This window comes from Bradyrhizobium cajani (assembly GCF_009759665.1).
Taxonomy (GTDB): Bacteria; Pseudomonadota; Alphaproteobacteria; order Rhizobiales; family Xanthobacteraceae; genus Bradyrhizobium; species Bradyrhizobium cajani.
Map to the genome: position 1 here is coordinate 1 of NZ_WQNE01000025.1, position 57,671 is coordinate 57,671.

The 57,671-nt window shown below is 64.1% G+C and carries 48 protein-coding genes and 1 tRNA gene (1 of these 49 running past the window's edge); 18 read left to right on the forward strand and 31 right to left on the reverse strand.

All coding sequences use genetic code 11. The features are described 5' to 3' along the window. Positions 1–84 precede the first annotated feature (84 nt). The 5 genes from GPL20_RS25860 to GPL20_RS25880 all read left to right on the forward strand — a co-directional run bounded on the left by GPL20_RS25860 (position 85) and on the right by GPL20_RS25880 (position 7,146). Positions 85–1,341, forward strand: coding sequence for an aspartate kinase (locus GPL20_RS25860; protein WP_157332930.1), 1,257 nt, complete (start codon positions 85–87; stop codon positions 1,339–1,341). Between the two features lie 286 nt (positions 1,342–1,627). After that, complete coding sequence (gene ptsP, locus GPL20_RS25865; RefSeq protein ID WP_157332932.1) at positions 1,628–3,895, forward strand: phosphoenolpyruvate--protein phosphotransferase; 2,268 nt, start codon at positions 1,628–1,630, stop codon at positions 3,893–3,895. Positions 3,896–3,952: 57 nt separating this feature from the next. Further along, the gene (prfA, locus tag GPL20_RS25870) at positions 3,953–5,038 is read left to right on the forward strand and encodes a peptide chain release factor 1 (RefSeq protein WP_157332934.1); all 1,086 of its coding nucleotides are present in this window, start codon (positions 3,953–3,955) and stop codon (positions 5,036–5,038) included. A gap of 8 nt (positions 5,039–5,046) precedes the next feature. Next, positions 5,047–5,928: a peptide chain release factor N(5)-glutamine methyltransferase gene (gene prmC, locus GPL20_RS25875; protein ID WP_157333107.1), complete on the forward strand. Its 882-nt coding sequence runs from the start codon at positions 5,047–5,049 to the stop codon at positions 5,926–5,928. A 462-nt stretch (positions 5,929–6,390) separates the two neighbouring features. After that, entirely contained in the window at positions 6,391–7,146 is a 756-nt protein-coding gene (locus tag GPL20_RS25880) for a DUF4167 domain-containing protein (protein ID WP_157332936.1), read from the forward strand. Positions 7,147–7,200: 54 nt separating this feature from the next. Here GPL20_RS25880 and GPL20_RS25885 read toward each other — a convergent pair whose 3' ends face one another. Beyond that, positions 7,201–7,947, reverse strand: coding sequence for a methyltransferase domain-containing protein (locus GPL20_RS25885; protein WP_157332938.1), 747 nt, complete (start codon positions 7,945–7,947; stop codon positions 7,201–7,203). Between the two features lie 108 nt (positions 7,948–8,055). On the opposite strand from GPL20_RS25885, the gene gloB reads away from it, so the two are divergent. Together gloB and GPL20_RS25895 are read left to right on the forward strand one after the other, a co-directional pair. Then, the gene (gene gloB, locus GPL20_RS25890; RefSeq protein ID WP_157332940.1) at positions 8,056–8,823 is read left to right on the forward strand and encodes a hydroxyacylglutathione hydrolase; all 768 of its coding nucleotides are present in this window, start codon (positions 8,056–8,058) and stop codon (positions 8,821–8,823) included. A gap of 22 nt (positions 8,824–8,845) precedes the next feature. Continuing rightward, on the forward strand, positions 8,846–9,268 hold the full coding sequence (locus GPL20_RS25895; RefSeq protein WP_157332943.1) for a cupin domain-containing protein: 423 nt from the start codon (positions 8,846–8,848) through the stop codon (positions 9,266–9,268). Between the two features lie 116 nt (positions 9,269–9,384). Here the strand turns inward: GPL20_RS25895 and yddG are convergent, their stop codons facing one another. From yddG to GPL20_RS25910, 3 genes are all read right to left on the reverse strand, one after another. Continuing rightward, entirely contained in the window at positions 9,385–10,254 is an 870-nt protein-coding gene (gene yddG / locus GPL20_RS25900) for an aromatic amino acid exporter YddG (protein WP_157332945.1), read from the reverse strand. Positions 10,255–10,378: 124 nt separating this feature from the next. Further along, positions 10,379–11,104, reverse strand: a complete 726-nt coding sequence (phbB, locus tag GPL20_RS25905) for an acetoacetyl-CoA reductase (protein WP_157332947.1) — start codon at positions 11,102–11,104, stop codon at positions 10,379–10,381. A gap of 252 nt (positions 11,105–11,356) precedes the next feature. Then, positions 11,357–12,535, reverse strand: a complete 1,179-nt coding sequence (locus GPL20_RS25910) for an acetyl-CoA C-acetyltransferase (protein ID WP_157332949.1) — start codon at positions 12,533–12,535, stop codon at positions 11,357–11,359. 311 nt (positions 12,536–12,846) lie between these two features. Here GPL20_RS25910 and phaR point away from each other — a divergent pair, with 311 nt between their 5' ends. After that, entirely contained in the window at positions 12,847–13,440 is a 594-nt protein-coding gene (gene phaR, locus GPL20_RS25915; protein ID WP_157332951.1) for a polyhydroxyalkanoate synthesis repressor PhaR, read from the forward strand. A 106-nt stretch (positions 13,441–13,546) separates the two neighbouring features. After that, on the forward strand, positions 13,547–14,167 hold the full coding sequence (locus GPL20_RS25920) for a class I SAM-dependent methyltransferase (RefSeq protein ID WP_157332953.1): 621 nt from the start codon (positions 13,547–13,549) through the stop codon (positions 14,165–14,167). 52 nt (positions 14,168–14,219) lie between these two features. On the opposite strand, the gene GPL20_RS25925 is transcribed toward GPL20_RS25920, so the two are convergent. Further along, entirely contained in the window at positions 14,220–15,107 is an 888-nt protein-coding gene (locus GPL20_RS25925) for a branched-chain amino acid aminotransferase (RefSeq protein ID WP_254126449.1), read from the reverse strand. 163 nt (positions 15,108–15,270) lie between these two features. Here GPL20_RS25925 and GPL20_RS25930 point away from each other — a divergent pair, with 163 nt between their 5' ends. Continuing rightward, positions 15,271–16,206 (forward strand): alpha/beta hydrolase, encoded by a 936-nt coding sequence (locus GPL20_RS25930; RefSeq protein ID WP_157332955.1) that lies wholly within the window; start codon positions 15,271–15,273, stop codon positions 16,204–16,206. 9 nt (positions 16,207–16,215) lie between these two features. Here the strand turns inward: GPL20_RS25930 and GPL20_RS25935 are convergent, their stop codons facing one another. After that, a complete protein-coding gene (locus GPL20_RS25935; protein WP_157332957.1) occupies positions 16,216–16,461 on the reverse strand; it encodes a hypothetical protein in 246 nt (81 codons plus the stop codon). Between the two features lie 182 nt (positions 16,462–16,643). Between GPL20_RS25935 and GPL20_RS25945 the strand changes: the two genes are divergently transcribed. After that, a complete protein-coding gene (locus GPL20_RS25945) occupies positions 16,644–17,543 on the forward strand; it encodes a hypothetical protein (RefSeq protein ID WP_246250982.1) in 900 nt (299 codons plus the stop codon). Positions 17,544–17,772: 229 nt separating this feature from the next. Then, on the forward strand, positions 17,773–19,356 hold the full coding sequence (locus tag GPL20_RS25950) for a sensor domain-containing diguanylate cyclase (protein ID WP_157332959.1): 1,584 nt from the start codon (positions 17,773–17,775) through the stop codon (positions 19,354–19,356). A 16-nt stretch (positions 19,357–19,372) separates the two neighbouring features. On the opposite strand, the gene GPL20_RS25955 is transcribed toward GPL20_RS25950, so the two are convergent. The 3 genes from GPL20_RS25955 to GPL20_RS25965 form a co-directional block, all read right to left on the reverse strand. Next, a complete protein-coding gene (locus GPL20_RS25955) occupies positions 19,373–19,933 on the reverse strand; it encodes a carboxymuconolactone decarboxylase family protein (protein ID WP_157332960.1) in 561 nt (186 codons plus the stop codon). Positions 19,934–20,035: 102 nt separating this feature from the next. Continuing rightward, complete coding sequence (locus GPL20_RS25960) at positions 20,036–21,178, reverse strand: PLP-dependent cysteine synthase family protein (RefSeq protein WP_157332963.1); 1,143 nt, start codon at positions 21,176–21,178, stop codon at positions 20,036–20,038. A 108-nt stretch (positions 21,179–21,286) separates the two neighbouring features. Next, a complete protein-coding gene (locus GPL20_RS25965) occupies positions 21,287–21,751 on the reverse strand; it encodes an Lrp/AsnC family transcriptional regulator (RefSeq protein ID WP_157332965.1) in 465 nt (154 codons plus the stop codon). A 163-nt stretch (positions 21,752–21,914) separates the two neighbouring features. On the opposite strand from GPL20_RS25965, the gene GPL20_RS25970 reads away from it, so the two are divergent. Next, positions 21,915–22,928, forward strand: coding sequence for a 1-aminocyclopropane-1-carboxylate deaminase (locus GPL20_RS25970; protein ID WP_157332967.1), 1,014 nt, complete (start codon positions 21,915–21,917; stop codon positions 22,926–22,928). A gap of 193 nt (positions 22,929–23,121) precedes the next feature. Here GPL20_RS25970 and recQ read toward each other — a convergent pair whose 3' ends face one another. The 7 genes from recQ to GPL20_RS26005 form a co-directional block, all read right to left on the reverse strand. Continuing rightward, the gene (gene recQ, locus GPL20_RS25975) at positions 23,122–24,987 is read right to left on the reverse strand and encodes a DNA helicase RecQ (RefSeq protein WP_157332969.1); all 1,866 of its coding nucleotides are present in this window, start codon (positions 24,985–24,987) and stop codon (positions 23,122–23,124) included. A 242-nt stretch (positions 24,988–25,229) separates the two neighbouring features. Then, the gene (locus GPL20_RS25980; RefSeq protein ID WP_309143241.1) at positions 25,230–25,973 is read right to left on the reverse strand and encodes a polysaccharide deacetylase family protein; all 744 of its coding nucleotides are present in this window, start codon (positions 25,971–25,973) and stop codon (positions 25,230–25,232) included. A gap of 100 nt (positions 25,974–26,073) precedes the next feature. Beyond that, complete coding sequence (gene metA, locus GPL20_RS25985; protein WP_157332973.1) at positions 26,074–27,081, reverse strand: homoserine O-succinyltransferase MetA; 1,008 nt, start codon at positions 27,079–27,081, stop codon at positions 26,074–26,076. A 12-nt stretch (positions 27,082–27,093) separates the two neighbouring features. Next, entirely contained in the window at positions 27,094–28,395 is a 1,302-nt protein-coding gene (locus GPL20_RS25990; protein WP_157332975.1) for an O-acetylhomoserine aminocarboxypropyltransferase/cysteine synthase family protein, read from the reverse strand. A gap of 255 nt (positions 28,396–28,650) precedes the next feature. Beyond that, positions 28,651–30,249 carry an amidase family protein gene (locus GPL20_RS25995; protein ID WP_254126142.1) on the reverse strand — a complete coding sequence of 533 codons (1,599 nt, stop codon included), beginning with the start codon at positions 30,247–30,249 and terminating at the stop codon, positions 28,651–28,653. Between the two features lie 124 nt (positions 30,250–30,373). Then, entirely contained in the window at positions 30,374–31,408 is a 1,035-nt protein-coding gene (locus GPL20_RS26000; RefSeq protein ID WP_157332977.1) for an aldo/keto reductase, read from the reverse strand. Between the two features lie 10 nt (positions 31,409–31,418). Next, positions 31,419–32,600, reverse strand: coding sequence for an MFS transporter (locus GPL20_RS26005; protein ID WP_167533216.1), 1,182 nt, complete (start codon positions 32,598–32,600; stop codon positions 31,419–31,421). Between the two features lie 98 nt (positions 32,601–32,698). Here GPL20_RS26005 and GPL20_RS26010 point away from each other — a divergent pair, with 98 nt between their 5' ends. Next, positions 32,699–33,652, forward strand: a complete 954-nt coding sequence (locus tag GPL20_RS26010; protein ID WP_157332981.1) for a LysR family transcriptional regulator — start codon at positions 32,699–32,701, stop codon at positions 33,650–33,652. 531 nt (positions 33,653–34,183) lie between these two features. On the opposite strand, the gene GPL20_RS39690 is transcribed toward GPL20_RS26010, so the two are convergent. The 5 genes from GPL20_RS39690 to GPL20_RS26035 form a co-directional block, all read right to left on the reverse strand. Then, positions 34,184–35,680, reverse strand: a complete 1,497-nt coding sequence (locus tag GPL20_RS39690) for a hypothetical protein (RefSeq protein WP_246250985.1) — start codon at positions 35,678–35,680, stop codon at positions 34,184–34,186. 103 nt (positions 35,681–35,783) lie between these two features. Beyond that, the gene (locus tag GPL20_RS26020; protein WP_157332983.1) at positions 35,784–36,098 is read right to left on the reverse strand and encodes a hypothetical protein; all 315 of its coding nucleotides are present in this window, start codon (positions 36,096–36,098) and stop codon (positions 35,784–35,786) included. Between the two features lie 67 nt (positions 36,099–36,165). Then, positions 36,166–38,004 carry an ATP-binding protein gene (locus tag GPL20_RS26025; protein ID WP_157332985.1) on the reverse strand — a complete coding sequence of 613 codons (1,839 nt, stop codon included), beginning with the start codon at positions 38,002–38,004 and terminating at the stop codon, positions 36,166–36,168. Between the two features lie 92 nt (positions 38,005–38,096). Further along, a complete protein-coding gene (locus GPL20_RS26030) occupies positions 38,097–39,545 on the reverse strand; it encodes a DNA sulfur modification protein DndB (protein ID WP_157332987.1) in 1,449 nt (482 codons plus the stop codon). 349 nt (positions 39,546–39,894) lie between these two features. Then, positions 39,895–39,984: transfer RNA gene (locus GPL20_RS26035), tRNA-Ser, on the reverse strand. 194 nt (positions 39,985–40,178) lie between these two features. Here GPL20_RS26035 and GPL20_RS26040 point away from each other — a divergent pair. Continuing rightward, positions 40,179–40,520 (forward strand): hypothetical protein, encoded by a 342-nt coding sequence (locus GPL20_RS26040; protein ID WP_157332990.1) that lies wholly within the window; start codon positions 40,179–40,181, stop codon positions 40,518–40,520. A 127-nt stretch (positions 40,521–40,647) separates the two neighbouring features. On the opposite strand, the gene GPL20_RS26045 is transcribed toward GPL20_RS26040, so the two are convergent. From GPL20_RS26045 to GPL20_RS26055, 3 genes are all read right to left on the reverse strand, one after another. Next, a complete protein-coding gene (locus GPL20_RS26045) occupies positions 40,648–42,111 on the reverse strand; it encodes a trehalose-6-phosphate synthase (protein ID WP_254126144.1) in 1,464 nt (487 codons plus the stop codon). Between the two features lie 237 nt (positions 42,112–42,348). Further along, positions 42,349–43,176, reverse strand: a complete 828-nt coding sequence (gene otsB, locus GPL20_RS26050) for a trehalose-phosphatase (RefSeq protein WP_157332993.1) — start codon at positions 43,174–43,176, stop codon at positions 42,349–42,351. Between the two features lie 3 nt (positions 43,177–43,179). Further along, positions 43,180–44,667, reverse strand: coding sequence for an MFS transporter (locus GPL20_RS26055; protein WP_157332996.1), 1,488 nt, complete (start codon positions 44,665–44,667; stop codon positions 43,180–43,182). Positions 44,668–44,849: 182 nt separating this feature from the next. Between GPL20_RS26055 and GPL20_RS26060 the strand changes: the two genes are divergently transcribed. Continuing rightward, positions 44,850–45,224: a DUF3175 domain-containing protein gene (locus tag GPL20_RS26060; RefSeq protein WP_157332998.1), complete on the forward strand. Its 375-nt coding sequence runs from the start codon at positions 44,850–44,852 to the stop codon at positions 45,222–45,224. 190 nt (positions 45,225–45,414) lie between these two features. Here the strand turns inward: GPL20_RS26060 and GPL20_RS26065 are convergent, their stop codons facing one another. Beyond that, the gene (locus GPL20_RS26065; RefSeq protein WP_157333000.1) at positions 45,415–47,448 is read right to left on the reverse strand and encodes a methyl-accepting chemotaxis protein; all 2,034 of its coding nucleotides are present in this window, start codon (positions 47,446–47,448) and stop codon (positions 45,415–45,417) included. Positions 47,449–47,835: 387 nt separating this feature from the next. Next, entirely contained in the window at positions 47,836–49,875 is a 2,040-nt protein-coding gene (locus tag GPL20_RS26070) for a methyl-accepting chemotaxis protein (protein WP_157333002.1), read from the reverse strand. A gap of 260 nt (positions 49,876–50,135) precedes the next feature. Here GPL20_RS26070 and GPL20_RS26075 point away from each other — a divergent pair, with 260 nt between their 5' ends. Next, complete coding sequence (locus GPL20_RS26075) at positions 50,136–51,302, forward strand: FIST N-terminal domain-containing protein (protein ID WP_254126148.1); 1,167 nt, start codon at positions 50,136–50,138, stop codon at positions 51,300–51,302. After that, positions 51,299–52,657, forward strand: a complete 1,359-nt coding sequence (locus tag GPL20_RS26080) for a hybrid sensor histidine kinase/response regulator (protein WP_347340044.1) — start codon at positions 51,299–51,301, stop codon at positions 52,655–52,657. Before GPL20_RS26075 ends, GPL20_RS26080 begins: the two co-directional genes overlap by 4 nt. A 15-nt stretch (positions 52,658–52,672) precedes the next feature. Here GPL20_RS26080 and GPL20_RS26085 read toward each other — a convergent pair whose 3' ends face one another. The 5 genes from GPL20_RS26085 to GPL20_RS26105 form a co-directional block, all read right to left on the reverse strand. Continuing rightward, positions 52,673–53,362 carry a response regulator gene (locus GPL20_RS26085; RefSeq protein ID WP_254126152.1) on the reverse strand — a complete coding sequence of 230 codons (690 nt, stop codon included), beginning with the start codon at positions 53,360–53,362 and terminating at the stop codon, positions 52,673–52,675. A gap of 100 nt (positions 53,363–53,462) precedes the next feature. Beyond that, a complete protein-coding gene (locus tag GPL20_RS26090) occupies positions 53,463–54,149 on the reverse strand; it encodes a response regulator (RefSeq protein WP_157333006.1) in 687 nt (228 codons plus the stop codon). Positions 54,150–54,272: 123 nt separating this feature from the next. After that, positions 54,273–55,469: a c-type cytochrome gene (locus GPL20_RS26095; RefSeq protein WP_157333115.1), complete on the reverse strand. Its 1,197-nt coding sequence runs from the start codon at positions 55,467–55,469 to the stop codon at positions 54,273–54,275. Between the two features lie 120 nt (positions 55,470–55,589). Beyond that, complete coding sequence (locus GPL20_RS26100; RefSeq protein ID WP_246250988.1) at positions 55,590–57,305, reverse strand: PQQ-dependent methanol/ethanol family dehydrogenase; 1,716 nt, start codon at positions 57,303–57,305, stop codon at positions 55,590–55,592. Positions 57,306–57,599: 294 nt separating this feature from the next. After that, on the reverse strand, positions 57,600–57,671 hold the final stretch of the coding sequence (locus GPL20_RS26105) for an SRPBCC family protein (protein WP_157333010.1). The gene runs 378 nt beyond the window's last position; only the last 72 of its 450 coding nucleotides appear in the window; its start codon lies off the right edge, out of view; its stop codon occupies positions 57,600–57,602.

The following is a 57,671-nucleotide window of genomic DNA, read 5'->3' on the forward strand; positions in this document are numbered from 1 at the left end:
CTGTATACGCGCGGTCGGTATCCGCAAGGCACTCGTCCGGTGTGGTCACCATACTGATCCTTATGAGGGAATGCACGCGTCGTCATGAGCCGCCTCGTGATGAAATTCGGCGGCACGTCCGTCGCCAACATCGAACGTATCCGCAACGTCGCACGCCATGTGAAGCGTGAGGTCGACGCCGGCCATGAAGTGGCCGTGGTCGTCTCGGCGATGTCCGGCAAGACCAACGAGCTGGTGGCCTGGTGCACCGATGCCTCGCCGATGCACGACGCGCGCGAATACGACGCCGTCGTCGCCTCGGGCGAACAGGTGACCTCGGGCCTGCTCGCCATCGTGCTCCAGGGCATGGGCATTCAGGCTCGCTCCTGGCAGGGCTGGCAGATCCCGATCAAGACCAGCGATGCCCATGCCTCGGCCCGGATCGAGAACATCGACGGCAGCGAGATCATCAAGCGCTTCCAGGAGCGCAAGGAGGTCGCGGTCATCGCCGGCTTCCAGGGCATCAACCCCGAGACGGGTCGCATCACGACGCTCGGCCGCGGCGGCTCCGACACCTCGGCCGTGGCAGTCGCCGCCGCCGTCAAGGCGGACCGCTGCGACATCTACACCGACGTCGATGGCGTCTACACCACCGACCCGCGAATCGTGCCGAAGGCCAAAAGGCTCGACAAGATCGCGTTCGAGGACATGCTGGAACTGGCCTCGCAGGGCGCAAAGGTGCTCCAGGTCCGCTCGGTGGAACTCGGCATGGTCCACAACATGCCGATCTTCGTCCGCTCGAGCTTCGACAAGCCGGAGGACATCGACCCGCATGCCAACCAGCCGCCCGGCACGCTGATCTGCAGCGAGGAGGAGATCATGGAAAGCCACGTTGTCACCGGTATCGCCTTCTCGAAGGACGAGGCCCAGATTTCGGTGCGCCAGATCCAGGACAAGCCGGGCGTTGCGGCATCGATCTTCGGCCCGCTGGCGGAGGCCAACATCAACGTCGACATGATCGTCCAGAACGTTTCTGAAGACGGCAAGACCACTGACCTCACCTTCACCGTGCCGGCCGCCGACTACACCCGCGCCAAGGACACGATCACCGCTGCCAAGGCCAAGATCGGCTACGCCCGGCTCGATACCGCCACCGACGTCGCCAAGATCTCGGTGATCGGCAGCGGCATGCGCAGCCATGCCGGCGTCGCCGCCCAGGCGTTCTCGGCCCTCGCCGGACGGAATATCAACATCCGGGCCATTACAACCTCCGAGATCAAATTCTCGGTCCTGATCGACACCGCCTATACCGAGCTCGCGGTGCGCACCCTGCACACGCTCTACGGCCTCGATCAGGCTTAGACGAATTTTCTCTTAGCGGCCGCAGCAAACGCGAAGGTGTACACACATTCGCGTTTGGCAGGCGTTTTGCTTGGCAAAACAAGCCCCAATTCGCTATACGGCGAAGAGGGTGGGCTGCCATAAACTGTGCCCCAGTTGAGGCGGTGCTGATTCGGAACAAGTGCTAAATCTGAAGAAGATTTGGGCTTGGGCCGGCGCCGGACGAGCAAATTTGTTGTTTTTCTGGATTTCGGGCGAGCCGCCGATGGCCCCTTCGGGCCCGGCAGACGGAGGAGATTGACGGTAAATGCGGAGCGCGTCGGGAGGTCCCCGCGTCTTGTTGAGACGGCTCCGCGAAACCATGGCGGAGCAGGTCTCGGCCCAGGAGCGGCTGGACAAGATCGTGGTGCTGATCGCCGCCAACATGGTGGCCGAAGTGTGCTCGGTCTATGTGCTGCGCATCGACAACACGCTCGAGCTCTACGCCACCGAAGGTCTCAACCGCGAGGCTGTGCACCATACCGTGCTCAGCGCCCATGAGGGCCTGGTCGGCCTCGTCGCCAGCGAGGCGACGCCGCTCAACTTGAGCGACGCGCAGAGCCACCCGGCCTTCTCGTTCCGCCCCGAGACCGGCGAAGAGATCTACCACTCCTTCCTCGGCGTGCCGATCCTGCGGGCCGGCAACACCCTCGGTGTGCTGGTGGTGCAGAACCGCGCCAAGCGCAACTATGTCGAGGAGGAGCTCGAGGCTCTCCAGACCACCGCGATGGTGCTGGCCGAGCTGATCGCCTCCGGCGAACTGTCCGCGCTCGCCCAGCCCGGCCAGGAGCCGGCCGCGCGCCATTCCGCGCAGAAGGTCGGCGCCATCCTGTCGGAAGGCATCGCGCTCGGCCATGTCGTGCTGCACGAGCCGCGCGTGGTCATCAAGGACTACATCGCCGAGGACCTGTCGAAGGAGATCAAGCGGCTCGACACCGCGCTCGCCAAGCTGCGCGCCGATCTCGACCGCATGCTGGAGCGCGGCGACGTCGCCGAGGGCGGCGAGCACCGCGAGGTGCTGGAAGCCTACCGCATGTTCGCCAACGACCAGGGCTGGTCGCACAAGCTGCACGAGGCGGTCGCCACCGGCCTCACGGCGGAAGCCGCCGTCGAGCGCGTGCAGTCCGACACCCGCGCGCGCATGCTGCGCTCGACCGATCCCTATTTGCGCGACCGATTGCACGACCTGGAGGATCTCGGCTACCGCCTGATGAGGCAGCTCGTCGGCCAGGACCACGCACCGTCGCGCGAGCAGCTGCCCGACAACGCCATCGTCATCGCGCGCGCGATGGGCCCGGCGGCGCTGCTCGACTACGACCGCAAGCGCCTGCGCGGCATCGTGCTGGAGGAAGGCACCGCCAACTCCCACGTCTCGATCGTGGCGCGCGCGCTCGGAATCCCTGCGGTCGGCGAAGTCCCGAACGCGCCCGGCATTGCCGATCCCGGCGACGCCATCATCGTCGACGGCACGTCGGGCTCGATCTATGTGCGTCCGTCGCAGGAAATCGAGGCCGCCTTCGCCGAGCGCGTGCGCTTCCGCGCCCGCCGGCAGGCGCAGTATCTGGCGCTGCGCGACCGCCCCTGCGTCACCAGGGACGGCCAGAAGGTCGAGCTGATGATCAACGCAGGCCTCGCCATCGATCTGCCGCATATCGAGGACACCGGCAGCGCCGGCATCGGCCTGTTCCGCACCGAGCTGCAGTTCATGGTCGGCCAGAGCCTGCCGCGCACCAGCGACCAGCTCGCGCTCTATCGCACCGTGCTGGACGCCGCAGGCACCAAGCCCGTCACCTTCCGCACCCTCGACATCGGCGGCGACAAGGCGCTGCCCTATATGGAGGCCGTGATCGAGGAGAATCCCGCGCTCGGCTGGCGCGCGATCCGGCTCGGGCTGGACCGCCCCGGCCTGTTGCGCGGCCAGATCCGCGCGCTGCTGCGCGCCGGCGGCGGCCGCGCGCTGCGCATCATGTTCCCGATGATCTCCGAGGTCGCCGAGTTCGATTCCGCAAAGGCGCTGGTCGAGCGCGAGCTGACTTATCTGCGCCAGCACGGCCACACGCTGCCGGAACGGATCGACATCGGCACCATGGTCGAGGTGCCGGCGCTGCTCTATCAGCTCGACGAGCTCCTGAAGAAGGTCGACTTCATCTCGGTCGGCTCCAACGATCTGTTCCAGTTCCTGTTCGCGGTCGACCGCGGCAATGCAAAGGTCTCCGAGCGCTTCGACACCATGTCGGCGCCGATCCTGCGTGCGCTGCGCGACATTGCACGCAAGGCCACAGCGGCGCAAAAGTCGCTCTCGCTCTGCGGCGAAATGGCCTCCAAGCCGATCGGCGCCCTGGCGCTGATCGCGCTGGGCTACCGCTCGCTGTCGCTGTCGGCGACCGCGCTCGGTCCGGTCAAGGCGATGGTGCTCGATCTCGACGCCAAGAAAGCCGAGGCGATGCTCGGCCCGTTGCTGGACGCGCCCGCGGGCAGCGTCGCGATCCGGCAGAAGCTGACGGAATTTGCCGAGGCCGAAGGCCTGGCATTGTAGCGGGCCTGTCGCCGCTTCCCGCCGCCTCGCCTCTTTCCGCCATTTGAGACCGAACCGATGTCGTCACTCCCCGAAGCCAAACTGGACGTCCTGCTCGCGCATCACGCCTCGCTCGAGGCCGAATCGCTGGGACAGCTCGCCTCCGAACGTTACGTGCAGATCACGCGCGAGCTCGCCGAGATCACGCCGCTGATCGAGGCGGTGAAGACCTATCGCTCCGCGGTCAAGGAGCTCGCCGATACCGAGGCGCTGATCGCCGATCCCGCGACCGATGCCGAGATGCGCAGCATGGCGGAAGCCGAGCGCGACGATCTCAACCTGAGGATCGAGGACCTGGTCCAGCAGATCCGCGTCGCGCTCTTGCCCAAGGACGCCATGGACGACCGCAACGTGGTGCTGGAAATCCGTGCCGGCACCGGCGGCGACGAGGCCTCGCTGTTTGCCGGCGACCTGTTCCGGATGTACGAGCGCTTCGCCAGCCTTCAGGGCTGGAAGGTCGAAGTGATCTCGGCGAGCGAAGGCACCGTCGGCGGCTACAAGGAAATCATCGCCGAGGTGCAGGGCCGCGGCGCGTTCTCCAAGCTGAAATTCGAATCCGGCGTGCACCGCGTGCAGCGCGTGCCCGACACCGAGACGCAGGGACGCATCCACACGTCCGCGGCGACGGTCGCCGTGCTGCCGGAGGTCGAGGACGTCGATGTCGACATCAAGAACGACGATCTGCGCATCGAGACCATGCGCGCGCAGGGCGCCGGCGGCCAGCACGTCAACAAGACGGAATCGGCGATCCGCATCACCCACATCCCGACCGGCATCGTGGTGATGATGCAGGACAGCCGCTCGCAGCACAAGAACCGGGCCTCGGCCATGAACATCCTGCGCTCGCGCATCTACGACGCCGAGCGGCAACGCGTCGACGCCGCGCGCTCGGCCGAGCGCAAGGAGAAGGTCGGCTCCGGCGACCGCTCCGAGCGCATCCGCACCTACAATTTCCCGCAGGGACGCGTCACCGACCACCGCATCAATCTGACACTCTACAAGCTGCCGCAGGTGATCGCCGGCGAAGCGCTCGGCGAGTTGGTCGACGCGCTGACCACCGAGCACCAGGCCGCGCAGCTCGCCGCGCAGGGCGCTGCGGCGTGACGCGCCGCATGGGCAGCCCCTTCACCGGACAATCCATCGAGAGCGCGCGGCGCGCGCTGGCTGCGCGACTGAAAGCGGCGCAGCTCGACGAGGCGGAGCAGGACGCGCGCGTCCTGCTCGGCGCCGTGCTCGGCCTCGACCTCACTGGCCTGATCGCGCAGGCCGCCCGCCCCCTCACCGCGGCCGAAGCGTCGCGACTGGTGCAGCACGCAGAACGTCGCATCGCCGGCGAGCCGGTGGCGCGCATCCTCGGTACACGCGAATTCTGGGGCCTGCCGTTCCGCCTGTCCGAAGCAACCCTGGTCCCGCGTCCCGATACCGAGACCGTGGTCGAGCTTGCGCTCGAAATCTTCCGCGAGCGGAACGCAGCTCATCCACCGCGCATCGCCGACATCGGTACCGGCTCCGGCGCGATCCTGCTCGCGCTGCTGCATGAAATCCCTGATGCCTTCGGGATCGGCACGGATCTCAGCCTGAGCGCGCTCGTCACCGCCAGGGACAATGCCGCAGCTCTCGGCCTCGCCGACCGCGCCGCCTTCGTCGCCTGCTCCTATGCGGCCGCGCTCTCGGGCCCGTTCGACCTCATCGTCTCGAATCCGCCCTATATTCCCTCGGCCGAGATTCCGAAATTGAGCATCGAGGTGCGCGAGCACGACCCGCATCTGGCGCTCGACGGCGGCAATGATGGATACGACGCCTATCGCGCCCTGATCCCGCAGGCGACTGATCGTCTTGCCCCCGGCGGAGCGCTGGTGGTCGAGGCCGGACAGGGCCAGGCCCGAAATATTGAAACCTTGATGGCGGCTGCCGCGTTATCGCTGGACAGGCCACCCAAGGCCGACCTGGCGGGTATTTCACGGGCCGTCTCGGCCCGAAAAATGCCCCCATAAAAGCCGGATTGGCCCGTAAAAAGCTCTTGGAATATCCCGTGGGAACGACTACGTTCCGGTCAACACATCGGTACCGGCCCCGTAGACCTACGGGTGAAAGCCGGGCTCTCGGGCGAGAGCTTTACTGATTAAAGGTTCCAAGCCGCAGGTCCTGTTGAGCGCGATGGCCAGTGGAGCTGCGCTGCTCTCCGACCGCAACGTGAACGAAAGCCTGATATTGCGCTTGAACACTTACGCAAGAAAGCTGGGCTTGTTTCGGCAGGCGATATGAATGGGTTCGCTGGCAATCAATGCTGGCGGGTGGGGAACGCGTCTTTGTTGAACGCGACGGTCGACGAACATCGGCAGGGTTCAATCCGCTCTTGCGCGCGGTGCGCATGAGGAATGTGAACCGCTGTCATCAGGTCACTCCTAGCAATCAGTAATGCGTGCAACCTTTAGGGCTGGAATTAAAGGCAGGACATGAGAAACGGTCAGAACAAGCAGCGGATGCGCAACCGCAACAACAATAACAACAACAACCGGCGCGGCCAGAACCCGATGACCCGGGTCTATGAGTCCAACGGACCCGACATCAAGATCCGCGGCACCGCCTCGCACATCGCCGAAAAGTATCTTCAGCTTGCGCGCGACGCGCGCTCCTCCGGCGACCCCGTTGCGGCCGAGAACTACTACCAGCACGCCGAGCACTATTTCCGCCTGATCGCGGCGGCGCAGGAGCAGTTCCGCCAGAACCAGCAGCAGCCGCGCGGCGACGAGCCCGTCGCCAGCAGCGACGACGGCGAGGACGACGGCGAGAATTTCTCGGCCTTCGGCCAGGAGCCCGGCTTCGTCCCGCAGCCGCCGCAGCAGCAGCCCTATATGCGCGACAGCCAGCGCGATCATCATCAGCGCGATCACCAGCAGCGCGACAACCAGCAGCCGCGCGAGCATCGCGAACGCGACCATCGTCCGCAGCCGCAGTATCAGCCGCAGCCGCAATATCAGCCGCAACCGCAGAACCAGCCGCAGCCTGTCATCGCCGATGCCGGCAGCGTCGATCGCCTGCCCTCCTTCATCACCGGCGCGCAGCCTCAGGTGAATGGCGGCCAGGGCGGCTTCGAGGGCGGTGCCGGCGGCGAACGCTATCCGCGACGGCGGCGCCGGCCCCATGGCCCGCGCGCCGAGCGCGAGGCTGCACCGGCCGCATCGAGCGACGAAGTGGCTCCCGGCGAGTAAGCTTTTTCAGATTCGTGAACTGCATCGTCCCGGCCCCGCCGGGACGATTTGTTTTCAGCCCCGCGTCACCGTCGTCGAGGACGGCACCAGCACGGGCTTGGTCAGCGCCGGAATCAGCCGCGCCCGCTCGCGCTTGGCCGGGATCGCGCGATAGACCTGCTTGGTGGCCTCGACGATGTGCACACCGGCAAAGGGCAGCGACAGCGCGGCGCCGGCGCGCTCCCACATATGCGCCGATTTCAACACCCAGCCGCCGGCATAGGGCGGCATGAACAGCGCCTCGCCCCAGGCGGTCGGCGTGAACCAGGTCTGGCGTAACAGATCGGTGATCTGCGAGCGCGAATAGGGCCGGCCATGGCCGAACGGCGTGTTGTCGCTGCGGGTCCACACCCCGCGCCGGTTCGGGATCACCGCGATCACGCGACCGGACGGCGACAGCACGCGCCACACCTCGCGGAGCAACGCGGCCGGATCGTCCGACATCTCCAGCGCGTGCACCAGGAGGATGCGGTCGGCCGCGGCGTCAGGCAGCGGCAGCGAGAACTCATCCACCAGCGAGGCCAGCGACGGCCGACCCGTCGGCCATTTCAGGACTCCCTGCGCCGCCGGCATGAAGGCGATGCAGCGCTCGGCGTCCTCGCGGAACAACCCGAGATAGGGCGTGGGATAGCCGATGCCGAGCACGCGCTGGCCCTCGGCGCCCGGCCAGCGCTCCCTGATGCCGCGATTGATCATTTGCCGCGCCACGATCCCGAGGCGGCGGGAGTAGAACTCGCGGAGGTCGACGACGTCGATGCTCATGACGGCAATGTAACATGCACAAGGCGGCCGCCGCGCGCGGAATATTGCATTGCCTGCGCAACGTTAACGCCATATTTGTCTGGCGGGGCTGAGCGCGATGGAGATGTCATGGCCGCCGAAATTCGTACTTTCACCTGTTTAAACGACAATTTCGGTTATCTGATCCACGATCTGGAAACCAAAGCGACGGCGTCGATCGACGCACCGGAGGCCGGCCCCATCCTGAAGGCGCTGGAGCGCGAGGGCTGGCAGCTCACCGATATCCTGATCACGCATCATCACGGCGATCATGTCGGCGGGGTCGCCGAACTCAAGCAGAAATTCAATTGCCGCGTCGTCGGGCCGCATGACAAGACCACGAAGATTGCGAACGTCGATTTGCGCGTCACCAATGCTGACGTGGTGAAGATCGGCAACCTGCTGGCGCGCGTCGTGGAGACGCCCGGCCACACGCTCGATCACATCTCCTACGTGTTCGACACCGAGAAGACGGTGTTCGCCGCCGACACGCTGTTCTCGATCGGTTGCGGCCGCGTATTCGAGGGCACCTATCCGATGATGTGGGACTCGCTTTTGAAGCTGCGCGCCCTGCCCGACGACTTCAAGCTCTATTGCGGCCACGAATACACCGCCTCCAACGTCAAGTTCGCGCTCACCATCGAGCCGGACAATGCGGCGCTCCAGGCCCGCGCGGCGGAGGTGACGAAGCTGCGGGCCGAGAACAAGCCGACCATTCCCACGCTGCTTGGCGACGAGAAGCGCGCAAACGTGTTCCTGCGCGCCGATGAACCGGCGGTCGCGGCCAAGCTGCACATGAAGGGCGCGGACGCCGCCGCGGTGTTCGGCGAACTCCGCGAGCGCAAGAACAAATCCTGAGAACAAGTCCTGACGGGGATCGATGCCGACCGCAGCCGAGATCATCGCGCGCCTTGAACTCAGACCCCATCCCGAAGGCGGGCACTACCGCGAGACGTTTCGCGACCAGAGCACGGACGCCAACGGGCGCTCGCGCTCGACCCTGATCTATTTCCTGCTCGCGCGCGGCGAACGCTCGCACTGGCATCGCATCGACGCGGTCGAGGTCTGGCACTATTATGCCGGCAGTCCGCTGACGCTGCGCATCGCGCATGACGGCTGCTCCCAGCACGAGGTGCGGCTCGGCACGGATCTCGTGAACGGCGAGCGGCCGCAGGCGATCGTGCCGGCGAATGCCTGGCAGATGGCGGAGACCACGGGCGAATGGACTCTGGTCGGCTGCTCCGTGGCGCCTGCGTTCGAATTCGCGAAGTTCGAGCTGGCGCCGAAGGGGTGGGAGCCTTAGCTCCACAGGGTCATTCCGGGGCGACGCGCAAGCGGCGAACCCGGAATCTATCTCGCCACTATTGACGCGGATAAATGGATTCCGGGTTCGCGCTCTGCGCGCCCCGGAATGACGGCTCATCGCTTCCGCAGCACCATGTCCTTTGCCGCGATCAGACCGCCGCCGGCGATCAGGATCGCGGCAATGGCGATGTTGGCGCTGGCTTGCGCAAAGCCCGCGGCGATGAGGAAGCCGGTCGAGAGCAGCGGCGTTGCGTAGGACGCAGCGCCGAGCACGCGGATGTCACCGCGCTTCATGCCGATGTCCCAGGCATAGAAGGCAGCACCGACGGGACCGATGCCGAGCGCGATCACGGAGAGCCATTGCAGCGTGGTCTCCGGCCATACGGTCACCTCGAGCAGACCATGCATCAGCGCGGCGAGGACTGCGGTGGCAAGGCAGAATCCCGCAACGGCATCGGTCGGCACAGCTTTCAGTCGGCGCGACAGCACCGAATAGGTCGCCCAGACGAAGGCGGCGATAAAGGCCGCGATCAATCCCGGGACCGCGCCCGGCGCGAAGCCGCTGGTGTTGCCGGCGAACAGCAGCACGGTGCCGACGAGGCCGAGCACGGCACCGACGATGTGATGCACGGCGAGCCGCTCGCCCGGCAGGAAGGACGAGAACAGCACGATCAGGAGCGGCCACATGTAGTTCAGAAGACCGGCTTCGGCCGGCGGCGCGAAGCGCAGCGCGAGGAAATAGAGCGCGTGATAGCCGAACAGGCCGCCGACGCCGACGATCCACACGACCAGCGGTTGACGCAGGCTTTTCGCCGCCTCGCCGCGGCCGATCCAGGTGAGCAGACCGACGAGGCCGCCGATCGCAAACGTCATCGCGGCGAGCTGGAACGCCGGGACCTTTCCGGTCGCCACCGTCATCACGGAGAGCAGCGACCACATCAGGATCGCGGTCAATCCGATCAGCGTCGCGGTGCGGGGAGACATCGAAAGGTACCTCGTCATTCCGGGATGGCGCGACAGCGCCAGACCCGGAATGACAGCGCATGATGCCCGGGACAAGCCCGGGCATGACGAAGTTACCGATATGACGGAACGTGATGCGATCGCATCACACCATGTACTGGCCGCCGTTAACGGTCAGAGTCGAGCCGGTGATGGCGCCGGCTTCGTCGGCGGCGAGGAACACGACCGCGCGCGCGATCTCCTCGGGTTCGCCGAGACGGCCGATCGGGATCAGCGGCAGGATGGCCTTCTCCAGCACGTCCTTCGGCACAGCCTGCACCATCTCGGTGTTGATGTAGCCGGGGCAGATCGCGTTCACGGTGACGCCGCCCTTGGCGTTTTCCAGTGCCAAGGCCTTGGTGAAGCCGATCTCGCCGGCTTTCGCCGCGGAATAGTTCACCTGGCCGAACTGGCCCTTCTGGCCGTTGATCGAGGAGATGTTGATGATGCGGCCGAACTTGCGCGCGCGCATGCCCTCGATCACCTGGCGCGACATGTTGAAGAGCGAGCCGAGATTGGTGCCGATCACGGCGTTCCATTGCTCGAGGCTCATCTTGTGGAAGGCGCCGTCCTTGGTGATGCCGGCATTGTTGACGAGCACATCGACCGGGCCGACCTCGGCCTCGACCTTCTTCACGCCCTCGGCGCAGGCGTCGAAACTGCTGACGTCCCATTTGTAGACGGCGATGCCGGTCTCGGCCTTGAACTTCTCCGCCGCCGCATCGTTGCCGGCATAGCTCGCCGCAACCTTGTAGCCCGCCGCCTTCAGCGCCTTGCTGATCGCCGCTCCGATGCCCCGCGTACCACCCGTCACCAATGCAACACGTGCCATATCGTATTCCTTCCCTTGGACTCTTCGGACGTTTCTGACGTGATCGTTTTTTAACTGCGGATTATGCGGGACGTTTGACGGACATCAAGAACAAAACGCCCGGCGTGAGCCGGGCGTTTCTCTTTAGTCGAGGCATGCGCGATTGCGAAGAATATTTGATTTGCAACCGCCGCCTTTTTAGTCGCGTGCAACGCACTCACTCATGTGTGCAGCGCACGCACAAATGAAGCGTCAGTTACACGTCAGCTATCGTCAGTCGCGCGCCAGACACATCGCGATACCCATGCCGCCGCCGATGCACAGCGTGGCAAGGCCCTTCTTCGAATCGCGCTTCTGCATCTCGTGCAGCAGCGTGACCAGCACGCGCGCGCCGGAGGCGCCGACCGGATGACCGATCGCGATCGCGCCGCCATTGACGTTGACCTTGGAGGTGTCCCAGCCGAGGTCCTTGTTGACGGCGCAGGCCTGCGCCGCGAAGGCTTCGTTGGCCTCGATCAGGTCGAGATCGCCGACGCTCCAGCCGGCCTTCTTCAGCGCGGCGCGCGAGGCCGGGATCGGGCCAGAGCCCATGATCTTCGGATCGACGCCGGCCTGAGCCCAGGACACGATGCGCGCGATCGGCTTCTTGCCTTCCTTGGCCGCCTGCTTCGCCGTCATCAGCACCACGGCGGCAGCGCCGTCATTGATGCCGGAGGCCGAGCCGGCCGTGACCGTGCCGTCCTTCTCGAAGGCCGGCTTGAGCTTGGCCATCGCGTCGAGCGTTGCGCCGTGGCGCGGATATTCGTCGGCGCTGACGACGACGTCGCCCTTGCGGGTCTTGATGGTGACGGGGACGATCTCGTCGTTGAACTTGCCGGCCTTCTGTGCGGCCTCGGCCTTCTGCTGCGAGGCAACCGCGAACTCGTCCTGCTGGGCGCGGGTGATCTGCCACTGGCGCGCGACGTTCTCGGCGGTGTTGCCCATGTGGTAACCGTTGAAGGCATCCCACAGGCCGTCCTTGATCATGGTGTCGACGAACTCGACGGCACCCATCTTCACGCCACCGCGCAGATACTGGGCATGCGGAGCCATGCTCATGGATTCCTGGCCGCCGGCAACCACGATCTCGGAATCGCCGTTGAGCAGCGCCTGGTAGCCGAGCGCAACGGTACGAAGGCCCGAGCCGCAGAGCTGGTTCACGCCCCAGGCCGGGCTCTCCACCGGAATACCGGCGCCGATCGAGGCTTGGCGAGCCGGGTTCTGGCCCTGGGCGGCGGTCAGGATCTGCCCCATGATGACTTCCGAGACCCGACCGGGCTCGATGCCACCGCGCTCCAGCGCGGCCTTGATGGCGACGGCGCCGAGGTCATGGGCGGGAAGAGTTGCGAAGGCTCCGTTGAAGCTTCCGACCGGGGTGCGGGCGGCGCTGACGATGACGACATCGTCTGACATGGGCATCTCCTTGAGGTTTTTCGAAAAGGGGCAGGCGGGCGGCGGGGAAACGGCCCGTCAGTCTCGTTCGGCATCCTGTTAACGTCGTTGAGGCATGTCAATCGGCCGCTGACCGAATTCATGCCGCAGCGCATTCAAAAATAGCGTTCCTGGCGATTTCGCAAGCACGTTTTTGCTGTGCAATTAACCGTGGCGCACAAAACGGTAGCGTGAGCCCTTTGAAAATGCTTATTTTGTTGCGTTGCGTATTCTTCCCGCCCTGCGGCATAGCCCGGCAGGTTCCCGTTCTCAGCGTTTGCAAGTGAGAGCCCATGGCGAAATCAGACCAACCCACCACCATCAAGAAATACGCGAACCGCCGGCTCTATAACACCGGAACGAGCACTTATGTGACGCTGGAAGACCTCGCCGCCATGGTCAAGGACGGCGAAGATTTCCTGGTCTACGACGCCAAGACCGGCGACGACATCACCCGCTCCGTGCTCGCCCAGATCATCTTCGAGCAGGAGAACAAGGCCGGCCAGAACCTGCTGCCGACCACCTTCCTGCGCCAGCTCATCCGCTTCTACGGCGACAGCATGCAGATGGTGGTGCCGAAATATCTGGAGCAGTCGATCGCGACGCTGACCCAGGAGCAGGAGAAGTTCCGCAAGCAGATCGCCAACACCCTGTCCGGCACTCCTTTTGCGCCGCTCGAGGAGCAGGTCCGTCGCAACATGGAGCTGTTCCAGCAGACCTTCTCGATGTTCAAGCCCTTTGCCCCATCGTCCCGCCCGGCCGCCAGCCCGGAGCCGGAGCCCGATGCGAGTGCCGAGGCGCCGAAGGACAGCAACATCGACGAGCTGCGCCAGCAGATGAAGGAAATGCAGGAACGCCTCGAACGGATGTCGAAGAAGGACGAATAGGCCCTTCGTTCGGCCGGCGCGTTCGCATACGGCGGACGCGCGAACCTCCGATTGATTGTGGCATCGCCGCGTGCGCGCTGCCCTCCTGGCCGCGGCCGGAGCCGCCATGTCCGACCGCACCATGCACTGGCAGAACGTTTACGCCACCAAAGGCGAGGCCGAGGTCAGCTGGTTTCAGGACACCCCGGCGATCTCGCGCGACATGATCCGCGCCGCCAAACCCAACCATGACGCCGCCATCATCGATATCGGCGGCGGCGCATCGCGGCTAGTCGACGTCCTCCTGCAGGACGGATATCGCGACGTCGCCGTGCTGGATATTTCCGCCAATGCTCTCGACGTCGCGAAGAGACGCATCGGTCCAGCCGCCTCGACAGTCGACTGGATCGTTGCCGATGCCACGACGTGGCAGCCGGCAAAGACCTACGATGTCTGGCACGACCGCGCGGCGTTTCACTTCCTGACCGATCCACACGACAGGGCGGCTTACGTCGAGCGCCTGCGCTCGGCCGTTGCGCCCGGCGGACAGGTCATCATCGCCACGTTCGCGCTCGATGGTCCGGAGAAATGCAGCGGACTGCCAGTGCAGCGACACGACAGCGCGAGCCTTGCGGCGGAGCTCGGGTCGGAGTTTGAACTGGTCGAGACGCGTAGGGAGGTCCACCATACGCCGTGGAATTCGACGCAGGCGTTTCAGTTCAGCCGGTTTCGGCGGCGGGTCACATAAGCGACGCGACGCTCCCACGAACTCGTCATTGCGAGCCAACGGGGAGCGCCGCCTACGCCGCCAATTTCACCGCATGCGCAAAATCCCAATAGAGCTTCCGCGCCCTCGTGTAGAACGGCCCCGGCTTCAGCTCGCGCTCGTCGATGCGGATCACCGGCGCGACTTTTGCGAAATTGCCGGTGGAGAAGATCTCGTCGGCGGCCAGGAAGTCTGCGTAGCGCAACGTCTTCTCGATCACGGTGACGCCGTCGCCGCGAAGCAGGCCGATGACGCGCTGGCGCGTGATGCCGTTCAGGAAGGTACCGTTGTGCACTGGCGTGTAGACCACGCCGTCCTTGGCCATGAACACGTTGGAATTGCCGAACTCGGCGACATTGCCGAGCATGTCGAGCATCAGCGCGTTCTGGAAACCGCGGGAAGCCGCTTCGGCGAGCGCGCGAGAATTGTTCGGATAGAGGCAGGCCGCCTTGGCCTCGACCGGCGCGCATTCGGCCGTCGGCCTCCGGAACGGCGACAGCGTGATCGCGTTGCCGACGGGCTTGGGCATCGGCGCCTCGTAGATGCACAGGCACCAATTGGTGGTCTCGGGGTCGAACAATACGCCGCCGCCCGAACCGTTCTGCGCCCAGTACATCGGGCGGACATAGAGCTCGGCGTTCGCCGCGAACCGCGCAATGCCCTCGCGCGCGAGCGTGAGCCAGGTGTCGGTATCGACCACGGGCTTCAGGCCGAAATTGATTGCGGATTGATTGGCGCGGGCGACGTGGCGGTCGAGATCGGGCGCTACACCCTCGAACGCGCGCGCGCCGTCGAACACGACCGAGCCGAGCCAGGCGCCATGCGTGCGCGGCCCCATGATCGGCACATTGCCGTCATGCCATTTACCCTCGAAGAAGGTCCAGCTCGGCGAATATTCGATGGGCTTGCTGATCTCGGCCACGACCGGCCTCCCCTTTGGAATTATCCGGGCACTATTGTCCCCAATTTCTAACGATTTGCTGCGGGGATTCGACACCCTTTCCGTGGAAAGGGGACAAGCGCCAACGCCGAACCACGTTGAAGAGCAAACCGGATATAGTCCCGGCTACGATAGGGAGTTTCCCATGCCGCTCGATCCGCTCGCAAAGCGCCTGTTGACCATGATGGCTGCGGCCGCGCCGCAAGCGCGGGGCCGTCCGAGCGTCGAGGCACGGCGGCAGTCGCTGGCGAAGCTGATGCAATTCGCGCGCGCGGATGCGCCGGATGTGACGGCGTCCGACGGCACACTGCCTGGCCCCGGCGGCGAACTGCCCTATCGGCTCTATTCGCCCGCAAGCGCCGGCGAGCGCGCGCCGGGCTTCGTGTTCTTTCACGGCGGCGGGCTCGTCGCCGGCAGCATTGCCACGCATGACCGCATCGCGGCGGCGCTGGCACACGCCACCGGCTGCCGCCTCGTCTCGGTCGACTACCGCCTCGCACCCGAGCACAAATTCCCCGCCGCCGTGGACGACGCGGTCGCCGCCACCGAATGGGTCGCGCGCGAGGCCTCATCGCTCGGCATCGACGCCGAACGGCTGGTGGTCGGCGGCGATTCCGCCGGCGCCACGCTGGCTGCGATCGTATGCCAGGAGGCGCTCCAGAACGCCGGCCTTTCCATCGTCGCACAATGCCTGATCTGCCCGGTGCTGGATTTCGAGGAAACCTCGCCTTCGCGCCAGGAGTTCGCGGAAGGCCATCTGATCGACCGCGTCACGATCGAAGCCGATCTTTCCGACTATCTGGCCCACGGCATCGATGCCGCCGATCCCCGCATTTCGCCGCTGCGCGCGACACGGCTCGCAGGCCTGCCGACGGCGATCATCCACACCGCCGAATTCGATCCGATGCGCGACGAAGGCAATGCCTATGCGCGCAAGCTGCTGACCGCAGGCGTCGCCGTCGAGCATGTCTGCCATGACGGCATGGTCCACAATTTCCACGCCATGGGCGCGATCCTGCCGCAGGCGCAGCTCGTGCTGTCGCAGATCGGCGAACAGGTCAGGCGCGCGGTGGAAAGGTAGACGCGCGAATCACACACGCGCCTCGAGCACGGCCCTGGCCGCCACGACATAGTCCGGCCAGTGCGCGTCCGCGTAGCGTGCGGCCTGCCGCGCGCAGGTGACGTCGGGCGCATGTGCAGCCGCAATCATGCGCGCGAAGCGCTCTTCGGCGACCGTCGCGTCGTTGGCGACCGGCGCGGGCGCGGCGACCACGGCCGTCGGAGCAACGGCCAGCCCCGCTAGACCAGTGAGCAGGATGCGGCGTGACGTGTTCATGGCTGTGATCCTCCATTGCCCGGCCTGCACTCTGGCGGGCGCGTGTGTCAGTGCGATCACGACAGGGTAACCGCGCACGTCCGTGCCGTCCATCGCTTGCGGATAGCGCTTGACCACGGGAACGATCACGTTCCATCTAACAACGGCTTCGTCATCAAATCGCCACGCGTCGGATTGTCACGATGTTCCATCGCAGCCCATCGCATCTTCAAGCCTTGCGCGCTGTCGCGATCGGGCCGCTGTGTCTGACGATTTCGGCGGGCGCCGCCTTCGCCGCAGACGAGGACGCACCCGCAAAGCCGGCTGTCCCGAACATCTATCTCGACCTGCGCACCATCTATGCGACGATTCCGGCCGGAACGCTCGGGCTCGGTTTCGGCAACACGTCGTTGTCGGCCGCGTTCGCGGCGCTGGCGACACGCAGCGGCGCTGGCTTGCCGAACGGCTTGCCGGCCGCCAGGGCGATCGCCGTCGATCTGCCGCTGACGGTCGACGTCAACGATCGTGTGTCGCTCTATGGCGGGGTATCCGGCTCGACGATCGATATCGGCAGCGGCTGGTCGTCATTCGACATCACGAGCTGGAACATCGGCGTGCAGGCCGACCTCTATCAGCAGAACGGCGGACGGATCCCGACGATCACGCTGCAATCGACCCTGACGCAATCGGTACCGAACGAGCCCGGCATGACAACGTCGTTCAATCACATCCTGGAATTCGACTACGCGCTGGATGAGGACGAGACGCGGGGCTGGCTCGCCGGCGTGCAGTACACCCATGCTGACATCGCCGGCCAGCTCGCCAGCATCAGGCCAAACACGGTCCTCTATGCCGGCGGCTACTACCAATGGCCGAGCAACTGGAAGTTCACCGGCCGCCTCGGCGTGCAGTCATTCGGCGGCGCACATCTGGCCGGCCGGACGCTGGCCGAGCCGTTCACCCAGCCGCTCCTGCGGCTCGACCTCGACCGCATGGACGACAATGACAACCGCCTGTTCGGTATTACCGCCCAGATCGCGTGGATGCCGAAGCCGTCCTACCAGCTGACCCTGCGGACCCCGCTCTACGCGGTGCGCAACTGACTGCGGCCGTGGTGGATTTTCGGTAAACGACGTTTCTGCAATTGACCGAGGGTTGGCGCGGGGCGTCGGGCAGGCCCTGATGACGAAAGGCTTTTTGCATCGGCGTAGAGCATTGCGCGTCAACCTGTTGTTAGCCTTCATCCGCAAACATCGATTGTGTTACACCGCCGCAAGGAACCTTGCGCGAAACTGGACCGGCTTTTCACCTCGCGTTTCGTGGAGGCTGTGAATGTCCCGCTTGCTCCCGGAACGGACGTTCCTTGCTGGGAAGATCTTTTTCAATTTCGGCCAGTCGTCGATCGATTGCGTCGTGCGCAGATTGACCGCGGAGGCCGCAACGCTCGAGATGGAGAGCGGGCTTGGCGTGCCCGAGCGCTTCCAGCTCAGGCTCGCGGGACGCGAGATCCTGACCTGCCGCGTGATCTGGCGATCGGACCGTCAAGTCGGTATAGCCTTCGAGCAGCCGGGCAGCGAGGCGCGCCCGGCCGGCGAGGAGCGGGAACGCTCGTCCGACGTGCTGATGCGCGGCCAGATGCTGGCGCTGCGCGCTGCGCTCGATCATGTGCCGACCGGGATCGTGCTGCTCGACTCGAGCCTCAGGGCGCGCCTGATCAACCGGTCGTTTCGTCAGATGTGGCGCCTGCCGGACGAGGTTGCCGACAGCAATCCATCCATTCTCACCCTGCTTCATCATGGACGTGACACCGGAGCCTACGAGGTGCCGGACCCCGACCTCGATGCCTTGGTGGCGGAACGCGTCCGTGTGATCGAAGCAGGTGATCCGACGCCGATCGATCTGCGCCGGACCAATGGCGATGTCGTGCGCGTACAGGTCACGCCGTTGCCCGATGGCGGGCGCATGCTGACCTACACACCCGTCACCGATATCGTACGCGCCTCCGACGAGTTGAAGCTGCTGCGGGACGCGCTGGAGAACGTTCAGGACGGCGTTCTCCTTCTCGATGCCGACCTGCATGCCACCTTCATGAATCGGCGGATGCGGCGCTTCTGGGAGGTCAGCGAAGACGAGGCCGCGAGCCGGCCGGCTTATTCGTCGCTCGTGCGACGCGTGCATCGCGCCAGTGCGCCCAATCTTCCAACGAACGAGCTCGCGAAATTTCCGGCGCGACGTGTCGAAGAGGTCAAGGCCGGCGATCATGTGCGCGACCTGCAGACGCCGGATGGCCGGCGCATCAGGGCCCATTGCACCACGATGTCGAATGGCGGTCGCATGCTGACCTATGTTGACATCACCGATCTGACGCAAAAAGCCGCGATGCTGGAGACGCTCGCCACCACCGATCCGCTCACCGGCCTCTACAACCGCCGCCACTTTCTCGACAGCCTCGACGCGGAATGGAGCCGCTTTCAGCGCTACTATCGCTCCGTCTCGGTGCTGATGCTCGATATCGACCATTTTAAGTCGGTCAACGATCGCTACGGCCACGCGGTGGGCGACGCCGCGATCAGGGCGGTTGCCGCCGCCTGCCTCGACGGCAAGCGCAAGTCGGACATCGTCGGCCGCCTCGGCGGCGAGGAATTTGCGGTTCTCCTGCCCGAGACCAGTCTGTCCCGGGCAAGAACTGTCGCCGATCGCATCCGCAAGCGCGTGATGAGCACGCAGATCCTCGCAGAGAAGGTTCAGTTCGGCGTCACCGTGAGCATCGGCATCGCGGAGGCCACGGTCAGCATGTCCGGCATCGACGCACTGATGGGCGCGGCCGATCATGCGCTCTACCGGGCCAAGGCCGAGGGCCGCAATCGCTGCATCGCCTGGGCGCCCCCGCCGCCTGCAAGCAAGGCGGCGGAGTGATCGAAGGAAGCTGCTTCTAGTCGGGCACCGGCACGTCGAACGTGTTGAGCGTGACCGAGACCATGCAATAGACGCCGACGAGATAGGACAGCTCGGCCGCGCCGTGTTCGCCGAACTCCTTCACGGCGGCGCGCCAGGTCAATTCCGGCAGCACGCCGCCGTTCACCAGCGCCGACGCCACATCGTAGGCCACGGCTTCCTGCTTGGTCAGATCCACCGGCCTTTGTCCGGCAACGATCGTCGCGAGCTTCTCGTCGGACAAGCCGCGCTGCTCGGCGACCAGCACATGGGCATAGAGCTCATAGCCGGAGCGGAAATGCGAGCCGGTGACGAGGATCGCGACCTCGCGCACCGGCGCGGGCAGCAACGGATTCGACGCGATCGCCTTGACCAGCTCCCACACCGGCTTGCCGAAGCGCGGCTCGCGTATCCAGGGATTCCAGGGCCCGAGCAGCGCACCGTCGTCGCGCATGTTCACAAAACCCTTGAAGTGGTCCTTGATGCCCGCTCGCATGTCGTCATAGAGCGGCTTCTGTTCGTCGGTCAGCTCCTTGGGATCGAGAATGGGAAGGCGCATGGCGGGTCTCCTCGTTGAGAAGACCCAACCGTCACCTGCGTAGGTGTGCAAGGCAAGTGAAGTTGCCGTGACACCGGCCCCGCGTGGCTGGCCCGGCGACGGCTATGATCGTGGATTTGCGACGTCGTCGACGTCCAGCGTCAGCGGCTCACCCGTCGCGAGGAACGACGACAGGGCCGCCTCGAACGGCGCCGGATCGAGCCCGCGCGCTTTCAACCATTCGGGTTCGTAATAGGTCTGCCGGTAGCGCTCGCCGGAATCACAGATCAGCGTCACCAGCGCCCCCGTTACGTTCGCCTTGCGCATCTCCGAGGCGAGCCGGCACAGCGCCAGGAAGTTGGTGCCGGTGGACCCGCCGACCGCGCGGCGCAGCCGGCGCGACAGCACATTCATCGCCGCAATCGTCGCCGCATCCGGGATCTTCATCATGCGGTCGACCACGCCCGGAACGAAGGACGGCTCGCAGCGCGGCCGGCCGACGCCTTCGATCAGCGAGGGACGTTCGCAAACATGAGAGCGGTCTTGAGTGCGGAAACAGTCGAAGAAAGCGGAATGCTCGACATCGGCAACGCACAGGCGCGTCGGATACTGACGATAGCGCAAATAACGTCCGATGGTGGCCGAGGTGCCGCCGGTGCCTGCGCCCATCACGATCCAATCCGGCAGCGGGCGCGGCTCGCCCTGCAATTGTGTGAAGATCGATTCGGCGATGTTGTTGTTGCCGCGCCAATCCGTGGCCCGCTCGGCGAAGGTGAACTGGTCCATGTAGTGGCCGTTCAGGCGGGTGGCGAGCGCGGCGGCTTCCGCATAGAGCGCGCGGCCGTCGTCGATCAGATGGCAATTGCCGCCGTAATGTTCAATCGCGGCGATTTTCTCCGCCGAGGTCGTGCGCGGCATCACGGCGTAGAACGGCACGCCGATCATCTGCGCGAAATAGGCTTCCGACACCGCGGTCGATCCCGACGATGCCTCGACGACGGGGGTGCCTTCACGAATGTGGCCGTTGCAGAGCGCATAGAGAAACAGCGAGCGCGCCAGCCGGTGCTTCAGGCTGCCGGTCGGGTGCGTGGATTCATCCTTCAGATAGATGTCAATGCCGGCAAGCGCCGGCACAATCAGTCGGATCAGATGCGTGTCGGCGGTGCGGCACTGGTCGGCCTCGATCGCGGCCACGGCCTCGTCGACCCAGCCGCGCCGATACGCCGGTGGGGCAGGATCTTGCTGACGGAAGGGAAGCGAGTGCATCGGATGAACCTCTCATGATGCGTATCGCGCATCAATAGCTCCAGATTGTTGTTTTGACGCGTTTTCACGACACGAACCGGTTTCCACTTCGCTGGAAAACGCTCTCGCTCAAAACTCCAGCGGCGCGTTGTCGACGACCTCCTTCATCACAAAGAAGGTGCGGGTCTGGCGCACGCCGGGCAGCGCGATGAGCTGCTCGCCGTGGATGCGGTTGAAATCCTCCATGTCGCCGACGCGGATCTTGAGGAAATAGTCGAAATCGCCGGCGACGAGGTGGCAGTCGAGCACGAATTTCAGCTTTGCGATCGCCTGCTCGAAGGTCGCGAAACTCTCGGGCGTGGACCGGTCGAGCACGACGCCGACCATGACCAGCGTGCCCTTCGCCACCTTCTTCGGCGCCACCATGGCGCGGACGTCGGCGATGAACCCGTCCTCGAACAGGCGCTGGGTGCGGCGATGGCAGGTGGCGGGGCTGATCGCGACGGTTTCGGCCAGCTCGGCATTGCTGAGCCGACCGTTATTCTGCAGCAATCGCAATATCTTAAGGTCAATGCGGTCGAGCCGGGCGGACATGAAAGAAGCTTTCGATAATCGGCATAATTTTGGAAGAAATAATAGCCAATGGCGCCAACATCGCAAGAATTACCTCAATCTGGGCGCCGTATTCGAGAGCACATTTCTTCCGAGGGGTGCTAGTCGCTCCGCCCAGCTCAACGCCAATCGGGATGACCTGACGATGCTGGAAAAATTCGCGCGCTACCCGCTGACCTTCGGCCCGACACCCATCGAGAAGCTGGAGCGGCTGTCGAAGCATCTCGGCGGCCAGGTCGAGATCTATGCCAAGCGAGAGGACTGCAACTCCGGCCTCGCCTATGGCGGCAACAAGCTGCGCAAGCTCGAATACATCATTCCGGATGCGATCGCCTCCAACGCCGACACGCTGGTCTCGATCGGCGGTGTGCAGTCCAACCACACCCGCATGATCGCGGCGGTCGCGGCCAAGCTCGGCATGAAGTGCCGCCTGGTGCAGGAAGCCTGGGTACCGCACGAGGACGCGGTCTATGACCGCGTCGGCAACATCATGCTGTCGCGCATCATGGGCGCCGACGTGCGCCTGGTCGAGGACGGCTTCGACATCGGCATTCGCAAGAGCTGGGAGCAGGCGATCGAGGAGGTGAAGGCGGCGGGCGGCAAGCCCTATGCGATTCCCGCCGGCGCCTCCGTGCACAAATATGGCGGGCTCGGCTATGTCGGTTTCGCCGAGGAAGTGCGCAAGCAGGAGAAAGAGCTCGGCTTCAAGTTCGACTACGTCATCGTCTGCACCGTCACCGGCTCGACCCATGCCGGCATGCTGGTCGGCTTCGCCGCCGACGGCCGCGCGCGAAAGGTGATCGGCATCGACGCCTCCTTCACGCCGGCGCAGACGAAAGCCCAGGTGCTGTCGATCGCGCAGAACACGGCGAAGCTGGTCGAGCTCGGCAAGGATCTCGTTGCCGACGACGTCGTGCTGATCGAGGACTACGCCTATCCCGCCTATGGCGTGCCGTCGGAGGAGACCAAGGAGGCGATCCGCGTCTCCGCACGGCTCGAGGGCATGATCACCGACCCCGTCTACGAGGGCAAGTCGATGCAGGGCCTGATCGATCTTGCGAAGAAGGGCTATTTCGAGAAGGGCGCAAAGATCCTCTACGCCCATCTCGGCGGCGCGCCCGCGCTGAACGGGTATGCCTACGCGTTCCGGAATGGGTGAGTAAGGCGCAGCGCTCGCCTCACACACAACTGTCGTCCCGGACAAGCGTAAGCGCAGATCCGGGACCCATAACCACAGGCAGATGTTTGACGAAGAAGGTCGTCCCGCCTGCCCCAAGATAAATCACGCGGTATGGATCCCGGATCTGCGCTTCGCTTGTCCGGGATGACGATGTGGAGGGATCGGGACGCCGTTACCTTGTCCTGATGATCTGCAGCAACTCGTCGCCGTAATGTTCGAGCTTCTTGTCGCCGATTCCCGGTACGTTGCGGAGCTCATCGAGTGTGGTCGGCCAGGCCCGCACGATGCCGTCAATCGTTGCATCGTGGAGCACGACATAGGCCGGCACGCCGCGCTCGCGCGCGACCTCCGAGCGCCAGGAGCGCAGCCGCGCACGCAATTCGGGATCGGCATCGCCTTGCGGCGCGGCGGCCGCTGGCGCGGGGTTGCCGCGGCGGGATTTTTCGCGGCTCGCCCGGATGCGCGTGCCGGGCGCTTCCTCGCGCAACCACACCTCCGTCTCGCCGCGCAGCACGCCGCGCGAAGAGTCCGTCAGCTTCAGCGCGCCAAAGGCTTCGCTGTCGCTCCGCAGATGCCCCATCGCCACCAGCTGCCGCAGCACGGTGCGCCACTGTTTCTCGTTGAGCTCGCGGCCGATGCCAAACACCGACAGCTTGTCGTGGCCGAACTGCGTCACCTTCTCGGTCAGCCGCCCGATCAGCACGTCGATCAGATGCATCGCGCCAAAGCGCTGGCCGGTGCGATAGACGCAGGAGAGCAGCTTCTGCGCCAGCACCTTGCCGTCGCGCATCTTCGGCGGCGTCAGGCAGTTGTCGCAATTGCCGCAAGCTTCGCCCATCACGATCTCGCCGAAATAGGCGAGCAGCCGCCGGCGGCGACAGTGCGGCGTCTCGGCAAGGCCGACCAGCGCGTCGAGCTTGCCGATCGAGACCCGCTTGAAATCGTCGGAGCCGCTGGACTCGTCGATCATGCGGCGCTGCTGCACGATGTCCGAGAGACCGTAGGCCATCCAGGCCGCTGACGGCTTGCCATCGCGGCCGGCGCGCCCCGTCTCCTGGTAATAGGCCTCGATGCTCTTGGGCAGGTCGAGATGGGCGACGAAGCGGACGTCGGGCTTGTCGATGCCCATGCCGAACGCGATGGTCGCGACGATGACGATGCCGTCCTCGTTGAGGAAGCGGTCCTGGTTGCGCGAGCGCACGCTGCTGTCGAGACCGGCGTGGTAAGGCAGCGCCGCGATGCCGGCGTCGTCGAGCGCGGCGGCGACCTCCTCGACGCGGTTGCGGGACAGGCAATAGACCACGCCGGCATCGCCCGCATGCCGTTCACGGATGAAGTCCTTGAGCTGCGACACCGCGTTGCGCTTGTCGACGATCTCGTAGCGGATGTTGGGCCGGTCGAAGCTGGAGACGAATTGCGGCGCGTCCATCAGTTGAAGCCGCTCGACGATCTCCTTGCGCGTCAATTCGTCGGCGGTCGCGGTCAGCGCGATCCGGGGAACGTCGGGAAAGCGCTCGGCAATGATGGAGAGGCCGACATATTCGGGCCGGAAATCATGACCCCATTGCGAAACGCAGTGCGCTTCGTCGATCGCGAACAGCGCCACCTTCGCCTGCGCCAGCAGCGACAGGCAGCGGGGCGTCACCAGCCGTTCCGGCGCGACATAGAGCAGGTCGAGATCGCCCGCGATCAGGCGGCGTTCGATGTCGGAGGCCTCCTGCGGCGTCAACGACGAGTTCAGCGCGGCGGCGTTGACGCCGGCCTCGATCAGGCCGGCGACCTGATCGCGCATCAGCGCGATCAAAGGCGAGACCACGATGCCGCAGCCCTCGCGCAGCAATGACGGGAGCTGATAGCACAGCGACTTGCCGCCGCCGGTCGGCATCAGCACCAGGCAATTGCCGCCATCCGTCACGTGCCGGATGATCTCGCCCTGCGCGCCGCGGAACCCGGGCAGGCCGAACACCGAATGCAGCACCGACAGCGCATCGCGGCCATCGGCCGGCGCAGGCAGCGGAGCGGTGGAGGGAACGGACATGGTGTCGGAGCAACGCCGTGGGATTCGTCACAAGGCCAGTCGCATGGCGGCGCCGAAGTGGCAAGAGTGTTTGCCGGCTTGCGCCGCTGCTTCCTCTCCCTCTCCCCGTTCTTAGGGGGAGAGGGTTGGGGTGAGGGGCCTCTCTCCACGCTGAGATCGCTGATCGACCTGTACCCCCTCACCCGGATCGCATCTGTCGATGCGATCCGACCTCTCCCCGCAAGCGGGGAGAGGTAAAAAAGCTACGCCCCGATCCTTCGCAGCGCTTCGGCGACCGTCACGATCGGCATGCTGCGCCGCTGGGCCGCCTCCAGCGCGTGGCGCATCAGGTGCGGTGTGCAGCCATAGGGGCTCGGCGCATCAGCGACGTCATGGCCATAGAAGATCAGCCAACCGCCGCTTTCGACCGCCTGATCGAAATGACGATCGACGCCTGCCGCATCGATCTCGCAATCGATCAGAGGCGAGGCGCGCAGGAACTGGAGGTCGATGACGTCGCGATTGACGCCCGGAAGGATCCCGCGCGCCGAGCGGAAGGTTTTGGCGAGCTGCGGCTTACGCCAGACCGAGGCGATGCCGTAGGGATAGGCGAAATTCTCCAGCGTGATCGACGAATCGATGTCGCGGAAATGGCTGCGGTTCCGCTCGATCTCGCGGGCCATGGCAGCCTCGTCGAGATTGACCGCACTCTGGTGCGAGAAAGTGTGGCAGGCGATCTCGTGACCGGCCCGGTGAAGGCGCAGAATCGCGTCATTGGACAGGCCGTGCCAGTGATCCGACGGCTGACCGATCAGGCTGCCGGCGAGGTAGAACGTGCCGCGGCCGTCATACTTCTCCAGAAGCTCGGCGCCTTCGCCTGCAGCGCTGTCGGGAGCATCGTCGAAGGTGAAGCTCACCATCGGTGCATGTGCAGGCAGCCGGTGCGGCGCGGCGCGAAAATGCCGGGCCAGCCGATTGCTCACGCGTCCCTGGAGTGCCGACCACACGACCCGCATTTCCTGTTTGCCCCGACCCCTTCACTGAAGCATTCGTGCGCTGCTTGAGGCAAGCTTCACACGTCGTTAGTCCTAACGCGAAACCCGTTACTCAGACCTGGCGCATGAGAGCCGACGCGTCGGCCTCCGCGCCGAGATATTGCAGCCAGTTGCGGAATAGCGCCGCCGCGGCGCTGCCGGCGGCGATATCGGCGCGCAGGTTCAGCGCGGGCAGCTCGTTGGCGAGGGCCGGATGGCGCTGATGCCTTGCCTGCTTCTCGAAGCGGACAAGCTTCTCTTCCGTCGCTGCGTCAAAATAGCTCACGGGCAAATGGGGGTAATTCTCCCGCTCGCGCGCGAGGTAGCGGCCGATGTCGCGCAGATATTCGCGCTGCAGCGACAGCGCGTCATATTCCGGGTGCCCCTGGAAGAACACGAAGCGGCTGGCATATTGCCGGACGAAGACGTCGACGCCGGCGAGAGCCGAGCGGGTCAGCACCTGATAACCGGCCTGCGCAAGGTCGCTCTCGGCAATCTCGTTCAGGCGCGAATGCGAGACCTTGAGCGGCGCAGGCGCGGCGCGAGTCAGCGGATCGCCGGTCACGGCGTCACAGTCGAAGATGCCGTGACATTTGGCCGGCAGCCGCCGTCGTTGAATACCATCGAGGTGCAGCACCGCCGCGTGCGCGGCGAGGCACGACCAGATCGTCGAGCGCGTGTTGGCCCTGGCCCAGTCGATCAGCTCCGTGAGATCGTGCCAGTACGGCTCCTGGTCGAGTTCGGGCGCGACCGGCTCGGCGCCGGTCACGATCAGCCCGTCGAATCGCCGGCGCCTGAGATCTGCGAGATCGGAATACTCGCTCTCGACATGCCACTTCGCCTCCGGCGAGCGCTTCACGGAAGGAAGCGAGAAGCAATGGAAGCGGATCCGGCGCGGGCCCGCGGTGGCCTGGAGCAGCTTCATGAACTGCCGCTCGGTCGCCTTGAGCGCCGGATCCGGCATGTTGTTGATCAGGCCGATGGTCAGCTCGGCACCGCCATGACCGCGCACGAGATCGCGTTCGGCCGGCACCAGCGCCGGGCTCGAAATACCTTGATCCCTGTCGATCAAGATCGTCATCGGCGCCGTCGCCTACTCCGCGGCCTGGAGCCGCGCCGACGGACAGGCCTTGTCCAGTGCCTGGTCGATGTCCTCGATGATGTCGGCGGAGTGCTCGATGCCGATCGAGAGGCGGATCGTCTCCGGCAGCACGCCGGCGGCGCGCTGCTGCTCGGCGGACATCTGGCGGTGGGTGGTCGAGGCCGGATGGCAGGCCAGCGACTTGGCATCGCCGATATTGACGAGGCGCGTGATCAGCTTGAGCGCATCATAGAAGGTCTTGCCGGCCTCCATGCCGCCCTTGATGCCGAAGGTGAACAGCGAGGAGGCGTTGCCGTCGAGGTATTTCTGAACGAGCGGATAGTACGGGCTGTCCGGGAAGCCCGTGTAGTTCACCCAAGCCACGCGCGGATCGCCGCGCAGGAATTCGGCGATCTTGCGGGCGTTCTCGACGTGACGCTCCATGCGCAGCGCCACGGTCTCGATGCCCTGGAGCAGCAGGAAGGCGTTGAACGGCGACAATACCGAGCCCATGGTGCGCTGATAGACGCTGCGCGCGCGCTCGATATAGGCGGTCCTGCCGAAGCGCTCGGCATAGACGAGGCCGTGGTAGGAGGCATCCGGCTTGTTGTAGGCGGGGAAACGATCGGCGTATTTCGCCCACGGGAAGTTTCCGGAATCCACGATGGCGCCACCGAGCGTGGTGCCGTGACCGCCCAGGAACTTGGTCAGCGAGTGCACGGCGATATCGGCGCCGTAGTCGAACGGCTTGAGCAGGATCGGGGTCGCGACCGTGTTGTCGACGATCAGCGGCACGCCATGGGCGTGCGCGATCTTCGCCAGCGCCTCGATGTCGCAGACATTGCCGGCGGGATTGCCGATGGTCTCGGCGAACACGGCGCGGGTGTCCTCGTCGATCAGCCTCTCGATCGCTTCCGGCTTGTCGCTCTCGGCGAAGCGGCCGGTGATGCCCTGCCGCGGCAGGATGTGCGAGAGCAGCGTGTGCGTGGTGCCGTAGAGCTGCGGCACGGAAACGATGTTGCCGCCGTGATCGGCGACATTGACGAAGGCGAAATGCAGCGCCGCCTGGCCGGTCGCGACCGCGAGCGCGCCGACGCCGCCCTCGAGCTGGGCGATCCGCTTCTCCAGCACCGCGCTGGTCGGATTGGCGATGCGGCTGTAGCGAAAGCCTTCGGCCTCGAGGTTGAAGAGTGCTGCGCCGTGATCGGCGCTGTCGAAGGCATAGGCGGCGGTCTGGTAGATCGGCACGGCAACCGCATGCGTGGTGGCTTCGGGTTCGTAGCCGGCGTGAATAGCGATCGTCTCGTTGCGCATCGTGCCACCTCCGCGTGGGGGCGGGCCGCACTTATTGGCCTGTATGAGGCATGTGCGTTGTCCGCCGCCCCGTGTTAGAGGCGGGTGGTAAAGCGGACAATAATTCGCATAGAGATCGAGGAAGTAACCCTAACGCTTGTTGGCGAATTGGCTAAAATTCAAGTCAATTTGGATTAACGGATTGTTGTGATGCAGCTTCGCGGTGTTTTCCCTCTCCCCTGGCGACAAGGGGAGAGGGTGAGACCATGCACTCTCTCAGCCCATCGTCTCCCACAGTCGATGAGCGAGTACCTCGGCCCGCTTTTCGATCGCGGCCGCGGCGTCGAGCGCGAGATCTTCGCGATAGCGACCGGCGATGAGCTGCACGCCGATCGGCTTGCCGTCATGCAGGGCCACCGGCACCACGGCGCCGGGCAGACCCAGCACGTTGATCGCCGAGATGAAGCGGATCTCGCTCCAGAAGATCTCGCGCACGCGCTCGGGGCTGACGGTGTCCTCGCGCGGGCCCGGCGTCGGCTTCACCGTGGTCGGCGCCAGCACGACCGGATATTCCTCGAAGAACAATTGCCAGGCCCGGATATGGCCGTTGCGCGCGGCGGTGGCGCGCATCCAGGCGGGCAGATCGAGCACGTTCGCCTTGGTCTTCATGCCGCCCCAGGCCTGGTGGAAATCTTCCGACGTCACCTTCAGCATGGAGGCTTCCTGCATCACCACGGTCTCGTTGGTGATGATATCGCACCAAGTCTGCCAGACGCCGTTGATGTCGGGCACCTCGACCTCGCTGACGCGATAGCCGGAACGCTCAAGGTGATCGGCGGCCTGGCGCAGCGCAGCAGCCACCTGCGGATCGACGTCCATATCCTCGGGGATCTTGGCCAGCGCGACCTTGATCGGCCCTTTCGGCTTCGGCCCGACCAGCGGCGCCGGCACCCACCAGGGATCGCGCGGATCGCGCTGGCTCATCACCTCCAGCGCGAGGCGGACATCTGCGACGTGGCGGGCGAGCGGGCCCTGCGCCGACATCAGATGCGCCAGCATCGGCCGCTCGGACGTGGCGCTTCCGTTGAAGGCGGGAATGCGCCCCTGGGTCGGCTTGATGGTGGCAACGCCGTTGCAATGCGCCGGCCAGCGCAGCGAGCCGCCAATGTCGTTGCCATGCGCGATGGTGCCGATGCCGGCCGCGACCGCCGAACCCGCGCCGCCCGAGGAGCCGCCGCAGGTGATGTTCGGATCCCAGGGATTGAGCGTCAGCCCGTGCAGCGGATTGTCGGTGAAGCCGCGGAAGGAATACTCCGGCGTGTTGGTGAGCCCGATGACGATCGCGCCGGCCTTCTTCAGGTTGCGCACCACCGGCGAATCCGACGGCGCGACGAGGTCCTTGTTGGCCGGCACGCCGTTGAAATTGGGCCGGCCTTCATAGTCGACGTTTTCCTTGATGGTGATGGGGACGCCGTGCAGAAGACCAAGCTGGCCGCCTTTCGCGCGCAGCTTGTCGGCGGCATGCGCGGCGGCCAGCGCCTCCTCCGAAAGATCGACGACGACTGCATTGAGCCGCGGATTGACGGCGCGCATCCGTTCGAGATGCGCCTCGACGGTCTCGACGGCGGAGATCGCGCCGGAGCGGATCGCAGCCGCGGTCTCGACCGCCGACCATTGCCAGGCCGCTCCCTTCGGGCGGCGCGCCGCGGCCGGCTTGCGCGGCGCGGCCTTCTTGACTGCTTGCTTGACTGCTTTCTTGCCTGTCTTCTTGGCGGTCTTGGCAACGGCGCCCTTGCGGGCGGTGCTCGTCTTGTTCGAGTTCTTCGTCGATTTCGTCGAAGCAGATTTCTTCCTGGTCGCCGTCTTCTTCGCCACGTCGCATCTCCTGAAATTGCGCGGCGGAGGTTATGGATGGCGATCGAGCCTGTACAGGTGCGTTTCTGCATGGCGCATTGGCGTGACGGACCGCTGCGACCAATTGTCAGCGATTGTGGAGCACTCACACCGGCGGTGGATTCAGTCGCGCAAAGCCATCCTGGATGCGATAGGGATAGTAGGGATAAGGCGGCATCACCGCACTCACTTCGTCCAGATGCTTGATCTGTGCCGGGCTCAGCGACCAGCCGATTGCGCCAAGGTTGTCGCGCAACTGCGTCTCATCGCGAGCGCCGATGATCACGGAGGAGACGGTGGGGCGCGACAGCAGCCAGGCGATCGAGACCTGGGGCACGGTGCGGCCCGTCTCCGCGGCAATCGCATCCAGCACGTCGACGATGGCATAGAGCCGTTGTTCGTCCACGGGCGGGCCGAACTGCGCCGTCGCATGCAGGCGGCTGTTTTGCGGCAGCGGCTGGCCACGACGGATCTTTCCCGTGAGCCGGCCCCAACCGAGCGGGCTCCAGACCAGCGCGCCGACGCCCTGGTCACGCGCGAGCGGCATCAGCTCCCATTCGTAGTCGCGGCCGAGCAGCGAGTAATAGACCTGATGCGCGACATAGCGCGGCCTGCCGTGACGGTCGGCGACAGCAAGCGATTTCATCAGCTGCCAGCCAGCGAAATTTGAAACGCCGACATAGCGCAGCTTGCCGGCACGGACGAGCGTATCGAACGTCGATAGCACCTCCTCGATCGGCGTGAACGCGTCGAAGGCGTGGAGCTGGAGCAGATCGAGGTAATCGGTGCCGAGCCGCCGCAGCGCCGCTTCGACCGAGCTAAGCAACCGATGTCGCGACGAGCCTGCATCAAGCGGACCGTCGCCCGTCGGCAGGCTCATCTTGGTGGAGATCAGCACCTTGTCGCGCCGGCCCTTGATCGCAGCACCGAGAATCTCCTCGGACGCGCCGTTCGAATAGACATCGGCGCTGTCAAACAGATTGACGCCGGCCTCGAGGCAGATGTCGACAAGCCTGCGCGCTTCGTCGGCGCCGCTGCGGCCCCAAGCCGAAAATAGCGGGCCTTGGCCGCCGAAGGTGCCCGTGCCGAAGCTGAGGACGGGGACTTTGAGGCCGGAGGCACCGAGATTGCGGTATTCCATGGTCGCACTCCTATTCCGCCGGGCACGCCGCGACGGTGGCATGCGTGCGATCGAGCTTCAGGCTCCACAAGGCCAGCACGAGCCCGATCGCCGTGATGCCTGCTGCGACCAGCGGCAGCGCGGACAGCCCGAGCCCACGGTCGATGGTGAGGCCGCCTGCCCAGGCGCCGAGCGCATTGCCGAGATTGAACGCGGCGATGTTGAGGCTCGAGGCAAGCGTGCGGCCGCTCGGGCCGGCCGCTTCCAGCACGCGGAGCTGAAGCGGCGCGACGGTCGCGAAAGCGGCGATGCCGAGCAGCAGGATCAGCACGATGGCGGCGACCTTGACCGACAGCACCGCCGCAAGACCAAGCAGCACCGCGGCAAGCGCGGCGAGCGTGCCGGTCAGGGCGCGCGCAAGACCGGCATCGGCAAGCTTGCCGCCGGCGACGTTGCCGATCGCCAGCCCGACACCGAACACCAGCAGGATCGGCGACACAGCCGCTTCCGAAAAGCCGGTGAAACGGGTCAGGATCGGCTGGATGTAGGTGAAGACGACGAACAGGCCGGCAAAGCCGAACACGGTCATGGCAAGGCCGAGCAGCACCTGCGGGCGACCGAGCACCGCAACCTCTTCCGACAACGAGATCGGCTTGTCGCCGTTGCCGACATGGCCGGGCACGAGCGCCGCCACGACCGCGAACGCGACCACGCCGATCGCCGTGACCGCCCAGAACGCCGCACGCCAGCCGAGCATCAGGCCGAACCAGGCGCCGAACGGCACCCCTAACAGCGTCGCGACCGTCAGGCCGATGAACATGGTTGATATCGCGGAGGCGCGCTTGTCCTCTGCGACGAGGCTGGTGGCCACGACCGAGCCGACGCCGAAGAACGTGCCATGAGCGAGCGAGGTCAGCACCCGCGCCGCCATCAGCAATTCATAATTCGGCGCCAGCGCACAGGCGGCATTGCCCAGAGTGAAGATCGCCATCAGCGCGAGCAGCACGGTCTTGCGCGGCATCCGCCGGGTGGCCAGGGTCAGGAGCGGCGCGCCGACGAATACGCCGAGCGCATAGCCGGAGATGAGCAGACCCGCGACCGGCACGGACACGTGCATGTCGGCGGCGACCTGGAGCAACAGGCCCATGATGATGAATTCGGTGGTGCCGATGCCGAAGGCACCGGCGGTGAGCGCGAGGACGGCGGGAGGCATGCGATGCTCCAATGGATGAGACGAGCCACGCAGATAGCCGCGCCGGTGCGAAACCATTAGAATGTCCGCAATCCAATCATTCGTGACATGAATTCAACATGGCCCGCTTCGACACCAACCGCTCCGCCGAGATGGAGGTTTTCGTCCGCGTCGTCGATCTCGGCGGCTTCACGCAGGCGGCGCGAAAACTGCGCCTGACGCCGTCGGGCGTCAGCAAGCTGATCTCGCGGCTCGAGGCGCGGCTCGGCACGCGGCTCGTCAACCGCACCACGCGCAAGCTCACCCTGACGGAGGAAGGCCAGGCGTTCTACCAGCGCGCCGTGCGCATCCTCGCCGAGATGGAGGAGGCCGAGCGCGAGGCGGCGTCCGGCACGGCGCCGCGCGGCCGCCTCACGGTCAACAGCAACATTCCCTTCGGCATGCTGCATGTGATGCCGCTGATTCCGCGCTTCCTGGAGAAGCATCCCGACGTCACGCTCGATCTCGTGCTGACTGATACGCTGATCGACCTGATGCAGGAGCGCGCCGACGTCGCCATCCGCGTCGGGCCTCTGCGAGCGTCGCGCCTTGTCGCGCGAAAGCTCGGCACCAGCCGCATGGTCGTCGTCGGCGCGCCGAACTATCTGGCGCGCTTCGGCACGCCGAAGGCACCGGCCGATCTCGCCGAGCATCGCGGCATCGGCTGGACCTTTCCGCGCTCGATCCGCGGCTGGCCGTTCAAGCGCGGCGACCACACCGAGGAAGCGATGCCGCCGCCGGTCGCGCGTGCCAGCGACGGCGAAGCCGCCCGCCGCCTTGCGCTGGGCGGCGTAGGCCTCGCGCGCCTCGCCCTCTTCCACATCGGTCCCGACATCGAATCAGGCCGCCTCGTGCCGGTGCTGCAAAACTGCAATCCCGGCGACCGCGAAGACATCCACGCCGTCTATGTCGGCCACACCGCCCCGCTGCCCGCACGCGTGCGCGCGTTCATCGATTTCCTGGCGGAGCATGTGCAGGTGGGCGACCCGGCGCTGAAGCGCGCAGGAGATGGGAGGTGGAGAGTGGCGGGATGAGGCTGCGTGGCGGAGAGAGTGTCCGCCATACCAAAGTCCAACCATGTCCAGCACGCTATTCGAAGATGAAGCAGGGACTCTTGATCGCGACCAATTCCATTTCGCTGAGCTAGTGATAGACGACGTTCCTCCCGATCCGTACGAATACGCGATACATCTTCGTCCGTTGCTTGACCAAATCGCCAACGCTGCCGGACGAGCGCGAACGCCATCGTTTGATCAAGACGGCCGCTTCCGTGTTCGTATTCGATAGCAAGCCAACGACAACGTGCGAGCCTCTGCCCGAAATCGAGAAGCAAGGCATAGTTAGCGAGAAGCGGTATCAAAATGGAATTTTACCGACTTTTTTGATTCTTGTTTCTGCAGGAAAGAGCTGTGGCACAGCCATTTCCCTGGTTCCTGATCAAATAATTCGAAATTGCCTTTTATAGAGAGTGAAATTTCCCTCATTAGCGGGCGTCAGACGTACTTCCGGGCGCTGGCGCACAACTCAATGGCTTGAGCGGCAGAGAGCGGCGGTGAACCAGCAGTTCACGAGATAATCGTTCGCTCTCCTGGGTCGCCTCTCTTGTCATCGCCTTGTTCTGTCACCAGTCTCATTAACATCGTCATCGACGACCACACATGATGCTCAGGGACGAGCGAAAACTCCTGGTCATTCTTGAAGTAGAACTGCGCAAGTCCGCTCAGCCAAGCATGGTCGAGGGGTATTTTGGCGTTGGGGTTGTGGAATATTTGGAGTTCATCCGACCATCCTTCGGAATACTCGGGCGCGGCGACATCGACGTGGAAGGGCTGGCCTCTTACCGCATTTGGGGCTGGATCATACTTGAAACCGATCCGATAGTACTTATGGTCCGGCGCTCCGAAGCCAGCGACGACGCCGATGCGATCGAACTTGGCGATGGTACCGGCGTTCGAAAAGAGAACTGCTGAGACGTTCTCTGTGCCTGGCTGGTCGAAGAAGCCGGAAGGGATGGTTTTCATACCGAATGTATGAGTCCCATTCTTGATCGCTTGCGTTTTCAGCTGACCATCAATCAGTTCCCATTCCACTCGATGGCCGTACAAATAGGGCCAGAGGGCCGAGTGGCTGAATGTCATCGAGCCCGGCTGGTCCTGCTCTGCGCGCTTGTGGAAATCGGCAACAGCGAGAACGAACGGCTTATCTTTGGTCTCCTCCCGCTCCCAGTAGTGGCGTCCTTGAGCATCCTTCTTGTTCAGCTTGCTCATCAATGCCGAACCAAACTTTATGGGCATGCAACCGGTGAGGAAGGCTTCCATCTCCTCCGGGGTCTGTGGGTTGGGATGGACCGCAAGTGGCCCCGCCTGCGAAGGAGCTACCGTGGTAGCCTCGACCGTGAACTCGATCCCCGGCGCAAAGCACTTGAAGTCAGGAGTCTCTAGCTGAGTGACATCGAATCCAAGTTCGCGAAACGCAGCCCAGAGGTACAGCTCCCAAAGGCGCTGATCGAACTGCTTAAACTGAAACTCCTGCACGAAATGGGGATCTGATGGAGCGAGCCAAGGACCAATCTCCTTAGCCGCGGCCCGCGCCGGCGCGCGTCCCGGACTGTCTGCAAGCTCCTTGAAGTATGGATGCAGCTTTGTGGGGTCTGCATCGATGGGCACCCGCAACAGGTCAACGGGTTCGTTCGGCTCGTCGCCCTGATCGCCAAGCTTTGTGATGTCGTCGTTCTTCAGCGTTGCGGCGATAGCATTCCTAAGCCCGACCGTCGCATAATCCTCGCTACGAAGGCTGTGTTCGAGCTTGACCGAGCGGAAGCGTCCCACTCTGTCCCGCGCTAGAATCTGCCAACCATAATCGCGGTCGGTTGTGTCTCGGAATACAAAGCCGATGACCCGCTCATCCGTGTCGGACCACCATGAAAGCTCCCGACACATTACCCGCGCCAACGACTTGCGCGTACCAAGAGTATAGAGATCGAAGCGAGCCAATGGGATCGGTTTCGTGAGACGGTTATCCTGCTCGCGCTGGATTCTCTTGGCCTTAGCCGCTCCCATCATTCCTCGCCATCAATACTTTGAACCGAAGACTATATCACTCGCATCCCGACATTGTGGCGAAGCGGAATGATGCCCGGTCGGTACATTCTCGCCTCCGCTGAAGTCACAAATTGGACTTGAGCCGTCCTACTGCAACCAGATCTGGCAAGTGTTTGTCTTCAATAAAGCCCGCTTCCAGAGCAGCCGCCTTGTTTAGAATGGCGGTCTGCGCATGGCGGCCCCAGGTGCTGCCGCGTTCTGTCTCAGGTAGCGCAAACCGTATCTGGTGCTGGACGGCCTTGCCGGATTTGGCGCCTACTGCGGCTGCAAACTTCTCACAAAACTCCCAAAAATCGGCGTCCCTATCTCGTCCAGGCGAGGACTTCTTTGTCCACTGGATATAGGGACCGAAAAGGTCCACCAAGCGCTTGTAGAGCACGCGACGAGCGTCTCCAGTCCAAATTGTAGGGTCCCATCCCATGTTACATCTCAAAGAATGACATGATTTATGCTACGGCCGCATCCAACTCGGATCCAGTGCGCTTAATTTTCAGCGTTGTGCCGATCGCGCGACGCGCATCCTGAAGCGAATCAAAATAGTTGTCGGCGGCGAGACTGAGGCTCTCCGGCTCCAGGGCCTTCCCCATCGCTTCCTCGTCCCACTCCTTGTTCAACCGTTTCGCCAAGGCAAATACCACCGCGAGACCCACCCTCTGAATCATCGAGTTTCGAGAATGGGAAAGCGCCAACCGCTTCATTATGTCTACATCACCAGCGTGAGCATATTCTCGCTCTAGCTGCTCGCGCATGATATCGACGGCCGGGTAGCGCATGTTTATGAACAGCTCACCTGTTTTCGCGTAGTATCTAGCCGCGCGGCCCTTGATGTTCTTCGCCTCGATCTCTTCTTCGTCGTCGAGGGGTATCAGGGCGGGCGCGCGCTCCATGTTCTGAGCCATTCGTGCGAGTTGCGCTCCTGATGGCACAACCGTCAAATCGGCATTGTGTTGCCTTTGGTCACGCCCGACCGCCTCCCCATCGAGGTGCCTCGGAGCCATCGCACCGCCAGTTCCGGGGTTGACAAAGATATCCCCATCAGGGACGACCCGAGGGCTTATGGTTTTCACCCTGAGTTTGTTCAGAAGCTCTTGCAGGCGGTTTCGAATTTCGTCGTTGGAATCTCCGGAATTGGGAGCCAGCGAATGTATGAGATCGATCAACCATTGAGGACGATTCTCTAAAACCTCGACTGCGAAATCTGAGGCTTCGACCTGATTCTGCTCACCGTCGATATACCTGAGGAATTGGCGGTAGCCTTCGGGACGAACACGGGCATCATCCGGAAGCTCGATATGAACCGAAATGTGCTTCGCGCCGAAGGGAATCCCAAATGTGGGAGCTTCAATAGTCCAGTTGCGTCCCGTCAACACCGAATACATTTCGTCGTGGAAAACGACAGCAGCGGTGCTCACAGCGGACGCGATGGATCCACTGATCGATTTATTGTGCGAGGTGTCCTTGAACGGCTCGTCGTAAATGTAATGAACTTTCAGTCCGTTTGCTAATTTGACGGTCTCCGCCCGGGAAAATGCCTTCTTGGATTCCCTGGCGGGGATGGTCTCGAACCGGCGAGAACCGGGCCCTCGAGCGTGAGTGCCCTCATCGAGACGAACCTCAAGAGCATCCGGCAGTCTGTAGAATCGGTGGTACAAATAAGTAGCGAGCCAAAACTTCGGTTGTTTAGGATCACTATCATAGGGATCGGCCACGGTGTCCTGATCCGATCGATTTCCCAACAGAACTACCTCTGTCCAGTCGGCGGCCAGCGGTCGAACACCCTCCGCGCGGACTTGTTCGGTGACGTCAATCACATCACCTAGTTCCTCGCCCATCGTGTCGCGTCTGCGAAGACGACCATAGATCCCATTTCGTTCGCATAAGATCACCTCATGGACGGCTCCGGACTTGCAAGATCGATAGCGGATTCCATGCCGATTCGACGGAAGCGAAGCAACTTTCGCCCCCATACCAAAGTTCTTGTCCAGGCCCTTCTGTTTGCCAATTGACGCAGCGAGGTTCGTGATCCTGGACAATTCCTCGTCATCCATTCCTGGACCGGTGTTCCAAATCGTCAGTTTGGGTGCGCCCTGTACAGTCGTGACTGAGAACTCAACTCGGCGGTCATCTGACGGAGCTTGCGCCGCTGCTTCGATCGCATTCTTTGTGAGTTCTCGAATCATCATCACCTTTGGGCAACGCTCGATGGTGCTGCTGACTAGAAAGGCTTGATCATCAACGCGGATAGCTGAAACGTCTTGTTGAGCCGTCATAATCAAATCCTTCAATTAAAACATATCTAGCTGAGCCGTGAGAGCCGTCTGTTACTTTCGAGGGACTTGGGGCCTCGGGCGACACCGAGGCCCACAACCGGCGACTTTCAGAACCGACTGGGCAATTGGAGCTTCCAACGAATCATGTCTGCCAGAAGAGGGAAGATATCGTTGTGCTTGGCTCCGAAGCGCATGAAGCCACTTTGCTCACTTCCGACGTCTCTGTTTGCGCCATCATCAGGCGGCAAGTACCGCGCTAAATCGGCAAGGCCGGCCTTCTCGCGGTCCTCGACACTCATTCCGTAATAATTCCACATCGGATTCCTATGCGAGAAATCGATGGTATTCAGACCGTCGAGAAACTGATCGAACAGTTCGTCAGCCGCTTCAGGCCTCCGGTTGCTGAAGTTCAAATCGTACGTGATCTTGGCCAAGGCTTTTAACACCACAGGCTGAGCCGCTACGGTTTGTTCCTTTGCCCGATCGCTTCCAAAGTGCGGGATTTCGATGATCCGCTCCCAGAGACGCAACACCTGCGGCTCTCTTGGCTCGATAACTGCCGGCGTTGCACCGGAAATGTTGCCCTTGTTCATAAACGCGATAGCATTAATGGCGACCACGTCTTTCAACGTGAGGCCGCCAGTATCTTCCGACCAATCTTTCGGCTCTCGGTCGGAAATCTGAATCGCCAGATCGCCCGCCAAGCGGTTCTTGATAAACGCAGTGATCGGGTTGGAGCTGTCGAACTGCAGCGCGAGAGAGGGATCTACTTTCTTTCCAAGACGGTTCAGATCGTGGAAGAGCTGCCGCTCTTGCATAATGTCGAGCCCAAGATGGACTTCGATTGAAAGGGTCGCATATGATCTGGCTGCGTCGTACGCTTCGTTCCAAACCACCATTTCGTCTTCGGATACTTCTGCTCCCTTGGCAGGGAACAAGACAGCAGACTTCGCCGGGTAACGGCCGGTGCTCCTGACCGCTTCGAGGAACTCCATCGCTAGGTCAGCCCCCTTGCGCCTGTGTTGCCCATCCACAACCCAGAGGGTGTGACGTTCCGAAAGGTAGACCTTGAATGCCGCCGTCTCGCCGCTAATCGTCTCAAGACGAACGCCGCGGATGCCACCGGCACCCGTCCCCCCAAGGGGAATGTTGCGGATGTTACAAACCAGCGGCTGTATCGAGAAGTAGGGCTGTTCGCCGAGCGCGTGGAGAATTTGGTCGAAGGCTGGAAGCGCTGGCTTGTCTGTCACCTGGCGCTTCAGCTTGGCCGCTGAAACGAGACCCTTCACCATGTAGGCCGCCAGCTTCTTGGCGTGAGTGGGGTCGAGCGATCGTTGCGCTACCGGCCCCGCTTCGCGGTCATTCGCCACGTCCGAAATATCTTTGAACTTCCGGAACGGCACTGACATCGTGAAGACGCGATGCCCCAAATTGTGCCCAATAAACACATTGTAGGGGAACTCATTTACGTCCCCGGTCTCGACCAGGGTGTCGAGCGAGTCTAGCTCTTGCTGGGTCTGCAGCGGAGTGGGCAGCGCGCCGGCTTTGGCATACATTGGGTATCTCCTCAGATGGAACTTTCTGAGGCCAGAAATATCCCAGGGACATTGTTTTAGCAATGCCAGGGATAAAAATTTTTATTCCCAGGGATTTTTAAGGACTAAGCCCAGGTTTAAGCTTGCACTTTCCGGCGCGGCACCGTTGAAAACATACCGTCGGAGAACGGGCGAACAGTCGATGGAAGTGCTCTGCCGGCTAAATTGGCCTTTTGCGGATTCGTACTACGAACGCCTTTCCCGAATAGGGGCCCCCCGTGACAAAAAAATCGCAGGTGGGGACCGGGTGGGGAAGGATAGAATAGACAATCTATTTTTTGAATATTTCCAGATGCTTATTCGAAATGCGTGGCGGAGAGAGTGGGATTCGAACCCACGGTACGGTTTCCCGCACACACGCTTTCCAAGCGTGCGCCTTAAGCCACTCGGCCATCTCTCCGGAGCGCCCTCTCTTGAAGGGGCGCCGATGATTTTGCAAGGGATCGCGGCGGAAACCGATGAATTTTCCGCAACATATTGTATTTACAGGAGAATACCTGGTACCGATCGGCGCCAGACCCACCCGCCGGCTGAACCCGCGGCGGGTTTGGGGCGACGATTCACGTGAGAACGCCAAACTCGCCAGGGGACGCCATGACCATCCGCAAGACCATCGCCGTGCTGGGCCTGATTTCGGCCCTGGGTATCGCCCTCGCCACGCCGACAGCCGCGCAGGTCTGCACGCGGCAAGGCGTCGACGTCAGCTGCGACGACGGGCGGCGCGGGGTGCTGTCGGGCGATGCCATCATCTGGCCGGACGGGACACGCTCGAGCGCCTCGCCGCATCCGAGCGTCATCATCGGCAACAAGAGCTCGGTGCATGTCGGCCCCGGCGTGTTCGTCGGCCAGGGCAACGGCATGGTGCCGATGGACGATCCCAACGCGCCGAACAAGCGGCGCTGCGCGATCCTGGATGGGGTGTCGTATTGTTATTGAGGCTGGATAGGCGCTGCGCCTCCGCAGCATACCGTCGTGCCCGGGGCTTGTCCCGGGCATCCACGTTCCTGACGTCCAGGGATTGAGGCGTGGATGGCCGGGACAAGCCCGGCCATGACGCAAGACCTCAGATCAATCGCACACCGGAGATCGCCGACTTCAGCCAGCGCAGTGCCTGCGGAGGCTGCGCTGCGAGCGGCGCGACCGCGGCCTTCTGGGTCCGGCACTTTTCCAGCTCGGCGACGAAGTCGGACGACCATTGCTGGATGGTGTGGCCGCGCAGCTTCTTCATCATCACCTCCCAGCGCATCTTGCGCTCGGGGAGCGGCATCGCAGCCGCGATCGCGATCGCGCGCGCCATGCCGTCGATGTCATGCGGATTGACCAGCAATGCCGTGTCGAGCTCGTTGGCGGCGCCCGCGAATTTCGACAGCACCAGCACGCCCGGATCCGCCGGGTTCTGGGCCGCGACATATTCCTTGGCGACGAGGTTCATGCCGTCATGCAGCGGCGTCACCACGCCGATCTGCGCGGTACGATAGAGGCCTGCGAGCACGGCCTGGCTGAAGCCCTTGTTCAAGTATCGGATCGGCGTCCAGTCGACCTCGCCGTGGCGGCCGTTGACGTCGGTGACGAGACGCGCCACCTCGTTCTGGAGATTGCCATAGGCCTCGATGCCGCCGCGCGACGGGTTCGCGATCTGGAGCAGCGAGATGCCGCGCAGGAATTGCGATTGCTCGCTCCAGAGCCGGTCGAACGCGCTGATGCGGTTGACGAGACCCTTGGAATAGTCGAGCCGGTCGACGCCGATGGCGAGACGTTCGCCATTGAGGCTGCGGCGCAGCCGCGAGACGTCGGGATGCGAGACCGATTTCGCGGCATATTGCGCAAACTTCTCCGCGTCGATGCCGATCGGGAAGACCTCGCAGCGGGTACGGCCGTACTGCGAGAACGCAACACCGTCCTCGATGGTGAGGCCGAGCTCGCTGCCGACATAGCCGAGGAAATTCTGGCGGTCCTCCTCGGTCTGGAAGCCGAGGAGATCGTAGGCCAGCATCGCCGTGATCAGCTCGCGATGATTGGGCACGCCCTGCACCACCGCGGTCACCGGCCATGGCGTGTGCAGGAAGAAACCGATGGGATCATCGACGCCGAGATCGCGCAGCTCGGCGCCGAGTGCGAGGAAGTGATAGTCCTGCACCCAGAATGCGGTCCGCTGCTTGCGGAAGCGCAGCAGCGCGCGCGCCATGAAGGCGTTGACCTCGCGATAGCTGAGATAGTCGCCTTGCGAGACGCGGATCAGGTCGCTGCGCGAATGCAGCGCCGGCCACAACGCCGAATTGGCAAAACCCTCGTAATAGCCGCCGTAATGCGCCGCCGGCAGATCCAGCGTGGCGAGCGCGCCCGAGCCGAGCGCCTCGATCTCCGCGAACGGTTCCTTCTGATGGCCGTCGCGCACGCGGCCGGAAGAGCCCACCCAGATCGCACCCGAATATTCCACCACGGGAAGCAGAGCGGCCGCGAGGCCGCCCGTCATGGGCTCGTTCGGTTTGCCTCGCGCAACACGATTTGAAACGACGACTAAGTTCACAGGTCGTCCCCTCCTGTTCATTCCACCCCGTTTAACTGCCGTTCATCAATATGGTTCCTGTCATCATTTCTTCGGATTGAAACCAAAATCGGGCGCACGCGTTGGAACCAGTTTCCTTGCGTGGAACCCGGCGATTTCATTGGGAAATGGGATTTCGGGCAGCGGTTTCGCGGCAGTACGACTGTCGCCCGCAATGGAACAGCGCGCGCGACAATGTGGCTCTGAAGTGTCGATGCCTTATTCTAACCTTGTATCGTCGAGCAGGCGCGCAAGAAACGCGCGCACATCGCTCGGCGCATCGAAATGACCGTTGACGCCCATGGCGCGGCGGCCGACGGAGAAGGCAAGTCCGTTCATGTCCGGCATGATCGCAAACACGGTCTCGTCCGTGACGTCATCCCCGATAAAGAGCGGACGCCGTCCCCTGAACGGTTCGTGCTTCATCAATTCGCGCACGCCGCTCGCCTTGGTGAATCCGGAGTGCTTGATCTCGCAGACGAACTTGCCTGGCAGCACCTCGATCGGCGCATTGGGCAGATCCGCGCGGATCAGCGAGACGGATTCGTAGATCGCCTTCTCCGCATGCGGTGCGAGGCGGTAATGCAGCGCCAGCGAATAGCCCTTGTCCTCGAGCAGGATGCCGGGGCTGAGCTTGGCGATCGCGGCGAGCCGCCGCTTCAGCTCCTTGTCGAGGGGCGGCGCGTGGACGTCATCGGCTTCACTGTCCGCCGACAGCCGCATCTCCGCGCCGTGACCGGCGACGGCGCGGAACACGTCGGGCGCGAAGATCAGATCGATGTCGTTGAGCGAGCGGCCGCTGACCAGCGCCAGCGCGCCGGAGGTGCGTTCGACCAGTCGGTTGAGCGTGTCGGACAGGCCCGGCGGCACCCACACCTCGCGCGGGGTCGGCATCAGGTCGAGCAGCGTGCCGTCGATGTCGAGCAGGATCGCGGTCTCGCCAAGATGCGGCACAAGCGCATGCGGCACCGGCACCGAGTCGGGCACATCGTCGTCGGGAATGGTGCGCTTCTGCTCCAAGGTCATGTCCGCAAGTTCCGATTTCATAGTCTACTCCATAAAGGCGAGCGGCCGCGCGATATGTTCGAGCGATTTTCGCTCCGCGGCGACGGCGTAGCGCCACGCGACGATCGCGGCCGCGATCATCAGGACAGCCCCCAGCAGATAGCCGGCGAACACGCTGGTGCGTGATCCCGTGTCGATCAGCGCGCCGAACAAAGCCGGGCCGATCACGCCGCCGATGCCGGTGCCGACGGCATAGAATACCGCGATCGCCAGCGCGCGGACCTCCAGGGGGAACGTCTCGCTGACGGTGAGATAGGCCGCGCTCGCCGCCGGCGAGGCGAAGAAGAAGATCACCATCCAGGCGATGGTCTGCCCCTGCGCACTAAGCGCGCCGATCGAGAACAGATAGCCGGATAGCGCCAGCAGCACGCCGGATATGCCGTAGGTGAACGTGATCATGGTGCGCCGGCCGAGCGTATCGAACAGGCGGCCGAGCAGCAGCGGGCCGAGGAAGTTGCCGGCGGCGAAGGGCAGCAGATACCAGCCGACGTGATCGGCGCTGATGCCGTAGAAGTCGGTAAGCACCAGCGCGAAGGTGAAGAAGATGGCGTTGTAGAAGAACGCCTGGGCGCTCATCAACACGAGGCCGACCATTGCGCGCTGGCGATAGGCCGAGAACAGCGTGTGCACGACCTCGCTGATCGGCGTGTGATCGCGCATCTTCAGGCGGATCTTGGTGAAGCGCCCGGCGCTCGCATCCTGGTCACCACCGATCACCGAACGCTCGATATCGTCGACGATCGCGTGGGCCTGATCGGGCCGGCCATGGATCATCAGCCAGCGCGGACTCTCCGGGATCCACATCCGCATCAGCAGCACGACGAGACCGATCGCCGCGCCGATGAGATAGGCGAGACGCCAGCCGAGATCGGGACCGATCAGTGCGGGATCGAGCAGCACGATGGCCGCGACCGCGCCCATCGCGGCGCCAATCCAGAAGCTGCCGTTGATGACGAGATCGGTCCAGCCGCGATAGCGCGCCGGCACCAGCTCCTGGATGGTCGAATTGATCGCCGTGTATTCGCCGCCGATGCCGGCGCCGGTGAGAAAGCGAAACAGCGCGTAGCTCGCAATATCCCACGACAGCGCGGTCGCGGCCGTCGCCGAAAGATAGACCGCGAGCGTGATGAAGAACAGTTTCTTGCGGCCGATGCGGTCGGTGAGCCAGCCGAAGCCGAGCGCGCCGAGCACCGCGCCCGCAAGATACGCTGAGTTGGCAATGCCGAGATCGAGATTGGAGAACTGCAGCGTCGGGCTCTGCTTCAGCGCACCGGACAGCGCGCCGGCGAGCGTCACCTCGAGGCCGTCCAGGATCCAGGTGATGCCGAGCGCCAGCACGACCCGGGTGTGGAAGCCGCTCCACGGCAGCGCGTCGAGGCGCGAGGGAATGCTGGTCTCGATGATGCGATCGGCTGCCGCCGCAGCAGGGGCGGCAGGTTCATAGTTCAGCGCTGGGCTTTGCTGCAATTCCATCGCGTTGCTGGGTCTGACCAATGGAAGCGGGCCCCGGTTCACACGATGTGGACGCGGCCGATCCGATCATGGGGTGCGGCATTCCGCCTGCCACCTGCGACAACGTCTGCGGCGAGAGCAGGTTCCCGCAGGAACGGCTCCCGGGACCGCTCGTTTCCGAAGGAGCCGCAAGGAGTTGACGCATGGCTCACGTCAGAAAGACGACACATTCGCGCAAAACAGCTACACGCAAGAAGACCAGCGCGAAGCGCACCACGACGGCGCGCAAGAGCACCAAGCGCGCTGCACCGAAACGTTGGTCGCTGCGCGTGACGAACGAGAGCGATGCGCTCGATCTGAAGCGCGGCGTGTTCAAGCAGACCAGCGCGAAGAAGATCGCGGTCTCGCTGAAGCGTTCGGCCGAGCACAGCTCACGGCGCAAGGCCGGGGCGTACCGCTCGGCACTGTCAATGCTGACCTTCTACATCAACCGCGCCGGCAAGACGCTGCCGAAGACGCAACGCGCGCGGCTGGAGCGGGCGAAGGTGGAGCTGAAGCGAGCGTTCGGGAAGGCGTAAGCTTCGCGCTCGTTACTCCACTGTCGTCCCGGACAAGCGCAGCGAAGCGGAGCGCAGATCCGGGAACCATAGCCACAGGATGCGGTTTGGCGCGAAGCTGGTAACTCCTAGTCTTCGCCCAACTCCTTCCTGGGGTTATAGGACCCCGCCTTCGCGGGGACGACAGTTGAGTACGAGGCGACAGAGGTGCCTACGCCGCCCGGATATTCCCCATGAAGCGGTCGAGCTCGGCGCGCAGGCGGGTGCTTTCCGATGACAGCGTCTTGGCCGAGTTCAGCACCTCTTCCGAGGCCGAGCCGGTCTCGGCGGCGCCGCGGTTGACCTCGCCGATGTCGGTGGCCGCGGTCTGGGTGCCCTGCGCGACGGTCTGGACGCTGCGGGCGATCTCCTGGGTCGCGGCGCCCTGCTGCTCCACCGCGCTCGCGATCGAGGTCGAGATCGACGAGATCTGGCCGATGGTCGCGCCGATCTCCTTGATCGCGGCAACCGATTCGGCGGTGGCGCCCTGCATGCCGGCGATGTGCGAGGAGATCTCGTCGGTGGCCTTCGCGGTCTGGCTCGCCAGCGACTTCACTTCGCTGGCGACCACCGCAAAGCCGCGGCCGGCTTCACCGGCGCGTGCCGCCTCGATGGTGGCGTTGAGCGCCAGCAAATTGGTCTGCTCGGCGATCGCGGTGATCAGCTTGACCACTTCGCCGATCTGCTGGGCGGCATGCGAGAGCTTGCCGATGCGGCCGTCGGTCTCCTTGGCCTGCACCACGGCGGCTTCGGCGATCCGGCTGGAATCGCGGACCTGGCGGCCGATCTCCTCGACCGAGGCCGAGAGTTCTTCCGTCGCGGTCGCGACCGACTGCATGTTGGAGGAGGCCTGCTCGGAGACGCCGGCGACCTGGCTCGACAGGCTCTGCGTGGTCTCGGCGGTGCGGGTCAGCGTCGAGGCTGCCGATTCCAGCTGCACGGCCGAGGCCGAGACGTTGGAGACGATGGCGCCGACCGCGCTCTCGAAATCGTCGGCAAAGCGGATCAGCTCGGCGCGGCGGCTTGCGGCCTGCTCCCGGTTCTGGACTTCGCTGGCGGCGGCATCGCGCTCGGCCTTGGCGACCGCCTGAACCTTGAACTCCTCGACCGCGCCGGCCATCTCGCCGATCTCGTCCTTGCGGCCGAGACCCGGCAGCACGACGTCGAAATTGCCTGAGGCCAGCTCGCGCATCGCCTTGCACATCGCGATCATCGGACGCGAGATACCGTTGCCGAGCATCCAGGCCAGGACGGCGCCGATGGCGAGGCCGCCCAGCGCCAGCATCAGCATCAGCCGCTCGGTCTCCCCGATCGTCGCATTGGCACTGGCCTCGATGCGCTGCTGGTCGGCGGTCAGGTCGGACCGCAGCTCGGCCGAGAGCTTGAGGATGGACCCGGCCGTCTTGGTCATCTCGCCGTTCAGTTTGACGATGACCTTCACGTTCTCGGTCAGCTTTGCGAAGGAGGTGCGATACTGCTTCAGGAGATTGCCGATCTCGGTGACGCGGTCGGTGATCTTCTGGTCGCTCGCATAGATCGAGACCAGCAGCGTCTCCAGGAACTTGATGCGGGCGATCACGCCGTCGGCGGTCTTCGGCTCCGGCTTGGCAACGAAGGCGCTGACCGAGGTGGAGACCGCAAGATATTGCGAGGTGACGTCCTTGGCCGTGGTCTGGACCGATGCAAGCCCCGCCAGCGCGGCGGTGTCGGCGAGGTCGTCGAACTTGAAACGGATCTTGTTGCCGACGCTGTTGAGCTCATCGGCAGCGATCTTGTTGTTCTCGCGCGTCAGGGTGATGATCTCGCCGAACACCTTCGTGAAGCGCTGGAATTCGGCCTCGAGCTTGCCGACCTGCTCGCGGCGGGCCGCGCCGGTGGTCGCAGACATCGATTTGGCGATCGCTGCCTTCAGATTCTCCTCGGCGGCCCTTGCGGCCGTCTCGTCGTCCGCGGCACCCGTCAGCGTATAGGCCCGTGCCAGTCCCTGATAGGCGATCAGCTCGCGATCGACGGTGCGTGCCAGATCGGCTTCCGACACGCTGGTCCGATACGAGGCCACGGCGCCCGCGATTCGCTCGAAGCCGAAATAGGCGAAGGCCATGCTGACTGCGAGGATGGCCAGCACCGCCACAAAGCCGAGGATGATCTTGGCGCGAAAGCGCAAATTGAGCAGATTCGATTTGTTCGGCTTGGATTTGACGGACATCCCCCACCCCATTCCATTCGCGGAAAACCAGGCGCAGCCCGGGAGCAGCCCGCTCCCTGACTCGTCAGCACGGTAAGGGGCAAAGGATAAGCGGCGGTAAAGATTGCGATGTCGCAACCAGCGGTTAGGTGACGCGGAAATGGTCAGCGCGCCGTCAAACGTTAAAGCCGAGTAACCGGCGTCAATCTCCGCTGTCGTCCCGGACAAGCGCAGCGAAGCGGAGCGCAGATCCGGCCCCCCCGCGCGAGCGCCTGCGCTCGTCGCGATAACCACAGGGAGCGGATTCGCGAAGACTCGGAATTGCAAGATCGTCCCATAACCGCTCCTTGTGGTTATGGGTCCCCGCCTTCGCGGGGACGACAGTTGAGTACGAGGCGACAGAGGTGCCTACGCCGCCCGGATATTCCCCATGAAGCGGTCGAGCTCGGCGCGCAGGCGGGTGCTTTCCGATGACAGCGTCTTGGCCGAGTTCAGCACCTCTTCCGAGGCCGAGCCGGTCTCGGCGGCGCCGCGGTTGACCTCGCCGATGTCGGTGGCCGCGGTCTGGGTGCCCTGCGCGACGGTCTGGACGCTGCGGGCGATCTCCTGGGTCGCGGCGCCCTGCTGCTCCACGGCGCTCGCGATCGAGGTCGAGATCGACGAGATCTGGCCGATGGTCGCGCCGATCTCCTTGATCGCGGCAACCGATTCGGCGGTGGCGCCCTGCATGCCGGCGATGTGCGAGGAGATCTCGTCGGTGGCCTTCGCGGTCTGGCTCGCCAGCGACTTCACTTCGCTGGCGACCACCGCAAAGCCGCGGCCGGCTTCACCGGCGCGTGCCGCCTCGATGGTGGCGTTGAGCGCCAGCAAATTGGTCTGCTCGGCGATCGCGGTGATCAGCTTGACCACTTCGCCGATCTGCTGGGCGGCATGCGAGAGCTTGCCGATGCGGCCGTCGGTCTCCTTGGCCTGCACCACGGCGGCTTCGGCGATCCGGCTGGAATCGCGGACCTGGCGGCCGATCTCCTCGACCGAGGCCGAGAGTTCTTCCGTCGCGGTCGCGACCGACTGCATGTTGGAGGAGGCCTGCTCGGAGACGCCGGCGACCTGGCTCGACAGGCTCTGCGTGGTCTCGGCGGTGCGGGTCAGCGTCGAGGCCGCCGATTCCAGCTGCACGGCCGAGGCCGAGACGTTGGAGACGATGGCGCCGACCGCGCTCTCGAAATCGTCGGCAAAGCGGATCAGCTCGGCGCGGCGGCTTGCGGCCTGCTCCCGGTTCTGGACTTCGCTGGCGGCGGCATCGCGCTCGGCCTTGGCGACCGCCTGAACCTTGAACTCCTCGACCGCGCCGGCCATCTCGCCGATCTCGTCCTTGCGGCCGAGCCCCGGCAGCACGACGTCGAAATTGCCCGAGGCCAGCTCACGCATCGCCTTGCACATCGCGATCATCGGACGCGAGATGCCGGTGCCGAGCAGGAAGGCGAGGACCGCGCCAAGCAGCGTGCCGCCGACGGCCAGCATCAGAATGAGCTGCTCAGTCTGTCCGATGGAGGCTTCCGACTCCGAATCCAGCCTCTGCTGCTCGGCGACGAGGTCCGCCTTCATGGCGGTGGCGCCCTGGAGGATCGCTGCCGCCGAGCTGCTCATTTCGGTGACGAGCTCGTCGACCATCTTGGCGTTGGCAGTCAGCTTCTCCAGCGCGTCGCGATAGGCCACCAGCAGCGCCTTGGCGTCCTTCAGGCCGGCGACGATCTTGTCGTCCATGGAATAGATCGCGCCGAGCGAGTTCTCGGCGAATTTCAGCCGCGCCAGCGCGCTTGCCGCTACCGCCTGGTCGGAGTTGAGGATGAAATTGCTCGCCGCAGCACTCGCGGTCTGGAACTGGGCGTTGACCTGCTTGGTGCCGAATTCGATCGCCTGCGCCTCGGCGTCGGAAGCGTTGTTGCCGATGTCGTCGAGCTTGTATTTCAGCAGGTTGGCGTTGCGCTGAAGCTGGTTCTGGACCAGCAGCGCGCTGTCGCGCTTGGCTTGCAGGATCTTGGCGAAGGTCGCGGAGAAGTTGGAAAATTCCTTGGCGAGCCTGTTGAGGCTCTCCTGGCGTGCCGGCCTCTTGGCACTCTTGATCGCCTGATCAATGGCATTCTTCAGGCTGGCTTCGGTGTCCAGCGCTGCCTTGGCGTCATCTTCCTTGCCGGTGACCACGAAGTAACGGGCGGCCGAGCGATAGGCGAGCAGCTCACGGTCGATGTTGCGGGCAAGGTCGGCCTCCGTGACGCTGGTGCGATAGGAGCCGACGCCCGCGGACACCCGCTCGAAACCGAAATAGGCGAAGGCCATGCTGCCGGCGGATATCACCAGCACCGCCGCAAAGCCGAGGATGATCTTTGCCCGGAACTTGAGGGTTGGAAATTTTACGCGCTTTGATGGCGACGAGACGCGCCCGGACATTCCCACCCCCCTGATTCCTGAATTCTTGCAGCGACGCGGCCTGGAAGCAGCCCCTTCCGGACCGGCGATGAAAATTAGGGCAGAATCGTCAAGGGGCGGTAAATTCGTCCATCCCGCTCTCCGCAAAGGCCGCTTCGCGCAGCACGCGCGCTCCGCGGGGACTGGTCGCCGTGTTGCGACCAGACCAAAAAGGCCATACTCTTTGGACACTTGTCAGGCACTTGGCATCAGACCAAGCGGGTCTTCGAGGGAGAAACGGAGTGGGGCAAACCGACTTTCGGTTTGGCGGTGCGTCCGGCGTTGCCGTCGCAAAGTCGAAGGCCGCGGGCGCCGAGCAAGCCGTTGCCGACCTCGCCGCCCAGCTCCCATCCGACGAGCTGGCGCTCATTCTGCTCTTCGTCTCCCCCAGCTACGATCCCCACCAATTCATCGCGGAGATCGGCCGGCGATTCGACGGGGTCCCGGTCTGCGGCTGCACCACCGCCGGCGAGCTGGCCCCTGACGGCTGGGACGAGAACAGCGTCGTCGCCCTCGCCTTCAGCCGCGCCGACTTCTCGGCCGTGGTGCGCCCCATTCTCAATCTCGACAATTTTCGCGTCGAGGACGGCCGCAGGATCGGCGCCGAGCTCCGGCAGGAGCTGCTGCGGGTGTCCTCCCAGGTCGAGCGCGGAAATCCGTTCGGCCTGGTCCTGATCGACGGCCTGTGCCGCCGGGAAGACGCGGTGATGTCCGCGATCTATGCCTCGCTGGACGACATTCCGATCGTCGGCGGATCCGCGGGCGACGGGATGCGCTTCGAGAGGACCTGGGTGTTCCTCGACGGCAAGGCGCACACGAATGCCGCTCTCCTGATCCTCTTGAGCACGTCGCTGCCGTTCCGGGTTTTCAAATGCGACAATTTCGAACCGCGACCGCAGAAGATGGTGGTCACCGAGGCCGACATCGAGAAGCGAACCGTCAGGGAGCTGAACGCCGAGCCCGCGGCCCAGGAATATTCCCGGGTCGTCGGGATCATGGACGCCAAGCTCGATCCGTTCTCGTTCGCCTCGCATCCCGTTCTGGTGCGCGTCGGCGGCTCCTACTATGCCCGCTCGATCCAGCGCGTCGAGCCGGACGGCTCGCTGCACTTCTTCTGCGCCATCGACGAGGGCATGGTGCTGACGGCGGCGACGTCGCGCAGCCTCGTCGGCACGACGCGCGAGGCTTTCGCGGAAACGCGCGACCAGATCGGTGAGGTCTCGCTCTATATCGGTTTCGAATGCCTGCTGCGCCGGCTCGACGCCGAGCAGCACCAGCTCGCCCGCGACATGTCCGAGCTCTACCGCCAGAATCGCGTGGTCGGCTTTCATACCTACGGCGAACAGTTCGGCTCGATGCACGTGAACCAGACGTTCACGGGCGTCGCCATCGGCAGGCGCACCTCGTGACCGGGCTCTGGCAGGATCCCGAAACGGTCGAGCAGCTGCAGCGGGAAACCGCGAAGCTGAAGAAGATCAATGCAGCGCTGATGTCCCGCGTCGAGCGCTCGATGGACCAGCAGCTCAACGCCTTCTCGCTGTTCGAGACGGCCATCGCGCTCGACCGCCAGGTTCGGGACCGGACCTACCAGCTGCGCGAGGCGCTGCATTCGATCGAACGCGCCAATGAGGGACTCTATCGCGCCAAGCAGCAGGCCGAGGCTGCAAGTTCGCTCAAATCGTCCGTTCTGATCTCGGTCACGCACGACCTGTTGCAGCCGCTGAACGCGGCGCGCCTGACGCTCTCGGCGCTGGCGGAGATGATGGAGGCGCAGGAAGCGGGCCTGCTGATCGACCAGGTCGACCGCTCGCTGGTGACGCTGGAGGATCTGTTGCGCTCGCTGCTGGAGATCGCCAAGCTCGACGCCGGCGCGCTGAGGCCCGACGTGCGTCCGTTCGCACTCGCGCCGCTGTTCGAGCAGCTTCGCAACGAATTCGCGCCGATCGCCGCACGACAGGGCCTGTCGTTGCGCATCCGCAACTCGCCGCTCGCGGTGTCGTCGGACGTGATGATGCTCCGACGCATCCTGCAAAATCTGCTCGCCAATGCCATCCGCTACACCCGCAGCGGCGGCGTCGTGATGGGATGCAGGCGCCGAAACAACCGCATCTGCGTCCAGGTCTCCGATACCGGACCGGGAATTGCGCAGGCGCAGCAGGAAGCCATCTTCCGCGAATTCCAGCGCGGCGAAGCCAGCGCAACCGACCAGGCCGGGTTCGGACTCGGCCTCTCCATCGTTCGCCGCTTCGCGACGGTGCTCGGACACGAGGTCCGGCTGTCATCGCAGGTCGGCAAAGGATCGACGTTCGTACTGGAGCTCGAGCCGGCCGACCTCGCCGAGGTGAGCGACGAGGTGCACGAGACCAAGCTCACCGAACGTCAATATGGCGGGCTCGAAGGCGCCAAGATCCTGCTGGTCGAGAACGATCCATCCGGCTCGGAGGCCATGGCGGCGCTGCTGGAAGGGTGGGGCTGCGATGTCGCGACGACGCGATCGGCGGCGGAGGCGCTGCTGCGCCTGAGCGAGCTGGGCGGAGCACCCGACGCGGTCATCGCCGATCTTCATCTCGATCACGGCGAGAGCGGATTGTCGGCGATCGCCGATATCCGGCAGCAACTGAAGCTCGACGTGCCCGCGATGATCATCACCGCCGACTATTCCGAGAAGGCCGCCAAGCAAGCGAGCCTCTACGGGCTCGAAGTGTTGAAGAAGCCGGTCAAGCCCGCCGAGATGCGTGCGCTGTTATCGTTCCTGCTGACCTGAAGCGCGGCCTGCCCGCTACTCGGATTGTGCGCGATCGTGCTTCGCCCGGGTCCCCTCGCTCGCCAGCGTCGCGAAATCGATCTTCGACATTTCGACGATCGCCTTGGAGCGGCTCAGCACATTCAGCTTGCGCAGGATGTCCGAGACATGGACCTTCACAGTCGTCTCGGAAATCTTCAGCTCATAGGCGATCTGCTTGTTCTGCAGGCCGCGCTTGAGCATTTCGAGGACCCGCAATTGCTGCGGCGTCAAATCGTGCAGCCGTTTCAGCAGCTCATGAGCGGGACCTGGGGCTCGCCGCGGCCGGAGTGCACGATAGGCGTTGGGAATACAGACGAGGCCCCGCAGCGCCTCGCCGATTGACTGGGCAAGCTCCTGCTTGGACGAGGATTTGAAGATGTAGCCGGACACGCCGAGCGACAAGGCGCCGGAGATGATCCGCGGATCCTGATGCCCCGACACGATGACGACGGGGACCTTCGGGAAGGCCTTGCGGATGCGGACGATGCCCGAGAGGCCGGTCGTGCCCGGCATCGACAGATCGAGGAGAAGGAGATCGAGTTCGGCGCCCGCGGACAGCTGCTCCAGCGCGCCGTCGACCGACGTCGCCTGCAGGATCTCGGCCCCCGGCGCCACCATTTGCAGCGCGCCTTCGAGCGCCTCGCGAAACAACGGATGGTCTTCGACAATCAGAAATCGCGTCACGCGTGAGCCATTTCCAAATCGTTGCCGGGTTCGAGCTTGAAGCGAGGATGCATCAGCCGGCTCAGGCCGGGTTGATCCAGGTCAAGAATGACGGCGCGGGTCATTGCGGCCTCCCGCGGTCGCCCCGCGCGCAGGCGCGGCTCCGGGGATCGGGCAGGTCCATCTTGCCGATCTCGATGATCGCCTTGTTGCGGCTGAACAGTCCGAGCTTGCGCAGGATCTCGGTGATGTGCGCCTTGACCGTGGATTCGGCGAGCTGCAGCTCCTGCGCGATCTGCCGGTTCGGATAGCCGCGACGAAGCAGGTCCAGGACCCGAAGCTGCTGTGGCGTGAGCTCGCGGAGCTTGACCTCGAGGGCCTTGCTGGTCTCGGCCTTTCGCCGCTGCGGCGTCGCCACGAAATCGCGCGGCACCGACACCGATCCGGAGAGCACGCCCTCGATCGACCGGGCCAGCTCGCGCTTCGACGTCGACTTCGGGAGATAGCCGGCTGCACCGAGCGCCAGCGCTTCGCGGACCACATGCTGGTCCTCCTCGCTCGACACGATGGCGACCGGCAGACGCGGATATGTTTCGCGCAGACGGAGAAAACCGGAGAAGCCGGTCGCATCCGGCAGCGACAGATCGAGCAGCGCAAGGTCGATCCCCTGCTCGCCCGACAGGATCTGCAGAGCGTCCTCGATCGACATCGCCTCCAGGATGCGCGCCTCCGGCAAGGCCAGCCGCACCGCATTGCCCAGGGCTTCGCGAAACAGCGGATGATCGTCGATGATCAGGAAGCTGGCCATGGCGCCTTCCAAAAAATCCACCGCACGAGCGGCAGCAGCGCACCCGTCCTGCGCCGGTCCGGCATCGGAAAGATACGGGATCGACGCTACCACATCTTCCCGATCCCGTCCGGTCAAGGCCGTTCAGTCGTTCGATTCGACCTGAACCGTCAGCAGGAAGGCGTAGATGCTGTCGAACTGGTCGTCGGTGTAGACCTCCTTCCAGGCCGGCATGCCCTTGGCGGGCCGTCCCTCATGCACGGTCTTCCGGAACGTGTCGCGCATGTCATCGCCATAGCGGTGACGCAGGAGCCGCAGATCGATCTTCCGTTCGCTCTGGATGGCGTCGGGGCCGTGGCAATGCGCACAGGTCCCGTTGAAGATCTCCTTGCCTGCGCTGACGGTCTCCGCGCTGGGCGCAGATGCATCGCCCTTGGTCTCGGTCGCCACCACATTTGCGACCTGCGTCGCGCTCGGCCCGGGACCCGCGCCGGTCGTGATTCCCGCCGGCACTGCCTGAGTCGCGCCGAGGCGGACCGGCTGTCCGCTCGGCAAGCCGTATTTCACCGCGAGGTCGGCGATCGTCCCCTGGAGCGTCGGCAGGATGGCGTCGACGCGATCGCGGAGCTCGGTCGAAGCCTTTGCGAAGCCGATGGCCGCATCCCATGACAAGCCTTCGCCTTCGGTGATCTGGATTTGATAGCGATCATTGTAGGCGGTCTTGTTCAACCAGCCGGCGACGGGCCCCCAGATGAAGGCGACGTCGGCCTTGCCCTGATCGAGCGCCTGCATGGCCTCCTCGGGCGACAGCACCGTCACCTTCCGGATATCGTCGCGTGTCGCAAGAAGGTTTTGTGGTGTGCTGGCATACTGGACGGCGACACGCTTGCCCCTGAGATCGTCAACGCCGCCGATGGCCTGATCTCTCGCCGCGACCAGGACGTAGCCCTCCTTCGCAATGGTGCCGGAGAAGATCACGGCGGGCCCCATGAAATCCTCGGAGCGCGGCAAGCCGATCATGGCGTCGCATTGCTTGCCCAGCAGCGTGACCCGCACGGTCCGCTTGCCGAAATAGGATTTGTACCAGTCGTAAGTGATCGGCTGGCCGAGCGCCTGTGCCAGCGCCTGGCCGATTTCGACATAAAAGCCCGGCTGCGACGGATTATCGCTCGAGAACGGCAGATTGGTCGGATCGGCGCACAGACGGAACGGCTTCGCCTCGTCGGCGTGAGCGGTTGCGAACGGCGCGATCATCGCGGACGCGGCGGCCCATGCGAGCAGCCCGGTAACGGTACGATTTCGGCTCTTGCCGCTTCCTGGATTGATCGGACGCATCCTCATCTCCGGCAATTGGGAATTGTTGGACCATGGGTTGCGGCACACGATCTGGCCGATGCCGTCGCCGCGCGATTTCGAGAAAGCGCGCGCGTATCCCGTCACCTGGGATACGCGCGCGAGTCGTCACTGGACGGAGAACACGAAGAGCGAACCGCCCTCGGGGGCTGCGGCCGTCATCTTCTTTCCAACCTCGCCCAGGAACGCGGGCAATGCAGCCGTGCGGCCGACGACGATGGCGACATATTGCTTGCCGTCGACGCTGTAGGTCACCGGGCCCGCGCCGATGCCGGAGCCGAGATTCTTGCTCCAGAGCACCTTGCCGGACTTCGCGTCGATGGCGCGGAAGTCGCCATGGATGTTGCCGGCGAACACCAGGCCGCCGCCGGTGGTCAGCGTGCCGCCGTTGAACGGCAGGTCTTCCTTGATCGACCAGACCTTCTTCTGGGCGACGGGATCCCAAGCCACGAGCTCGCCAAGGAAACCGCCGGGACCTTCCTTGGTCGGGAATTCGGCGCCGAGATAGAACACGCCGCGCTTGTAGGCGACGTCGGAGACCGACCAGTCCATGCAGACATTGTTCGAGGGGATGTAGACGAGCCCGGTCTGCGGATTGAACGACATCGGTTGCCAGTTCTTGCCGCCGATCAGGTTCGGACAGATGTCCTTGGCGGGATGGCCCGGCCCCGGACGCTTGTCGGGATCCTCTTCCGCGCGCATGGTCTTGACGTCCCACTTCTTGGCCCAGTTGGAGAAGACGTATTTCTCCGCCGAGAGCACCTTGCCGGTCTCACGGTTGGCGACGAAGAAGTAGCCGTTGCGATCCGCCTTCATCAGCGTCGGAACGGTGCTGCCGCCGATCTTCAGATCGGCGAGCACGGCCTCGTTGACGCCGTCATAGTCCCAGGCATCGGCCGGCGTGGTCTGGATGTGCCACTTGATCTTGCCGGTGTTGGGATCGAGGGCGAGCGTCGAGGCGGTGTAGAGGTTGGTCAGCTTGCCGAAATTGCCGTCGCCGGTCGAACGAACGCCGGTATTCCACGGACCGGGATTGCTGGTGCCCCAATAGACGGTGTCGCTCTTGGGATCGTAGGAGCCGACCAGCCAGGCGGCGCCGCCGCCATGCTGGGCGGAATCGCCTTTCCAGGTATCGCCGCCGGGCTCGTCCGGGCTGGGAACCGTGAAGGTCTGCCACACTTGCTTGCCGCTGTTGATGTCGAAGGCCTGGAGCGAGCCGCGCACGCCGTACTCGCCGCCGCCGAAGCCGGTGATGACCTTGTCGCGCACGACCAGCGGGGGCGAGGTGATGACCGAACCCTGCTTGTAGTCGACGACCTTCGTCGTCCACAGCGACTTGCCGGTCGCGGCATCGAGCGCGGTCAGCTTGCCGTCGAGACGGCCGACGAAGATCTTGCCATCCGCATAGGAGACGCCGCGGTTGTTCACGTCGCAGCAGGCATATTGCAATACGTCTTCGGGAATTTCGGGCTCCCAGGTCCACTTGCGCGCGCCGGTCGCCGCATCGAGCGCGTAGACGCATTTCGGGCCCCAGGAGCTCGACACGTAGAGCGTGTTGCCGACGACGATCGGCGAGGATTCGTTCGAGCGCAGCGACGCCAGCGAGAACGAATAGGCGAGCGTCAGCTTGCCGGCGTTCTCGGTATTGATCTGCTTGAGCGGGCTGTAACGCGTGTTGCCGTAGTCGTGGCCGGCAACGGCCCACTGGTTCGAATCCGATTGCGCCTTGATCAGCGAGTCGTTGGCACGGATGCCGGACGTGCCGGCAGCCAGCATCGCAATCATCGAAATACCAGCCAAAAAGCCCTTCGTTCCAAAGGTCATGTATTCCCTCCGCGGTGTTGTTGTGCGCGCCATGTTAGGCGTCTGAGCGCGCTGCGCTCGTGATGCGCAGTTTGCCTGCGAGCCATCGTTCGAAATTACAGCATCGGCTTTGCGCGCTTAGTATAGGCGGAAGGTAGTAGTGCAGATCACTGTCGGCTTTTGCCGCTCATCTCGTTGTCGACGCTCGCGTCTTGCCCTTATTTTGAAGCTCGAAACGAACGATCGGATTTGCGGCAACAACGTGCCGCGATCCGATAGTTACACCTGGCATCGCGCGTCGATCATCCGCGTCAATCACGATGATGGCGCTACCACGGCCGCAAAGCTTTCGAAGAAATCCGCGGCCAGCTTCTTCGACGTCGAATC

What these genes read in the sequence shown, in the direction of transcription:
- GPL20_RS25930 (WP_157332955.1), top strand. Translation starts at nt 15,271, where the DNA reads ATGCCGCTCGATCCGCTCGCAAAGCGCCTGTTGACCATGATGGCTGCG.
- GPL20_RS26070 (WP_157333002.1), bottom strand. Translation starts at nt 49,875, where the DNA reads ATGTCCGGGCGCGTCTCGTCGCCATCAAAGCGCGTAAAATTTCCAACC.
- GPL20_RS26030 (WP_157332987.1), bottom strand. Translation starts at nt 39,545, where the DNA reads ATGTATGCCAAAGCCGGCGCGCTGCCCACTCCGCTGCAGACCCAGCAA.
- GPL20_RS25895 (WP_157332943.1), top strand. Translation starts at nt 8,846, where the DNA reads ATGCCGACCGCAGCCGAGATCATCGCGCGCCTTGAACTCAGACCCCAT.
- yddG (WP_157332945.1), bottom strand. Translation starts at nt 10,254, where the DNA reads ATGTCTCCCCGCACCGCGACGCTGATCGGATTGACCGCGATCCTGATG.
- GPL20_RS25945 (WP_246250982.1), top strand. Translation starts at nt 16,644, where the DNA reads ATGTTCCATCGCAGCCCATCGCATCTTCAAGCCTTGCGCGCTGTCGCG.
- GPL20_RS26090 (WP_157333006.1), bottom strand. Translation starts at nt 54,149, where the DNA reads ATGGCCAGCTTCCTGATCATCGACGATCATCCGCTGTTTCGCGAAGCC.
- GPL20_RS25880 (WP_157332936.1), top strand. Translation starts at nt 6,391, where the DNA reads ATGAGAAACGGTCAGAACAAGCAGCGGATGCGCAACCGCAACAACAAT.
- GPL20_RS25960 (WP_157332963.1), bottom strand. Translation starts at nt 21,178, where the DNA reads ATGCACTCGCTTCCCTTCCGTCAGCAAGATCCTGCCCCACCGGCGTAT.
- GPL20_RS26000 (WP_157332977.1), bottom strand. Translation starts at nt 31,408, where the DNA reads ATGGAATACCGCAATCTCGGTGCCTCCGGCCTCAAAGTCCCCGTCCTC.
- GPL20_RS25860 (WP_157332930.1), top strand. Translation starts at nt 85, where the DNA reads ATGAGCCGCCTCGTGATGAAATTCGGCGGCACGTCCGTCGCCAACATC.
- recQ (WP_157332969.1), bottom strand. Translation starts at nt 24,987, where the DNA reads ATGTCCGTTCCCTCCACCGCTCCGCTGCCTGCGCCGGCCGATGGCCGC.
- GPL20_RS25935 (WP_157332957.1), bottom strand. Translation starts at nt 16,461, where the DNA reads ATGAACACGTCACGCCGCATCCTGCTCACTGGTCTAGCGGGGCTGGCC.
- GPL20_RS25950 (WP_157332959.1), top strand. Translation starts at nt 17,773, where the DNA reads ATGTCCCGCTTGCTCCCGGAACGGACGTTCCTTGCTGGGAAGATCTTT.
- GPL20_RS25920 (WP_157332953.1), top strand. Translation starts at nt 13,547, where the DNA reads ATGTCCGACCGCACCATGCACTGGCAGAACGTTTACGCCACCAAAGGC.
- phaR (WP_157332951.1), top strand. Translation starts at nt 12,847, where the DNA reads ATGGCGAAATCAGACCAACCCACCACCATCAAGAAATACGCGAACCGC.
- GPL20_RS26065 (WP_157333000.1), bottom strand. Translation starts at nt 47,448, where the DNA reads ATGTCCGTCAAATCCAAGCCGAACAAATCGAATCTGCTCAATTTGCGC.
- GPL20_RS25990 (WP_157332975.1), bottom strand. Translation starts at nt 28,395, where the DNA reads ATGCGCAACGAGACGATCGCTATTCACGCCGGCTACGAACCCGAAGCC.
- GPL20_RS39690 (WP_246250985.1), bottom strand. Translation starts at nt 35,680, where the DNA reads ATGATGGGAGCGGCTAAGGCCAAGAGAATCCAGCGCGAGCAGGATAAC.
- GPL20_RS25885 (WP_157332938.1), bottom strand. Translation starts at nt 7,947, where the DNA reads ATGAGCATCGACGTCGTCGACCTCCGCGAGTTCTACTCCCGCCGCCTC.
- GPL20_RS26010 (WP_157332981.1), top strand. Translation starts at nt 32,699, where the DNA reads ATGGCCCGCTTCGACACCAACCGCTCCGCCGAGATGGAGGTTTTCGTC.
- ptsP (WP_157332932.1), top strand. Translation starts at nt 1,628, where the DNA reads ATGCGGAGCGCGTCGGGAGGTCCCCGCGTCTTGTTGAGACGGCTCCGC.
- prmC (WP_157333107.1), top strand. Translation starts at nt 5,047, where the DNA reads ATGGGCAGCCCCTTCACCGGACAATCCATCGAGAGCGCGCGGCGCGCG.
- GPL20_RS26055 (WP_157332996.1), bottom strand. Translation starts at nt 44,667, where the DNA reads ATGGAATTGCAGCAAAGCCCAGCGCTGAACTATGAACCTGCCGCCCCT.
- GPL20_RS25955 (WP_157332960.1), bottom strand. Translation starts at nt 19,933, where the DNA reads ATGCGCCTTCCCATTCTCGATCCCAAGGAGCTGACCGACGAACAGAAG.
- GPL20_RS25910 (WP_157332949.1), bottom strand. Translation starts at nt 12,535, where the DNA reads ATGTCAGACGATGTCGTCATCGTCAGCGCCGCCCGCACCCCGGTCGGA.
- GPL20_RS25965 (WP_157332965.1), bottom strand. Translation starts at nt 21,751, where the DNA reads ATGTCCGCCCGGCTCGACCGCATTGACCTTAAGATATTGCGATTGCTG.
- GPL20_RS26100 (WP_246250988.1), bottom strand. Translation starts at nt 57,305, where the DNA reads ATGACCTTTGGAACGAAGGGCTTTTTGGCTGGTATTTCGATGATTGCG.
- GPL20_RS26005 (WP_167533216.1), bottom strand. Translation starts at nt 32,600, where the DNA reads ATGCCTCCCGCCGTCCTCGCGCTCACCGCCGGTGCCTTCGGCATCGGC.
- metA (WP_157332973.1), bottom strand. Translation starts at nt 27,081, where the DNA reads ATGACGATCTTGATCGACAGGGATCAAGGTATTTCGAGCCCGGCGCTG.
- GPL20_RS25970 (WP_157332967.1), top strand. Translation starts at nt 21,915, where the DNA reads ATGCTGGAAAAATTCGCGCGCTACCCGCTGACCTTCGGCCCGACACCC.
- GPL20_RS26040 (WP_157332990.1), top strand. Translation starts at nt 40,179, where the DNA reads ATGACCATCCGCAAGACCATCGCCGTGCTGGGCCTGATTTCGGCCCTG.
- GPL20_RS26095 (WP_157333115.1), bottom strand. Translation starts at nt 55,469, where the DNA reads ATGAGGATGCGTCCGATCAATCCAGGAAGCGGCAAGAGCCGAAATCGT.
- gloB (WP_157332940.1), top strand. Translation starts at nt 8,056, where the DNA reads ATGGCCGCCGAAATTCGTACTTTCACCTGTTTAAACGACAATTTCGGT.
- GPL20_RS26060 (WP_157332998.1), top strand. Translation starts at nt 44,850, where the DNA reads ATGGCTCACGTCAGAAAGACGACACATTCGCGCAAAACAGCTACACGC.
- phbB (WP_157332947.1), bottom strand. Translation starts at nt 11,104, where the DNA reads ATGGCACGTGTTGCATTGGTGACGGGTGGTACGCGGGGCATCGGAGCG.
- otsB (WP_157332993.1), bottom strand. Translation starts at nt 43,176, where the DNA reads ATGAAATCGGAACTTGCGGACATGACCTTGGAGCAGAAGCGCACCATT.
- prfA (WP_157332934.1), top strand. Translation starts at nt 3,953, where the DNA reads ATGTCGTCACTCCCCGAAGCCAAACTGGACGTCCTGCTCGCGCATCAC.